Here is a 55,041-nt window from a genome sequence, read left to right as displayed (position 1 = left end):
CCTCACCGGCCGCGGTGCCCTGTCCGAGGCCGATGTCTCGGCGGCGCTGCGCGAGGTGCGCCGTGCGCTGCTCGAGGCAGACGTGGCGCTGGAAGTGGTGCGTTCCTTCACCGACAAGGTGCGCGAGAAGGCCGTCGGCGCTGCTGTGGTGAAGTCGATCAAGCCGGGCCAGATGGTCGTCAAGATCGTCCATGACGAGCTGGTCGAGATGCTGGGCGCCGAGGGCGTCGCCATCGACCTCAACGCACCGGCTCCGGTCGTCATCATGATGGTTGGCCTGCAGGGCTCCGGCAAGACGACGACATCGGCCAAGATCGCCAAGCGCCTCAACGAGCGTCAGAACAAGAAGGTCCTGATGGCCTCGCTCGACACGCGGCGTCCCGCCGCGCAGGAGCAGCTCCGTCAGCTCGGCGAGCAGGTCAAGGTCGCCACGCTGCCGATCGTCGAGGGCCAGACGCCGGTCGACATCGCCCGCCGCGCCGTGCAGGCGGCAAAGCTCGGCGGCCATGACATCGTGATCCTCGACACCGCCGGCCGCACCCATATCGATGAGCCGCTGATGGTCGAGATGGCCGACATCAAGAAGGTGTCGTCGCCGCACGAGATCCTGTTGGTCGCCGATTCGCTGACCGGCCAGGACGCCGTCAATCTGGCGAAAAGCTTCGATGAGCGCGTCGGCATCACCGGCCTGGTGCTGACCCGCATGGATGGTGATGGCCGTGGTGGTGCGGCACTTTCCATGCGCGCCGTCACCGGCAAGCCGATCAAGCTGATCGGCACCGGCGAGAAAATGGACGGGTTGGAGGAATTCCATCCCAAGCGCATCGCCGACCGCATCCTCGGCATGGGCGACATCATCAGCCTCGTCGAAAAGGCTGCCGAAAACATCGACGCCGAACAGGCGGCGGCGATGGCCAAGAAGATGCAGTCGGGCAAGTTCGACCTGAACGACCTTGCCGGCCAGCTTCAGCAGATGTCGAAGATGGGCGGCATGGGCGGCATCATGGGCATGATGCCGGGCATGGGCAAGATGAAGGACCAGATGACCGCCGCCGGTCTCGACGACAAGATGTTCGGCCGCCAGCTCGCCATCATCTCGTCGATGACCAAGGCCGAGCGCGCCAACCCCGACATTCTGAAGCACTCGCGCAAGAAGCGCATCGCCGCCGGCTCCGGCACCGATGCGGCCGAAATCAACAAGCTCCTGAAGATGCACCGCGGCATGGCCGACATGATGAAGGCGATGGGCGGCAAGGGCAAAGGCGGTGGCCTGATGCGCGGCATGATGGGCGGCCTTGCGCAGAAGATGGGCCTCGGCGGCATGATGCCAGGGGGTATGGGCGGCCCGGGCGGCATGATGGGCGGCGGCATGCCGGACCTGTCCAAGATGGACCCCAAGCAGCTCGAAGCCTTGCAGAAGCAGGCGCAGGCAGCCGGTCTCGGCGGCATGAAGGGTCTTCCCGGCGGCCTTCCCAGTGGTGGTGGCGGCCTGCCCGGGCTGCCCGGCGGCATGAAGCTTCCTGGTTTGGGCGGTGGCGGGCTGCCCGGACTCGGCAAGAAGAAGTGAGGGCGCCATGAACGAAGAAAAGGACATGGCCGACGCACGTGCGGCGCTGGTCGACTACCGCGCCTCGATCGACAACATCGACGCGGCGCTCATCCACATGCTGGCCGAGCGTTTCCGCCGCACCAAGGCGGTCGGCGTGCTGAAGGCGTCGCACGGCCTGCCGCCGGCCGATCCGGCGCGGGAGCAGCAGCAGATCGCCCGCCTTCGCCAACTGGCGAAGGACGCCCATCTCGACCCGGATTTCGCGGAGAAGTTCCTGAACTTCGTCGTCCGCGAAGTGATCCGGCATCACGAGCAGATCGCCGCATCAAACGGCGTTACGAAAACCGGCTGACAACAATCATAAACCCCGATCAACGAAAATAAGAGTTTTAGGAGAAAAGAAATGCCACTGAAAATCCGACTGGCCCGTGCGGGCTCGAAGAAGCGTCCCTATTACCACGTCGTCGTCGCCGACGCCCGTTCGCCGCGCGACGGCCGTTTCATCGAGTCGCTCGGCTCGTGGAACCCGCTGCTCCCCAAGGACGGCGAGCGCGTCAAGGTCGACGCCGACCGCGTCAAGCATTGGCTTGAGCACGGCGCCCAGCCGACTGACCGCGTGCTGCGCTTCCTCGACGAGGCCGGCATTGCCAAGCGAGAGGCCCGCTCCAACCCGAAGAAGGCCGAGCCCGGCAAGAAGGCGCAGGAACGCGCCGCACTTCTGAAGAAGGCGCAGGAAGACGCAGCCGCCGCTGTTGCCGCCGCGGCAGCCGCGCCGGCCGAGGCGGAAGCCGCGACCGCCGAATAATTCTTTCTATCCCCTACGAAACGGCGGGCGCTTTTGTCCGCCGTTTTGCTGTTTCGTCCGACTTATGACGTGGCCCGATCAATAGCCTTCCGGGCAGCGGGCGATGTAGACACGCCCATTGCGACCGCGATAGCGGCACTGGCCGCTTTCCGTGGCACGACCGATCAGTGCGCCGGCGACGGCGCCGACAGCACCACCGACCAGCGCACCTCCAACTGCGTCATCGGCCACTGCAGCACCGACCGCAGCGCCGCCCAGGCCACCGACCGCAGCGCCCTGTTCTGTCCGGGAGCAGGCTGCGAGCGAGGTTGCCAATACCATCAGGACTACCAGTTTCTTCATTGTCGTTCCTCCCAAAACGGGGGTTTTCCGTCCTCACCGCCACATCTCCTAACTCGCAACCGGGCGATTTGATCCAAAGGCAACGAAGAAGGGCAGCGGCTGAAAGCGCCCTCTCTGGTGGCGCGACCGCCATAGAACGGCTTTCGAGACCGCCGCTTAACGCGTGAAAGGGATCAGCGCGCGCACCCTGGGATCGCGCAGGAAAAGGCCGCCCCACAGGATGACGCCGAGATAGACGCCGAACAGTGTGTGCGAGAATAGCGGGCTGCCGATACGTATATGGGTCGCGATCGCGCCGCCGAGATAGGCGGTGAGCAGGATGGCGCCGAGCACCGCGGTGCGCGGCACCGCATAGAGCGCGGCCGAGACCAGCCCGATGACGCCGAGCATGCGCGAGACGTTGGGATCGGCCGGCCAGCCGAGCTCAACCATGGTCTGGGTGACGATATCGAGCGGCGGCAGCTTGATGACGCCGTCGAAGATCATGAACAGCACGATGAGGGCGCTGAGCCCGCGGCCGGTCCACAGCGCGCGCGGCGTGACGGATGCTGTTGGAGAAATGGTCATTGATGTTCCCTTCGGCTGTTTTGAGCACTGATCCTCTTAGCCAGGACCCGAACCAAGGACGCGGCGCGCGACGGCGATCCGACACGCCTACGATTTTTTGGATGCACGGTGCTGCGATGGGCGCGGGAACAAACCCTAGGAGAAATAGAACTTTTCGGCAGGGATCATTTTCGGTGGCGCCTCGCCGAGCGCCTCGAACACCGAAATTTCACAGACGCGGCACAGGCCGTCGAGGGCGAGATCGTTGGCCTCGGTGCCGAACGGATCCTCGAGCTCTTCCGAAAGCGCGTCGAGGCCGAAGAAGGTGTAGGCGATCAGCGCCGTGAACAGCGGCGTCGCCCAGCCGGCCGTCGAAGCGAGCCCAAACGGCAGCAGCAGGCAGAAGATATAGGCGGTGCGCTGCAGGAGCAGCGTGTAGGCAAACGGAAGCGGTGTTCCCATGATGCGCTCGCAGCCGGCCTGCGCTGCGGCGATTTCAGCCAGGCGCTCGTCGAGGATGCGATAGCCCATGACGTCGATCGCCCCGGACTTGTACAGCGCGGCGGCTCGCTCGCCCATCCGCCGCACCATGGCGTCGGGCGGGTTGGCCGCCCTGGCGGCACTTTCGGCTTCGTCGCCGATGAACGCGCGTGCATCCGACGTGGCGTCCACCCGCCTGAGCAGGCCGCGCAGGAAGTGGCAGAAGGCGATCGCCTCCATCAAGAAGCCACGCAGTTCCGCCCGGTTTTCGATCAGCCCGGTGCTGGCACGTGCCAGATTGCGGATGTCGAAGACAAGCTGGCCCCACAGCTTGCGCGCCTCCCACCAGCGGTCATAGGCGGCATTGTTGCGGAAGCCGAGATAGATCGACAGCGCCACACCGAGCAAGGCGAACGGCGCAGGGCCGGCATTGCCGAAATCGAGCTTCAGCGCCCTGACCGCCAGCACCACCAGCGCGCCATAGACGCCGAAGCCGAAGATTTGCGGCAGGATGCGCGGCACTACCGAGCCGCGCATGATGAAGAACAGATGCAAGAATCCCGGCCGCGGGCGAACGATCATCGAAACCCCTTTCACGGACCGACAATGGTCCTGATCGGTTACATTGTGCGATGCAGTACACGAACAAGCCCGGCCGCCAGCGACATGGCGATGTCGTCTTGCCGGTTTGGGGCAAAGTAAATTATCGAAAATCCGCAAGACATTCGGGAGCAAATCGATGGCCGGCGAGACCGATCTGAAAAAACTGCTGGCGACGATGGCGCCGGAATTGCGACCCGGCATCCATGTCTTCGCCAAACTGCCGCCCGATGCGCCCATGCCAGACAGCCTCGAGCCGGTGATGCTGTTTCGCGAGCGCGAGGGCACGACGGTGATCGCGCTTGAAGCGAAAGCCAAGGCCGCTGGCCTGGAAACCGTCTTCCGCTGCCGGATGGTGACGCTGAACATCCATTCGTCGCTGGAGGCGGTAGGCTTCCTCGCCGCCATCACCACGCGTCTGGCCGCCGCCGAAATCGGCGTCAATCCGGTCTCGGCCTTCTATCAAGACCATTTGTTCGTCCCGGTCGACCGGGCGGAGGAGGCGATAGATGTGCTGCGGAGGCTGGCGGAGGAGAATCGGGGGGTGACTACCTTTCCCCCGTGAGCTGGGAGAAGGGAGCTATCCGGCCGAAGACCGAGCCCGCGTCCGCGGGCCGCCGGCTGTCCGGCGCCCCCGCGGAGGGCCCGCCGCGGCAGCGGCGATACGGCCCGTGAGCGAAAACTAAGCCGCCTTCTTCTTCGGCTGGATCAGTCCGCGCTCGATCAGCAATTCGGCGATCTGCACCGCGTTGAGTGCGGCGCCCTTGCGCAGATTGTCGGAGACGATCCACATCGACAGGCCATTGTCGATGGTCGAATCTTCGCGAATGCGCGAGATGAAGGTGGCATCCTCGCCGGCCGAATCCAGCGGCGTGATGTAGCCGCCGTCCTCGCGCTTGTCGAGAACCTGACAGCCCGGCGCCTCGCGCAGAATCTCACGTGCCTCATCGGCGGTGATCGGCTTTTCGAACTCGATGTTGACCGCTTCCGAATGGCCGATGAACACCGGCACGCGCACGCAGGTCGCCGTCAGCTTGATCTTGGGGTCGAGCATCTTCTTGGTCTCGGCCACCATCTTCCACTCTTCCTTGGTGAAGCCGTCGTCGAGGAAAACGTCGATATGCGGGATGACGTTGAAGGCGATGCGCTTGGTGAACTTCTTGACGTCGACCTGATCGGCGACGAACACGGCCCGGGTCTGCGTGAACAGCTCGTCCATGCCTTCCTTGCCGGCGCCGGAGACCGATTGATAGGTGGCGACGACGACACGCTTGATGGTGGCGAAGTCGTGCAGCGGCTTCAGCGCCACGACCAACTGCGCCGTCGAGCAATTCGGATTGGCGATGATGTTCTTGCGCGTGAACAGCGAAATCGCGTCCGGGTTCACTTCCGGCACGATCAGCGGCACGTCCTGGTCATAGCGGAAGGCCGACGAATTATCGATGACGACGCAGCCCTGCTTGCCGATCTTCGGCGACCATTCCTTCGAGACATTGCCGCCGGCCGACATGATGCAGATGTCGGTGTCGGAAAAATCATATTGGTCGAGCGTCCTGACCTTCAGCGTGCGGTCGCCGAACGACACTTCCGTGCCCTGGCTGCGCCGCGAGGCCAGCGCCACCACTTCGCTCACCGGAAAGCCGCGCTCTTCCAGTATGTTGAGCATTTCCCGGCCCACATTGCCCGTGGCGCCGACGATTGCAACTTTGAAACTCATCGAAATCTCCTGTCCTCTCCGCTCGGTTTTTGGAGAAAACCCGCCGGCCGATGCGGGTTTCAACCCCCGGGCCGGACCCGGGAGAGGGTGGTTAGGCCAAGGGAACTCAGACCGTTTTAGCGGTCGTTTTAGCCGTAGTTTTGCTGGAACGAGGAGACGCGCCGACGCGCCCGGCCCAATGGTTTGCATTGCGGCCGGGGAGGTCGAATGCAAGAAGCGCCATCAAAAGGCCGCGCATCGAAACTATCCCGTTCGGTGCCGGCTTTTACGCGGTTTGCGTAAAGAGTCAATCGCGACGAGCGAGGCGGCAACGCAATCGCGAGGTTGAATAGCCCGCCCCTTTTTGGGCGTTTGCGCTGCCCCTCACCCTTACCCTCTCCCCGTGAAAAACGGGGAGAGGGGTCGCCGGCGTTGCGGCTAAGCCTCTTCTCCCCGTTCTTCACGGGGAGAAGATGCCGGCAGGCAGATGAGGGGCAGCGCCGACATTGACAATTGATCGCGGTTTTTTGCGCACCCTGTACAATGATGGTCGCGCGAAGTACGAACGGCCAAGATTGTTTGGCTGGCGCTGCCGGCCCCGGCATGCGCTCCGATGAGCACAGACCTTGAATTCCGAAAGAAGCATATGTCCAATTTCGAAGCTATTGTCCCCGCGCTGGCAAAGGCGCTGGAAAACCGCGGCTATGTCGAGCTGACGCCGGTGCAGAAGGCGGTTCTCGATCTCGGGCAGGCCGATGCGCTGGTTTCGGCGCAGACCGGCTCCGGCAAGACCGTCGCCTTCGGGCTGGCTCTGGCGCCGACCCTTCTGGATGGCGCCGAACGCTTTTCCCATGCCGCGGCACCGCTGGCGCTGGCTGTCGCGCCGACGCGGGAACTGGCCCTTCAGGTGACGCGCGAGCTGGAATGGCTCTACGAACTGACCGGCGCAGCGATAGCGTCCTGCGTCGGCGGCATGGACATGCGCACCGAGCGGCGCACGCTGGAACGCGGTGCCCACATCGTCGTCGGCACGCCTGGCCGACTGCGCGACCACATCACTCGGCATTCGCTCGACATGTCGGCGCTGAAGGCAGTGGTGCTCGACGAGGCCGACGAGATGCTCGATCTCGGCTTTCGCGAGGATCTCGAATTCATTCTCGACGCTGCCCCAGCCGAGCGCCGCACGCTGATGTTTTCGGCCACCGTGCCGCGCTCCATCGCCACGCTGGCCAAGGGCTACCAGCGCGATGCGGTGCGCATCTCGGCCTCCGGCGAGGAGAAGCAGCATCTCGACATCGAATACCGGGCGCTGAGCGTGGCCCAGGCCGACCGGGAAAACGCCATCATCAACGTGCTGCGCTATTACGAGGCGAAGAACGCACTGGTGTTCTGCAACACGCGCGCTGCCGTCAATCACCTGACCGCGCGCTTCAACAACCGCAACTTTTCCGTCGTGGCGCTTTCGGGCGAACTGAGCCAGAACGAGCGCAGCCACGCGCTGCAGGCGATGCGCGACGGCCGCGCAAAAGTCTGCATCGCCACCGACGTGGCGGCGCGCGGCATCGACCTGCCCAACCTCGAACTGGTGATCCACGCCGACCTGCCGACTAACCCGGAGACGCTGCTGCACCGAAGCGGACGGACGGGGCGGGCGGGACGCAAAGGCGTCAGCGCGCTGATCGTGCCCAACAGTGCCCGCAGGCGCACCGAACGCCTGCTGCAAAGTGCCGGCCTTGCGGCGACATGGGCAAGCCCGCCTTCAGCCGACGACGTCCTGCGCCGCGACGACGAGCGCATCCTCGCCGACCCGGTTTTCACCGAGCCCGTTTCGGACGACGAGCGCGGCTTCGTCAATGCGCTTCTCGACCAACGTGGCGCCGAACTGGTGGCGGCGGCCTTCGTGCGTCTCTGCCGCTCCAGCCGCTCGGCGCCCGAGGATCTTTTGGACGTCGCTCCGTTCACGCCGTCGGGTGACAAGTTTGCGCGCAGGGACGAGGCGCCAAGCCGCCGCGACGATTTCGGCGAGAGCGTCTGGTTCTCGCTGTCGGTGGGGCGCCGGCAGAATGCCGAGCCACGCTGGCTAATCCCGATGCTGTGCCGGACAGGCGGCATCAGCAAGCGTGAGATCGGCGCCATCAAGATGCAGCCGGAGGAAACCTTCGTGCAGATCGCGGCCGACTGGGCCGACCGGTTTCTCCAGGCGATCGGGCCCGACCGCAAGCTGCAGAACAACATCGCGGTGAAGCGGCTGGACGGCATGCCCGACCTGTCGCGCGCCGGCTATCAGGAACCACGGCCGGACAAGAAACCGCACCGTGGCAAGCGGACGTTCGACCAGAACGCGCCCAAATTCGAGAAGCGCGCGGCGCCGGCCGGACAGCGCGATGCCGCGCTCGAGGCAAAGCCCTGGGCGAAGAAGCCGGGCAAGCCGAAGTTCGAGACCAGCGGATCGCCGAAACACAAGAAAGCGAAGAAGCGGCCGGGTTAGGTCCTCGACACGGTGATTCCGTCAGGCCGATACGACGCGAACGTCGACAGTTCCTTTCTATAGCAGAGACCCTGGGATCTATGCGGTAACAGGAAGAAGACCGTAGCGTCGGCGATCCTTCGCGCCCCCCTCTGTCCTTCCGGACATCTCCCCCACAAGGGGGGAGATTAGATGTCACCTCGGCTTTCGCCAATCTCAAACGTTGAAAGAGGGCAGGACGGCGAGGCTGCCGATCTCCCCCCTTGTGGGGGAGATGTCCGGCAGGACAGAGGGGGGCGCTGTCCCGCCGACGCCTCCCGCAAAGTTCTCCACCACCGCATTGTCGTGACACAGGTCGATGCACTGCATTTCGCAGACACCCCTTGCGATCCGCCGCAACTCTAGACAGTCTGGGCGAGACGCGAATGGGGGTGGGCAAGCATGCGCGGCGAGGTTCTTCACTATGACGAGACCCAAGGCTTCGGTTTCATCACCGGAGCGGACGGCAACCGCTATAGCTTCGCGCGCGAGAATCTGCGCCGCGAGACGTCGGTGGCCAAGGGCGCGCTCGTTGAGTTCCAGCCGGGTGGCGGGCATGCGCGCGATGTCTTTTCGATTAACGCCCAGACGGCTGCGGCCGGTGCTCCTGCTGCTGCGGCCGCGCCCTCTCGGACCGGCAACGCGCCTGAAGCGCCTAAGCCGCAACATTTCGGCCGTTTCGCTGAAAATGGTCCCGCCACCGGCCTGTGGAGCTACTTCTGGCGAGGTCTGACTGAAAATTACTTCAATTTCGCCGGACGTGCCCGCCGCAAGGAATATTGGGGTTATTTCCTGTTCTGGACGATCGCGCTGACCGTGGTCGTCGGCATCGGCCTCTTCATCGACGACGCCATGGGCAACATTGACGACTTGCCGGCAGTGACGGTCGGCCTTTGCGGCGCGTTTGTGCTGGCGACAATCCCGCCATGGATCGGACTGAACGTGCGGCGCCTGCATGACATCGGCTTGACCGGCTGGCTTTTTCTGGCGGTTCTCATCCCGACGATCGGCTGGCTGATCATCCTGGTCTTCGCGCTGATCCCGACGCAGGCCCGTGAAAATCAGTGGGGCCCGGTGCCGGCGGGCGTCTAGCTTAAAACGTGTACCTTGCAACTGACTACAACTCTTGATAGTATCAAGGCGGCACAGTATTTGGGGGCAAGGCAATGCGCGGCGCGGTTTATCATTATGACCAGGATCAGGGTTTTGGATACATCAATGGGGCCGACGGCAAGCGTTACATCGTCGGGCATGAGGATCTGAGTCCCGGCGTGGCGTTGGTCAGAGGCGCGCCCGTCGAGTTTCAGCCGGACGATGGGACTGCGCGCGCCGTCATTGCAGGAAGGCCAAGCGCTGCCAAATCCCGCAACCTCATTCCCCGTGGCGTTGAACCTGCCCAATCCACCACCGGATTATGGACGTATTTCTGGCGCGCATTCAAAGTGAGACATGTCAGCTTCACCGGCCGTGCCCGCCGCAAGGAATTTTGGGGCTTTTTTCTGTTCACGCTGATCGTGTTCTTCGCGCTTTTTGCGTTCGGCGTTCTCATCGATGCAGCGATCACAGCTATCGTAGGCGACCTGGAATTTGGAGCTTTGGGTTATGCGCCAGCCTTCGTGTTCCTGCTTCTGACTGTCTTGCCGTGGTTTGCCCTTATGGTACGACGCCTGCACGACATCGGCCTGAGCGGCTGGTTCGTTTTGCTGTACTTCGTTCCCGGCTTCAACACGCTGGGTGTGTTGGCCCTTGGGCTTATCCCATCCAAGGTCGGCGAAAACCCTTGGGGGCCGGTGCCGGCGGGCGTCAGGATTTAATCGCGATCGCCTTCAGCGCCTCGCCGGACAGCCTGAGAAAGACTTTCTGGCCATGGCGGTCGGCACCAAGCCCGTCGTAGAAGCGTAGCGCACCTTCGTTCCAGTCCTCGGTGGTCAGGTCGATGCGGCCGATGCCTTCGCGCAGGCAATGGCCGGCGAGAAATGCCATCAGAGCCCGACCGACACCGGCATTGCGGACGTTTTCCCGCACGAACAGATCCTTGAGGAACAGCAGCCGTTCGAGATCGATGCCGGGATGTGCGATCGCAACCGACGCAAGCCCGCAAATCTCGCCCTCGGCGAAGGCGAGTGCGAAATGCGGATAGGCCGGGCTTTCCTGGTCAAGCCATTTCTGCGAGGCAGACAGAGCCCGGTCGGCATCGATCGGCGGCTGCCGGTAATGCACCGCCATCTCGCACAGCATGGTGGCGAGTGCAGCCGCATCCCCGGTCGTCGCCCAGCGGACGTCGACCGCCACAGGCTCAGCCCAGGAACTTGGCGATGATCGCATCGCCCATCTCGGTGGTGCCGACCTCGGTCATCCCTGGCGAATGAATATCCCTGGTGCGCAGGCCGTCGTCGAGCACGGCGGCGATGGCGCTTTCCAGACGGTCTGCTTCGGTTACCATGCCGAAGGAATAGCGCATGCACATGGCGAAGGAGGCGATCATGGCGATCGGATTGGCGATGCCTTTGCCTGATATGTCGGGCGCCGAGCCATGCACCGGCTCGTAGAGCGCCTTGCGCTTTTTCGTCTTGGCATCCGGCGCGCCGAGCGATGCCGACGGCAGCATGCCGATCGAGCCGGTCAGCATGGCGGCGATGTCGGACAGCATGTCGCCGAACAGATTGTCGGTGACGATGACGTCGAACTGCTTGGGCCAGCGCACCAACTGCATGCCGCCGGCGTCCGCCAGCATGTGGTCGAGCTTGACGTCGGCATAGCGCGCCTTGTGGGTCTGGGTGACGACCTCGTTCCACAAAACGCCTGACTTCATCACATTGCGCTTTTCCATCGAAGTGACGTGGTTCTTGCGGGTGCGCGCCAATTCGAAGGCAACACCCGAAATGCGCTCGATCTCGAACGTGTCGTAGACTTGCGTGTCGATGCCGCGTTTCTGGCCGTTGCCGAGATCGATGATCTGCTTGGGCTCTCCGAAATAGACGCCGCCGGTGAGTTCGCGCACGATCAGAATGTCGAGACCCTCGACCACGTCCTGCTTGAGCGAGGAGGACGCCGCCAGCGCTGGATAGCAGATGGCCGGCCTGAGATTGGCGAACAGCTCCATATCCTTGCGCAGCCGCAGCAACCCGGCTTCCGGGCGCACTTCATAGGGCACCGCATCCCATTTCGGCCCGCCGACGGCGCCGAACAGCACCGCGTCGGCGGCCATCGCCTTGGCCATGTCGGCATCGGAAATCGCCGCGCCATGCGCGTCATAGGCGCAGCCGCCGACGAGCCCCTCATCGGTGACGAAACCACTGCCGAGCTTGTCGTTCATGGCTGATATCAGCTTCTTCACCTCGGCCATGGCCTCGGGGCCGATGCCGTCGCCGGCGAGCAGGAGAAGATTTTTCGAAGCCATCAGAACCATCCTAATTGTGGCGCATGACCCCGAAATCGGAATCGATTTCGGAAAGGATCATGCGCAGAAACAAAATTCTACAGCGTCCTTTGCGCGTCCAAAAGGACGCGCGGCGCTGTCGTGAGCCGCGGCCTTGCTAAACGCCAAGCGGGCTATGCGCAAGCGTTTGGTTCAGAGCATCTTTGGCGATCCTTGGCGCCCCGCACCGACGCGCTCAGGCCGTGCGCTTGAGTGCCGTCACCTCGATCTCGATCTTCATTTCCGGCTTGTTGAGCTGGCAGACGATCATCGTCGCCGCCGGCCTGATGTCGCCAAAGGCTTCGCCGAGGATCGGAAAGACGATGTCCACGAAAGCCGCGTCGGTGATGTAGTAATGCGCCCGCACCACATCGGCCATCTCGAAGCCGCCGTCCTGCAACGCCTTGGCGATCGTCGCCAGGCAATTGCGCGTCTGCGCCTCGACCGTCTCCGGCATCGACATGGTCGCATAGTCGTAGCCGGTCGTTCCGGAAACGAAACACCAGTTGCCCTGCACCACGGCGCGCGAATAACCGGCGGCCTTCTCGAACGGCGAGCCGGTAGAGATCAGTTTTCGCATGGTCCTTCCCTCGCGTATTCTTCAGGCAATGTTGAGCTGAAGAAGTGCCTTTCGGCTGCAGGCCGGCCGCCACAGTCCCTTTAAGGCTCTGTACAGAGAGCCAAATCCCTCTGTACAGAGGAACTGGCTAGCTTTTTCGACTACGCGCCGCCAGCGTCCTTAGCCTCAGCGCGTTGAGGCGGATGAACCCTTCGGCGTCCTTCTGGTCGTAGGCGCCACGATCGTCCTCGAAAGTGACCAGCGCATCGGAATAGAGCGTCTTCTTCGACTTGCGGCCGGTGACGATGACGTTGCCCTTGTAGAGCTTCAGCCGCACCGTGCCTTCGACATCTTCCTGGCTCTTGTCGATCATTGCCTGCAGCATCAGCCGCTCGGGCGCGAACCAGAAGCCGTTATAGATCAGCTCGGCATAGCGCGGCATGAACTCGTCCTTGAGGTGGGCGGCGCCGCGGTCGAGCGTGATCGATTCGATCGCCCGGTGGGCGGCGATAAGGATGGTGCCGCCGGGGGTCTCGTAGACGCCGCGCGATTTCATGCCGACGAAACGGTTCTCGACCAGGTCGAGCCGGCCGATGCCGTTGTCGCGGCCGAGATCGTTGAGCGCCGCCAGCATCGTTGCCGGCGACAGTTTCTTGCCATCGAGCGCGATCGGATCACCCCTCAGGAATTCGATTTCGATCTCGGTCACCTTGTCCGGCGCGTCCATCGGCGAGACGGTGCGCTGGTGGACGAATTCCGGCGGCTCGGTCCACGGGTCTTCCAGCACCTTGCCCTCGGAAGACGAGTGCAGCAGGTTGGCGTCGACCGAAAACGGCGCATCGCCCTTCTTGTCCTTCGGCACCGGAATCTGGTGCTGCTCGGCGAAGTTGATCAGGTCGGTGCGCGATTTGAACGACCAGTCGCGCCATGGCGCGATGACCTTGATGTCGGGGTTGAGCGCATAGGCCGCGAGCTCGAAGCGGACCTGATCGTTGCCCTTGCCGGTGGCGCCGTGGGCGATCGCATCAGCGCCGGTCTCGTTGGCGATCTCGACGAGGTGCTTGGAGATCAGCGGGCGGGCGATCGAGGTGCCGAGCAAATAGGTGCCTTCATAGACGGCGTTGGCGCGGAACATCGGGAAAACGAAGTCGGAAACGAACTCCTCGCGAACATCCATGATACGGATGTCCTTGATGCCCATCATCTCGGCCTTGCGCCGCGCCGGCTCCAGCTCGCCGCCCTGGCCGAGATCGGCGGTGAAGGTGACGACCTCGGCGCCGAGCTCGGTCTGCAGCCATTTCAGGATGATCGAGGTGTCGAGGCCGCCGGAATAGGCGAGCACGACTTTCTTGACGGCTTTTGCTTTTGGCATTGTGGGCGGTTCCGCGACGGGGTTCTTCGCGGGCGAGGTATCACGCCGGTTCCGGCTAGCGCAAGGGACGAACGATCCCCCGGTCGCTGCTGGCATACTGGATCAGCCGTGGTGCCGGCCAGAAGCTGGCGCCGGCTTGGCGCTTGCGGTATAGGCTGCGCCTTCTTCATTCAGGGGCCCGCCCATGTCCTTCATTCCCGACACCACCACGCTGATCCAGTTCGCCATCGCCACCGTGATCCTGGCGATCACGCCGGGTCCCGACATGACGCTGTTCGTCTCGCGCACGCTGAGCCATGGTCGCGCCGCCGGCTTTGCCTCGATGGCGGGCGCGCTGTGCGGCACGCTGATCCACACCACGCTGGTGGTGGTCGGCATCTCGGCGCTGATCGTGGCCTCGCCGGCGGCCTTTCTTGCGCTCAAGATTTTCGGCGCCGGCTATCTCGTCTTCCTGGCGTGGCAGGCGATCACCAAGGGATCGGCGTTTTCGCCCGAGAAGAAGAGCGGGCCTGAGATTTCGCTGTTCCGCGCCTGGGCGGCGGGGCTCGGCGTCAATCTGCTCAACCCGAAGATCATCCTGTTCTTTATGACTTTCCTGCCGCAGTTCGTCTCCGCACACGACCCGAACGCGCCCGGAAAACTGTTTTTCCTCGGCGCGATGTTCGTCGTGCTGTCGATCCCGGTAACGGCGCCGATGGTGTTTGCAGCGGAAAAATTCTCGGCGGCGATGAAGACCAGCCCGCGCGTCACACGCGTCGTCGATTATCTGTTCGCCGGGGTGTTCTCGGCCTTCGCGCTCAAGATCCTGACCGCCCAGGCGAAGTAGGCGCGGACCTTCCGGCTTGCCGCCAGCTCCCGGCCGAGCGCCCGGCGCTCAGCCAGTAGAAAATGCCGCCGACCATGCCGCAGCCGATCACGGCAGCGGCGACGCGCGGATCGGTGATCTCGAAATTGGCATCGGCGGTCTGGTAAGCGAAGCCGAGGAAGCCCGCCGCGACCACCGCGCCCGCCAGCGCGTAGAACAGCCAATCACGCCGTCCCAGGATTTCGGAGACGAGGATGGCGACCGCCGCCGGCATGAAGGCGAAATAGGCGACGAACAGCGCAACGAAGGGGATCGAAAAATACAGGGAAGCAGTCGCCGTAGGGTGCGCGTGCTCCGGCGTGTAGCCCAGCGACGCCAGAAACATGACGTTGAGGAAGGCGCTGGCAGCCAGCGAGGCGACGACATAGCCGATCAGGATGACGGCGAAGCGGATGAGGTAGGCAAAGAGACGGTTCATGCCGAAACTGCTTCCCTTTGTTTGATAAGGAAACGCCCGGTTACTGCCCAGTAGGCATAACCGCCGGAGAATCCACCGGGTAGACAGGGCAGGAGTGGCGCAGCGGATATGTTCAACGGGGTCGTTTGTGTCCAGGCGCTTAAGACCAGAAGCGCGAGGATGGCGTTCAGGGCGCCAGCGCACGCAAATGGCAGCCAGCGGTTCCAGCCTTGTCCACGGGCGACAAGCAGCGTGAGCAGAAAACCGGGCAGCGCCGTCAGGAAAGTAGTCATGAGCACGGATTGGTAAACAAAGCCCACACCGCGGACGCTGCGGTAAAACGATCCCCAGGCGCCGCCATCCGGCAGGACGGTCGGGAGCAGCAACACGAAGAAGGTGGCGGCGACCGCAACCAGGACGGCAATGACATAACCCAAAGATATGAATGCGACGTGGCCGAACCAGGCAACAAGACGATTCACGCCTCGCCGTGCCCCGCGATCATCATCGCCTCCAGCGCCAGCCGGTCGACCTTGCGCATGCGCTCCGAGTCCGACTTGAGCTGGCCGCAGGCGGCGAGGATATCGCGGCCGCGCGGCGTGCGGATCGGCGAGGCATAGCCGGCATTGTTGATGTAGTCGGCGAACTTCTCGATCGTCTCCCAGTCCGAGCACTGGTAGTTGGTGCCCGGCCACGGGTTGAACGGGATCAGGTTGATCTTGGCCGGAATGCCCTTGAGCAGCTTGATCAATCCTTTGGCATCCTCGATCGAATCGTTGACGTCCTTCAGCATCACATATTCGAAGGTGATACGGCGGGCGTTCGACAGGCCGGGATAGGCGCGGCAGGCGGCGATCAGCTCTTTCAACGGATACTTCTTGTTGATCGGCACCAACAGGTCGCGCAGATCGTCATTGGTGGCATGCAGCGAGATCGCCAGCATGACGCCGATCTCCTCGCCGGTGCGGAAGATCTCCGGCACGACGCCGGAGGTCGACAGCGTGATGCGGCGCTTCGACAGCGACAGCCCGTCGCCGTCGGACGCGATCAGCAGCGCCTTCTTCACCGCCTCAAAATTGTAGAGCGGCTCGCCCATGCCCATCATGACGACGTTGGACACTTTCCGGCCCTCGGCCGGCACGATGGCGCCGTCGGGCGTGTCGCGGTCGGGGAAATCGCCGAGCCGGTCGCGGGCGGTCAGAAGCTGAGCGAGGATTTCTTCCGCCGTCAGGTTGCGCACCAGCTTTTGCGTGCCGGTGTGGCAGAAGGAGCAGGTCAGCGTGCAACCGACCTGCGAGGAGATGCACAGCGTGCCGCGGCCTTCTTCGGGGATGTAGACGGTCTCGATCTCGACCGGCCGGCCGGCACCGCGTGGCGGAAAGCGAAACAGCCATTTGCGCGTGCCGTCGGAGGAAATCTGCTCCTCGACGATCTCGGGCCTGGCGATGGTGAAATGCTTGTCGAGCTCGGCGCGCAGATCCTTGGAGATGTTGAACATGCCGGCGAAGTCGGAGACGCCGCGCACATACATCCAGTGCCAGAGCTGCTGGGCGCGCATCTTGGCCTGGCGCTCCGGCACGATGCCTGACGCAATGAGGGCGGCGCCAAGCTCGGCCCGTGTCAGGCCGATCAGGGACGGTTTTTCGGCCGGCATGGCGCGGGCGCGCAACGCGTCACGGGCGCCGTCAGTGGTAAGATCAAATGAAAGGGTCATTGTTGCGCCAATATAAGCGATTTGCGGCCGATTACAGCATCGTGCCCGAAATGAAGCGCGGCGCATAGCACAGGTTGATGGCGGAGTCATGGGCGGCGGCGGGGCAAGGCTCGCTGCAATGTGCCGGCCGGCGGCGCTTCAAAAGCAAAAAAGCCGGGCTTGCGGCCCGGCCCTTACTCAAACTCGGCCTATGGCTATTTGCACTTGGCGATAGACGACAGCGCCGCCGAGATGCCTTTCAGCGAAAACACATAGGTGGTGGTGTTGCCGCGGCCGGACTTCGCCTGCACCTTCATGTCGCTGCCGGACTTCATCGCGGCGATCAGCACCGGCTCCTCGGCGGCGTTCTCGACCCAGGCCGACTTGCCGCGGGTGAACATGGAAAAGCTCTTGCCGTCGATGGTGACGGTGGCCTTGGAGTTTTCCTGGAAATTGTAGCCGGCGATGAATTGCGGCTCATAGGACACCTGCTGTCCCGGCCGCTGGCTGACGAAGAAGAACATGTCGCCGTGATCAAGCGTCGGCGGCTGCTTGTCGGTCGGCACGGTCAGCACATAGCAAACCTTGCCGCCCGACGCCTGGTAGCTGTAAGTGCCCCAGGCATTGTGCTGGCCGATCTTGGTCGCCGACTGCGCCAACACCGGCGCTGTCATGGCCACCAGTGCCAGGCTCGAAATTGTAGCAATCAATCCGCGCATCGCTTTTCCCGTATTCCAAATGGTGCGGACGCAGGCCGGCTCGGCGTCCTGCCCGTCGCTTCATTTTGATTTAATCTGGGTTACCAAACGGTGAACTTCCCTTGGGAAAAGGACTTCCACCCCAGGAAACCGCCGCCATCCTTGCGCCCGTCGCTCGAAAAGCGGCAGTTGCAACGTCCCTGTCGCGACTTGGAGGCCACGAAAGCGGCAAGAGTTTGACTTTTCTGCCTTATCGCCGGCTCAGCTGTTGTCGGCTATCGCCTGCCTGGCGGCGAGCCGGTGCGCGGGGGTGATGTGGGCTTTGACGGCAGTGATCGCGGCGGTCAGCACGGCGATGTCGTCGGTAAAGCCCAGCCCGAAGACGAAGTCGGGGATGACGTCCGTCGGCAGCACGAAATAGCCGAGGGCCGCCAGCAAAATGCCCTTGGCGCGCAGCGGCGTGTTCTTGTCCATGGCGCAGTAATAGGCGGCGACCAGCTCTTCCATGAACGGGATTTGCCGGGCAGCCTTCTTGGCCGTGCGCCAGAAGTTCTCGCGCACTTCGCGTGCGTCGCCCGGCTTGCCGCCAAAGCCGAAGAAATCAAAACTGGATTTTTGCGCCATCAACCTCTCCTAACGAGGCTGCGCTCGTCGTTCCACGCGCGCCTGCCAGCGGGAAATGTGGTGAAAGCGCCCGTCCACTACAAGAGCTCGGCCGTTCCCGGCCTGAAAATCAGGTGATGCTGGCCTGCAAGTGGCGGGCAATCGCCCGCTTTGGAGTTTGCGGAAACGCCCCTCCCGTCGTCATCCTGGGCGGAGCGAGCGGCTACGGCGTCTTCAGATCTCCAACGACCTAATCGAAATAGCGGTTCATCGTCTTGGCCAGTTCGAAATCGAGCGCGGTCAGGCCGCCGGCATCATGGGTGTTGAGCGTCACGTTCACGGTCTTGTAGACATTCGACCAGTCGGGGTGATGGTCCATTTTCTCCGCCGCCAGGGCGACGCGGGTCATGAAGGCGAAGGCTTCGGAAAAGTTGTTGAAGGTGAAGCTGCGCGCGATCGAGCCGCCATCCTTGGCCAGCGACCAGCCATCGAGACCGGCCAGCGCCTCGGCGACCGCCGCCTTGCTCAGTTTCTCTCTCGCCATGTTCGTTTCCCGTGCTATCTGGATTTGCAGTCTTCAGCATAGTGCCGGATCGATGAGCGCAAAGCCGATAAAATCCATTCTTTTCGTCTGTCTCGGCAATATCTGCCGATCGCCACTGGCGGAGGGCGTGTTGCGCGCCGTCCTGGCGGAGCGCGGCCTCGATCGGGATATCCTGCTCGATTCGGCCGGGACCAGCGACTGGGAAGCCGGCGCGGCACCCGACCCGCGCTCTATGTCGATCGCAGAGCGGCACGGCATCGATATTTCCAGACAGAGGGCGCGCAAGCTGACACCGGACGATTTTTCGCGGTTCGACCTCATTCTCGCGATGGACAGATCGAATCTCCGGGATCTGAAAGCGCTGGTGCCTGCCGCCATGCGCGACCGTGTCCATCTGTTCCTGGAGTTTGCGCAGGGAAGAGTGAGCGACGTGCCGGACCCTTATCACGAGGGGCCGGAGGCGTTTGCCTCGGTCTACCGCATGATCCGCGAAGCATCGGAGGCGCTGGCGACGCGGCTCGAAGCGCGGCTGTCGGCGCCAGACAGCGGCCAGGCCTCCTCGACGATGTAGGGTCCGCCGCCGACCGAATCGCGCGATGACATCAGGACGAAGCGGCCGACGCGGAAGGGCAGCGTCGAAAAGTTGCCGCGTGCCGACAGATACTGGGCGACGTCGAGCGGGCTCGAATTGCGTAAGCGGGCCAGCGTTACATGCGGCATGAACTTGCGCGGATCGGCGGGGATGCCGAGGCGCTGGCAGATGCGCTCGATCTCGGCTTGCAGGGCCGAAAGATCGGGCGAGGCGGAAACGCCGGCCCACACCGCATGCGGTTTCTTCTGGCCGAAGGCGCCGACGCCGGACAGCGTCAGCTGGAAGGACGGGCGGTGGACACGATCGAGCGCGTTGGCGATCTCGTCGGCGACATGGCCCTCGACATCGCCGATGAAGCGCAGCGTCATGTGGTAGTTCTCGACGTCGATCCAGCGGGCCCCGGGCAGGCCGCCCCGGAGCAGGGACAGCGAAAGGGCGGCATCACGCGGTATTTCGAGGGCGGTGAAAAGACGCGGCATGGCAAGCCTCCTGTCCTCGAATCGAACTCTTGTCCCTAGCGAATCATCGATAATCGAGCGGGGCAAGTGGTTTGTTGGTCGCAGGCCCGCCTAAAATCTTCCCCTGGGGAAGGCGAAGCCTCCTCGAAGTCCAGTTCTTCAAGAGTTGCCCTGAATCACGGCAATGGCCTTTTCGACATCCGGCAGTATGCGCTCGACCATGCGGTCGATGCCCTTGGCATTCGGGTGCAGGCCGTCCTCGAGCTGCAAAGCGGGCTCGCCGGCGACGCCGTCGAGAAAGAACGGATAGAGCGGGACGCCGTATTTTTCCGCCAGTTTCGGAAAGATCGCGTCAAAGCCGTTCTGGTAGTCGGCGCCGAGGTTGGGTGCGGCACGCATGCCGGCCAGCAGCACGGCGATCTTGCGCTGCTTCAACTTCGCCAGCATGGCGTCCAGATTCTTTTGCGTGATATCGGGAGAAACGCCGCGCAGCATGTCGTTGGCGCCGAGCTCGAGGATGACAAGCTGGGTGCCGTCCGGCACCGACCAGTCGAGACGCGACAGGCCGCCGCTCGACGTATCGCCGGAGACACCGGCATTGGCGATCGTCACATCGTGGCCCTTGGCGCGAAGTGCTGCCTCGAGTTTTTGGGTGAAGCCTTCGTCCGGTCCGAGGCCAAAACCCGCCATCAGGCTGTCGCCGAAGCCGACAATCTCCAGGGGTTCGGCGCGCGCCGACGAAATGGCGCCGCAAATTCCGAGGAAAAGGATGAAGACTGCGGCAAGAGGGTGTTTGAAAGCCATGTGGCAGGCCCCATATGACCAAGAACATTACGTTGGCGGCAGGCCGAATTCTGGCCTCCACTCTCCCATATAGGACGATTTTATTTTGACAGAAGCCGTCATCGCGCTGAAAGACGTATCGCTGACGCTCGGCGAAGGAGCGTCTTCCGTTCATGTGCTGAAAGGTGTCAGCCTCGATGTGGCAAGTGGCGAGGCGACCGGCATCGTCGGGCCGTCGGGCTCGGGAAAGTCGACGCTACTGATGGTTCTGGCTGGGTTGGAAAGGGTCGATTCGGGCACGGTACGAATTGCAGGCGAATTGCTGAACGGCAAGAGCGAAGATCAGATCGCATCGTTTCGGGGGCGAAACATTGGCATCGTTTTCCAGTCCTTCCACCTCATTCCCAACATGACTGCGCTTGAAAATGTCGCAGTGCCGCTGGAACTTGCCGGCCATGCAGATCCGTTCGGGGTGGCGGCGCGGGAGCTGGAGGCGGTGGGGTTGAGCGATCGCGTCACTCATTATCCAGGCGAATTGTCCGGCGGCGAACAGCAGCGTGTGGCGATCGCCCGGTCGCTGGCGCCTTCACCGCGCATCCTGATCGCCGACGAGCCGACCGGCAATCTCGACCAGGCAACCGGGCGGCAGGTTGCCGATCTTCTGTTCGCCAAGGCGGCCGAGCGCGGCATGACGCTGGTGCTGGTCACCCATGATCCGGCGCTCGCCGCACGCTGCTCCCGGCAGGTGTCGATGCGGTCGGGCCGGATCGAGGACGCACCGTTGCTCAAAGTGACGGCGTAGCGCCATGGCTGACAAGGCCCCCTCATCCGGCCCTTCGGGCCACCTTCTCCCCGCCGGGGAGAAGAGGCTGACGCCGGCGTTGGCAACCTCTTCTCCCCTCGGGGAGAAGGTGGCCGCGAAGCGGCCGGATGAGGGGGTTGCCTGGTCGCGCACGCTGAAGCTCGCCTTCCGCTTCTCGCTGCGTGAGATGCGCGGGGGACTGTCCGGCTTCCTGATTTTCCTTGCCTGCATCGCGCTCGGCGTCGCGGCGATCGGCGGCGTCAATTCGGTGGCCCGGGCGATTACTGCCGGTGTCGCCAACGAAGGCCAGTCGCTGCTCGGCGGCGATCTTCGTTTCCAGCTTAACCAGCGCGCAGCGACGCAAGCCGAGCACGTCTTTCTCGACGGGCTGGGCACGGTCTCGCACAGCGCCAACATGCGCTCGATGGCGCGGCTCGAGGACGGTTCCGACCAGGCACTGGTCGAGGCCAAGGCGGTCGACGGAGCCTATCCGCTCTACGGCGCGCTGGAGACCGAGCCGGCGCTGTCGAAGCAGGAATTGTTCGGCGAAAGATCCGGTATTTTCGGCGCCGCTGCCCCCGATCTTTTGTTCGAGCGGCTGAACCTTGGGATCGGCGACCGGCTGAAGCTCGGCAGCGCCACATTCGAACTGCGCGCCCGGCTCGTCAGCGAGCCGGACGCGGTATCCGACGGTTTCGGCTTTGCGCCGCGGCTGATGGTCTCGACGGACGGGCTTGCCGCTTCCGGCCTGATTCAGCCCGGCAGCCTTGTCGAAAATGCCTATAAGATCCGCCTGCCCGTCGGCACCAGCGAAGCGGGTATCAAGGCGATCCAGGAGCAGGCCGGGGAGAACTTTCCCGAGGCCGGCTGGACCATCCGCACGCGCAGCAACGCAGCACCTGCGTTGTCGTCTAACATCGAACGGTTCTCCCAGTTCCTGACGCTGGTCGGGCTGACTGCGCTGGTGGTCGGCGGCGTCGGCGTGGCCAATGCGGTGCGCGCCTATCTCGACGGCAAGCGCGGCGTCATCGCCACCCTTAAGAGCCTGGGCGCATCGGGCGGTTTCGTCTTTGCCGTCTACCTCGTGCAGATCCTGATGATCGCCGCCCTCGGCATCGCGCTTGGCGTTGTGCTTGGCGCGCTGATGCCGTTCGCCGCGAGCGCGGCACTCCAGTCGATCATTCCGGTGCCGGCGGAAGGCGGGTTCTATCCCGGCGCGCTCGGCATGGCGGCGCTGTTCGGGCTGCTGGTGACGCTGGCTTTCGCCTTGCTGCCGCTCGGCCGTGCGCGCGACGTTCCAGCGACGGCGCTGTTTCGCGAAATGGGTTTTGAGGGCCGCGGTTTTCCTCGCCCGCTCTACGTGGCGGCGGCGCTCGGCATCGCGCTGTTCCTGGCGGTGCTGGCCATCCTGTTTTCCGACGATCGCCGCATCGCCTCGATCTTTGTCGGCGCCACCATTCTTGCCTTCCTGGTGCTGCGCGTCGTCGGCGCGCTGGTACAATGGGCCGCCAAAAAGAGCCCGCGCGTTGGCTCGACGGTACTCCGGCTCGCCATCGGCAACATCCACCGGCCGGGAGCCTTGACGCCGTCGGTGGTGCTGTCGTTGGGACTGGGGCTGACGCTTCTGGTGACGCTGGCGCTGATCGATGGCAATCTCAGGCGACAGATTTCCGGCAGCCTGCCGGAACGGGCGCCGAACTTCTTCTTCGTCGACATCCAGAGCAGCGATGTCGACGCGTTCTCCGCGCTGGTCGGCAAAGAGGCGCCGCAGGGCACGCTGGTCAAGGTGCCGATGCTGCGCGGCCGGGTGATGGCGCTGAACGGCGTCGACGTCGACAAGGTCAAGGTCCCGGCGGAAGGAGCCTGGGTGCTGCGCGGCGATCGCGGGCTGACCTACGAGGCCAGACTGCCGAAGAATGCGACGCTGACCGAAGGCACATGGTGGCCGGACAATTATGCCGGTGAGCCGCTGGTGTCGTTTTCGGCCGAGGAAGGCAAAGAGATCGGGCTGAAACTCGGCGACACCATCACCGTCAACGTGCTTGGCCGCAACGTGACGGCGAAGATCGCCAATTTCCGCCAGGTCGAGTGGGAGACGATGGGCATCAACTTCGTCATGGTGTTCTCGCCCAGCACATTTGCTGGCGCGCCGCATAGCTGGCTTGCGACCCTGACCGAAAAGGGCGCGTCGGGGGCCGACGATGCCCGTCTTCTCAACGCCGTCACCCGGGCCTTTCCCGCGGTGACGACAGTCAGGGTCAAGGACGCGCTCGACATCGTCAACCGGCTGGTGGCGCAACTCGGCACGGCAATCAGGGCCGCGGCCGGCGTGGCGCTGATCGCGTCGGTGCTGGTGCTGGCCGGCGCGCTGGCCGCCGGCAACCGGGCCCGCATCCACGACGCCGTGGTGCTGAAGACGCTGGGCGCCACCAGGAAAACACTGATCGCGGCCTTTTCACTGGAATATATGCTGATCGGCCTCGCCACTGCGATCTTCGCGCTGGCGGCAGGCGGGGTTGCCGCGTGGTTCGTTGTCGCGCGCATCATGACGCTGCCATCGCATTTCATGCCCGATGTGGCGGTGGCAACCATCGTCTTTGCGCTGGTGGTCACGGTCGGCATTGGCCTCGCCGGCACTTGGCGGGTGCTGGGCCACAAGGCGGCGCCGGTGCTGCGCAATCTCTGATCGCAAGGCTTGGCGAGGCTGTTTTTGATTAATTCTGCGTAATGTTGCGGCTTCGAAAGCCGAAAAAGCGGATTTCCGGGACTTCACGAAGCATTACGCTCCGTTACGGTCTTGTTCTTGACGCCAATAACCATCATATTTCGCCGCAGGCATGCTGGAGCCCCGCCAGCGGCGCCTGGGTCCAAATGGACCTGACACCGGACGGGGCAGAAGCAATATGAGGATTTCCATGGCTGAACCCGTTCGCAATTATCAGACGCGCGCCGTGCCCGGCGCCGGCGTCGATGCTGCCATCGACCAGGGCCTGCGCGCCTACATGATCAAGGTCTACAATCTGATGGGGCTTGGCCTCCTCATCACTGGCCTTGCCGCGGTCGGCACGATCATGCTGGCCACCACCACCGATCCGGCTTCGGCGGTTGCGACGCTGCCGAGCGGCGAGATGCTGACCTCCTTCGGCTACGCGATCTTCGGGTCGCCGTTGCGCTGGGTGGTGATGCTGGCTCCGCTGGCCGCCGTGCTGTTCCTGTCTTTCCGCGTCCAGTCGATGAGCGTTTCTGCCGCGCAGACGACGTTCTGGGTCTATGCCGGCCTGGTCGGCCTGTCGCTGTCGTCGATCTTCCTGGTCTACACGACCGCCAGCATTTCGCAGACCTTCTTTGCCACCGCAGCGGCTTTCGGTGCGCTGTCGCTTTACGGCTACACGACCAAGCGCGATCTGACCGCGTTCGGCTCGTTCCTGGTGATGGGCGTGTTCGGCCTGATCATCGCGATGGTGATCAACATCTTCCTGCAGTCGTCGGCTCTGTCCTTCGCCGTTTCGGCGCTCGGCGTGCTGATCTTTTCGGGCCTCACCGCCTATGACACGCAGAAGATCAAGGAGATGTATTTCGAGGGCGACGCCACCGACGTTGCCGGCCGCAAGGCGATCATGGGCGCGCTGACGCTCTATCTCGACTTCATCAACCTGTTCATGTTCCTGCTGCAGTTCATGGGCGACCGCCGCTAACAGGCTTTTGTTTGGACCATGATCTTTTCCGAAAGCCGGTTTCCACCTTTCGGGATCATGGTCTGACTGGACCAGCGAGTTTTGTAAGGGCGGCCCAACGGCCGCCCTTTTCTTTTGTTCCGGCCTCTGCTGTGATAGAAGGCGGATGAGCGATTTGCATAAATTATGAGCAGCATCACCATACGGGCCGCTACATCGGCGGACCTCGACCGGATCACCGACATCTATGCCGATGCGGTGACAAACGGCACGGCGAGCTACGAGCTGGAGCCGCCAAGCCGTGCCGAGATGGGCCAGCGATTCGACAGTTTGATAGCGGGCGGCTTTCCCTATCTGGTGGCGGAAAAAGACGGCATCGTGCTCGGCTATGCCTATGCCGGCGCCTTCCGGCCACGCCCCGCGTATCGCTTCGTCGTCGAGGATTCCGTCTATGTCGCGCCCGAGGCCAAGGGGCAAGGCGTCGGGCTCAAGCTGATGCAAGGGCTGATCGAGGCGGCCAAGGCGGCGGGCTTCCGCCAGGTTATCGCGGTGATCGGCGACGGCCGACCGGACAGTGCCTCGGTGCGGCTACATGAAAAACTCGGCTTTCGCCATTCGGGCCGCCTCGAAGGCTCCGGCTATAAGCACGGACGCTGGCTGGACACGGTGTTCATGCAACTGCCGATCAATGACGGGGCTCTAATTCCGCCCGATATCAACTCGTTGCCGGAACAGAAATTCCGCAGCCAGAATAAGTAGTTAGGCCTCGACCAGCTTCAGCGTGCGGTCGAAGACGCCAAGCACGCGGCCAAGTTCCTGGCCGCGCTTGAGGATGCGGCCGCCGGCGGCGATGACGGCGAATGCGCCTTGCCGGCGCGCCAGCTTCGGATCCTTGACGATCTGGAACAGCGGCACCTCGCTGGTGCGGCGGAACACGGAAAAGACGGCGCGATCGGTGAGATGGTCGATGGCGTAGTCGCGCCACTCATTGGCGGCGACCATGCGCCCGTAAAGCCTCAGGATCTGGTCCAGTTCGCGCCGGTCGAACCGCACCGGCTGGTCGAGGCGTTCGCGTCTTGCCTCATGCAGCGGGATCAGTATTGCGGATGCGTCCCCATCCTCCGTCCCACTGCCATGATCAGTCATGCCTCGATCCCTTCGAATGAATCTTATGCCAACCAAAGTTGGCGCTTTCGCCGTAGAATTGCAAGCCCGACCGAGCAAAGGCGGCGGCGCACCGTTTCCGCAGTGTCCAGTCACGTTTATAAAACGCCCGTTGGAATTGGTGATGCTTCGCCACAATTCTGCCTTCTTTTATCCGCGCTCATGCCCCAATGTCCGACGAATTTACGGGTGTTGCCTGAGACGGTTCGGTCCGGCACTGGCTCGTAAACCCCAAGCCCCCCGCCCACGGGTCTGCGTCGGATCGAACCAACCTCGGTTTTTCCTTGGAAAAATCGGGTGCGACGATCCCAAAACCTAAATGACCGGCGTCAGAAGCAAGCTGACGCCGGTTTTTTATTGGCTGAGACCATGGCGGGTAGCGCGGCTCTCCCTTCTCCCCTTGTGGGAGAAGGTGGCCTCGCGAAGCGAGGTCGGATGAGGGATGTTGGAAGGATCGCTGCGCTGAAGACGTAAGCGCCTAAAATCATTTCATATTTTAACGCCTCATTTCTTCCAGCACCCCTCAACCTCTCGGCGCTGCGCACCGATCCACCTTCTCCCACAAGGGGAGAAGGGCGCGCTGTGGTCAAGGCTTGTGGATTATGGCGGCGCCCAGAATGGGGCCTGGCAGGCCATCCTTGCCCACCGATTGCAGCAGCACGGCGCAGCCGCCTTTCTTGGAAATCACGCTCATCGGCAATTCGTAGCGCTGCGCCTTGCCGTGCCACATGCCGGCGGTCTGGATGCCGGAGACGGCATTCCAGTAGGTCATGCTGCGGCCGGTGTTTTCGCCCTTGCCGATCTTGATCGTCTGCGGCGGGTCGAAATAGACGATGACGACATGGGCATCGCTGGGGCCGGTCCCGGCATCGCCGGCGTCGATGATGACGCGGTCGCTGGTCCGGCTGACCTTGATGCTGACCCGCATGCCGTCGCCTGATTTCTCCATGCGGGCGAGCGCCCCGTCGACCTCCCTGCGGCTGGCTCCGTTGACATGACTGCGGCCATTGATGACGGCCTGCGGCGTATAGACCGAGCGATTGCCGAAGGCGCGCATATACTCATATTGCCGCTCCGTGTTCTCCTTGCGGCTCAGCGTGTCCTTCCAACCGAGATAATCCCAGTAGTCGACATGATAGGCGAGCGCGACGATGTTCTCCTTGGTGGCAAGATCGGCGAAGAATTCATCGGCCGGCAGGCAGGAATTGCAGCCCTGGCTGGTAAAGAGCTCGACCACGCCCAGCGGTTGATCGGTCAAGGTTTTGTCGGCCTGGGGCTTGTCGGCCTCGCCGGCAAGCACATTGCCGGCAAGTCCAGCGCCGGCAAACACCGAGAGGGCCAGCGCAAGTGCCGCAAGCCGCAATGGTCTTCGAGATGTCATGGCCGTTTGGACTCCCGCCGGTGATGCCGGCCTTGTTCTGATTGCTGAAATATGTGGCAGAAGCGACAGTCAACGGGAAGTCACGTTGCGGTGAAATTTGCCATTGCAACCAACTGCAAGGGCGCAATAGGAAGGGTCACACTTCACGGTAGAAGCCGATTCGGGCAACAATCAGCATGTGGCAAACCCTCCTGACGCCGGTCGATCTCTACTGCGAGCGGACCGGGCCGGAGTTCTGGGCCGAACCGGCCAACGCACTCACCAATCTGGCTTTTCTTGCCGCCGGGCTGTGGGGTGTCCGGGAGGTGCGCCGGCGCGGCACAGGCATCTTCGCCGAAGCGCTGGCCTGGTGGGTGGTGGCGATCGGCATCGGCTCGGCGCTGTTCCATACCTTTGCCAACCACGGCACGGTCTGGGCTGACGTGCTGCCGATCGCCGGGTTCACGCTGGCCTACACGCTGTTCAACCTGCGCCGCTTCCTCGGCATGAAATGGGGCAAGGCGATCGCCATCTTCGTCGCCTTCTATGCCGTCACCGGGTTGTTGACCTGGGCCGTGCCGGACTGGCTGCGCCAGGCGTCAAACGGCACGACCGGCTATCTGCCGCCTTTCCTGGCGCTCGCCTTCTTCGGCGCCTGGGTGGCCGCCAGCGGCAATCGCGCCGGCTGGTACAATCTGGCAGGCTCGGCGATCTTCGTCGTGTCGGTCATCTGCCGGATGATCGATCCGCTGGTCTGCGGCAGCTTTCCGCTCGGCACGCATTTCCTGTGGCACATCCTCAACGGGCTGATGCTCGGCGTGCTGCTGGCGGCGACGGCGCGCTTCGGAGCGCCAAAATAGGGGAATAGGGGAATAGGGGAATAGGGGAATAGGGGAATAGGGGAATAGGGGCTGTCTTCCCTACTCCCTTACTCCCTTACTGCCCTACTAAGCTGCCAAATCGCGCAGCACATATTGCAGGATGCCGCCGTTCTTGAAGTAGTCGAGCTCGTCCAGCGTATCGATGCGGCAGATGATCGGAACGTCCTTCACCGTGCCGTCGCCATAGGTGATCTTCGCGATCATCTTCTGGCGCGGCTTGATGGTGCTCAGGCCGTCGATCTCGACCAGCTCGTCACCCCTAAGGTTGAGCGAGGCCCATGAGGTGCCCTCTACGAAGACGAAGGGAATGACGCCCATGCCGACCAGGTTCGAGCGGTGGATGCGCTCGAAGGACTGGGCGATGACGGCGCGGACGCCCAAGAGGTTGGTGCCCTTGGCCGCCCAGTCGCGCGACGAGCCATTGCCGTATTCGACACCGGCGAAGATGACCAGCGGCACGCCTTCCTTCTTGTACTCCATGGCGGCGTCGTAGATCGATGTCTCTTCCTTCGACGGATAGTGGATGGTGTAGCCGCCCTCGCGGCCGTTCTCGCCCAGCATATGGTTGCGGATGCGGATGTTGGCGAAGGTGCCGCGCATCATCACCTCATGATTGCCGCGCCGCGTGCCATACTGGTTGAAGTCGGCGACGCCGACGCCATGGTCGGTGAGATATTTGCCGGCAGGCGAGGCCGCCTTGATCGAGCCGGCCGGCGAGATATGATCGGTGGTGATCTTGTCGCCGAGCAGGCCGAGCACGCGGGCGCCCTTGATGTCGCCGATTGTGCCGAAACCCGCGGTCATGCCGTCGAAATAGGGCGGGTTCTGCACATAGGTCGAATGGTCGTCCCAGGCGTAGGTCTGGCCTTCCGGCGCCTTGACGTTCTGCCAGTACTCGTCGCCCTTGAAGACGTCGGCATATTTGCGGGCGAACAGTTCGCGCGTCACGTTCTTTTCGATGAACTCCTGGATCTCGACCGAGCTCGGCCAGATATCCTTGAGGTAGACCGGGTTGCCGTCACGGTCCTCGCCGAGCGGCTCGGTGGTCAGGTCCTTGGTCACGGTCCCGGCCAGCGCGTGGGCGACGACCAGCGGCGGCGAAGCAAGGTAGTTTGCCTGCACGTCGGGCGAGACGCGGCCCTCGAAATTGCGATTGCCGGACAAGACCGCGGCGGCGATCAAGCCCTTATCGTTGATGGTCTTGGAGATCGGCGTCGGCAGCGGGCCGGAATTGCCGATGCAGGTGGTGCAGCCGAAGCCGACCAGATTGAAGCCGATTTGGTCGAGTTCCTTCTGGAGGCCGGATTTCTCCAGATATTCGGCGACGACCTGGCTACCCGGCGCCAGCGATGTCTTGACCCACGGCTTCTGCTTGAGCCCGAGCCGGTTGGCGTTGCGCGCCAGCAGCCCGGCGCCGATCAGCACGCTCGGGTTCGAGGTGTTGGTGCAGGAGGTGATGGCGGCGATGACGACATCGCCATGGCCGAGATCATAGTTGGTGCCTTCGACGGCATAGCGCTTGTCGATTTCGGCGGCCTTCCGGTATTCGGTCTCCATCGCCTTGGCAAAGCCGTCCGGAATGCCTTCAAGCGCCACGCGGCCTTCCGGACGCTTGGGGCCGGCCATCGACGGCACCACATCGCCGAGATCGAGCTCGAGCAGGTCGGTGAAGACCGGGTCGGCCGAGCCGGTATCACGCCACATGCCTTGCGCCTTCGCGTACGCCTCGACCAGCGCGATACGGTTTTCCTCGCGGCCGGACATGGTGAGGTAGCGGATGGTTTCGCCATCGACCGGGAAGAAGCCGCAGGTGGCGCCATATTCGGGCGCCATGTTGCCGATGGTGGCGCGGTCGGCCAGCGTCATGTTGGACAGACCCGGACCGAAGAATTCGACGAATTTGCCGACGACGCCCTTCTTGCGCAGCATCTGGGTGACGGTGAGCACGAGGTCGGTGGCGGTGACGCCTTCCCTGAGCCTGCCGGTGAGGCGGAAGCCGATGACTTCGGGCAACAGCATGGAGACGGGCTGGCCGAGCATGGCGGCCTCGGCCTCGATGCCGCCGACGCCCCAGCCGAGCACGCCAAGACCGTTGATCATGGTGGTGTGGGAATCGGTGCCGACGCAGGTATCGGGGTAGGCGGTGGTTTCGCCATCTTCAGTGTTGGTCCACACGACCTGGCCAAGATATTCGAGATTGACCTGGTGGCAGATGCCGGTGCCGGGCGGCACGACACGGAAATTGCGGAAGGCCTGCTGGCCCCATTTCAGGAATTTGTAGCGCTCTTCGTTGCGCTCGTACTCAAGCTCGACATTGCGGGCGAAAGCCAGCGGCGTGCCGAATTCATCGACGATGACCGAGTGGTCGATGACCAGATCGACCGGCACCAGCGGATTGATCTTTTGCGGGTCGCCGCCAAGCGAGGCCATGGCGTCGCGCATCGCAGCCAGGTCGACAACGGCCGGAACGCCGGTGAAATCCTGCATCAGCACGCGAGCCGGGCGATAGGCAATCTCGACGCCGGCGGTGCCCCGGTCGGTCAGCCAGCCGGCGACCGCCTGGATGCTCTCCTTGGTGACGGAACGGCCGTCCTCGTTGCGCAGCAGGTTCTCCAGCAGCACCTTCATCGAATAGGGCAACTGGGCAATGCCGGTGAGGCCGTTCTTCTCGGCCTCGATGAGGTTGTAATAGACATATTCGGCGCCACCAGCAGTCAGCGTGCGGCGGCAATTGAAACTATCGAGGGATTTTGACACGTGCGGTCCGTCCTTGTCTGTTCAGCCTGAAAGGGAACGGACGCCGATGGCATGCAATCACGCGCAAAGGTGCGGGTACGGCCATTTCCGCTGTCCGTTCCCAGCCAACCCGAGCCGTTCAAGGCGGCGCGTGCGCTGGTTCGGCGCTAATTCTGTTCCCGTGCCGACCGCTGGCACGGATGACCCGCATATAGAGAATTTCCTGGAATAGTTCTAGACACGGAATCGCCATTTTTGTTGCGGCGCACCGAAGCCGCGCTAGGACTTCCGGCGAAGGAGAACGAATGCGGCTGATCGCCGAAAATCTGGGCGGCGAACGCGGCGGCGAGGCGGTCTTTTCCGGCATCAACTTTGCCCTTGAGAAAGGCCAGGCGCTTATCGTCACCGGGCCGAACGGCGCGGGGAAATCGACGCTGCTCAGGGTCGTCGCCGGGCTGCTTCCGGTGGCGGCCGGTCGTGTGCATATCGAAGGCGGCGGCGAGGATTTTCCGTCGGTTGCCTCGGCCTGCCACTATCTCGGCCACCAGAACGCGATGAAGACGGCGTTGACCGTGACGGAAAATCTGCGCTTCTGGCGCGATTTTTCGGGCGCGGATTTCTTGCGTGCCGAAGAGGCGCTGGAGACGGTCGGACTTGGTGATATCGGCCATCTGCCGTTCGGCTATCTCTCGACTGGGCAGAGGCGGCGCGCGGCGATCGCAAAACTGCTGGTCAGCCGGCGGCCACTGTGGCTGCTCGACGAGCCGACGGCAGGATTGGACAAGGCATCGGAAGAGCGATTCGCCGTGCTGATGCGGAAGCATCTGGAAGGCGGAGGGATCGTTGTGGCGGCCACGCATCTGCCGCTGGGAATTGAGGGAGCGAAGGAGTTGAGGATGGGGGAGGCCGTTTGATGTCGGAGCTCCACGGCGCCCCCCTCTGTCCTGCCGGACATCTCCCCCACTTGGGGGGAGATCGGCGGCTTCGGCGTCGCCGCCCAATTTGCAATGTTGAAAATTGGCGAAAGCGGAGCCGACAGCCAATCTCCCCCCAAGTGGGGGAGATGTCCGGCAGGACAGAGGGGGGCGTGAAGGAACTCCGGCCTTTGCCTGGCCATTACGAATACATCGGGGCTGCATCGTAATGTGGTCCCTCTTCCTTCGCGACATCCGCCTCAGTATCCGCGCCGGGGGCGGGGCGCTGACCGGCGTGATCTTCTTTCTCGCGGTGATCGCCACGATCCCCTTCGGCGTCGGACCGGACCTCAATCTGCTCGCCCGCATCGGCCCGGCAATCCTGTGGATCGGCGCCTTGCTCGCTTGCCTGCTCGGTCTCGACCGATTGTTCCAGGCCGACCGGGAAGACGGCTCGCTCGATCTTCTGGTGCTCGGCGACGACCGGCACGTGCTGGCGTTGACCGTGCTGACGAAATGCCTGGCGCATTGGGCGGGAAGCGTGCTGCCGCTGGTTATCGCGGCACCCCTGCTTGGCCTGTTCATGAATATGGAGCCGATCGGCATCGGCGCCACGGCGCTGACCCTTTTGGTCGGCACGCCGGCGATCACCTTCATCGGCGCTGCCGGCGCGGCGGTGGCGGTGGCGCTGCCGCGCGGCGGGCTGTTGATCTCGGTGCTGGTATTGCCGCTGACCATTCCGGTGCTGATCTTTGGCGTCTCGGCAAGCTATGGCGCGGTGGCGGACCCCGATCCGTTCCTGCAGCCTTTCCTCATTCTCGCCGCGCTGACCTTGTTTCTTGCCGTGCTGGGGCCGGTTGCAGCGGCGCTGGCGCTGCGTCATGGGGCGGACTAAATTAGACGGCCGCCTGACCTCAAGGGCTGCGGCGCTGCTGTCGATTGCGAAGCCGATAGCGCAAGGTTAAGGAAAGACATGTTCGAACGAAGCGAAATGGTCCGGCGGAAAGGCTTTGCGCCGGCGGAGCGAACCATATGAGCGCGCATGCGCTCTATGTGACCGCCGCCTATGCCATCACGGCCGTAGTTCTGGCCGGGCTGGTCGGCTGGATCCTTCTCGACCAACGGGCACGCAAGCGGGATCTCGCCGAGCTGGAAGCGTCCGGCGTGCGGCGTCGCTCCGACAAGGCGGGGACAAGGAAGCGATGAGCATGGAGGCCAAAACGCCGCCGCGCGGGCGGCGCCTGATCGTGCTTTTGCCGCTGCTGATTTTCCTCGGGCTGGCTGGGCTGTTCCTGACGCAGCTGCTGTCCGGCCGCGACACCTCGGAGGTGCCATCGGCGCTGATCGGCCTGCCGGCGCCGCAGACCAATCTGCCGGCGCTGGAGGGCATGAATTTGCCGGGGCTCGACTCCAAGCAGTTCGCCGGCAAGGTCACGCTGGTCAACGTCTTCGCGTCCTGGTGCGGGCCATGCCGTGACGAACATCCGGTGCTGCTGGCGCTGTCGCAGGACAAGCGCTTCGTCATCGCAGCGCTCAACTACAAGGACCAGCCGGAAAACGCCCGCCGGTTCCTCGGCGATCTCGGCAATCCGTTCCAGGCGATCGGCGTCGACGCGGCAGGGCGCGCGGCGATCGACTGGGGCGTCTACGGCGTGCCGGAAACCTTCGTCGTCGGCAAGGACGGCAATATCGCCTACAAGCATGTCGGCCCGCTGACGCCAGGCTCGGCGCAGACGCTGCTTTTGCCGGAGATCGAGAAGGCGCTGGCCGCGCCGGGCTGAGACGGCGGAAACGCGATGGTCGAACGGGACATTCGCGATCATTTTCTGGCTCAGGCGAAAGCCTGCGATGGACTTGGCTCGCCCTTCACCGCGAATTTATGCCGTGCGTTGGCCAAGGTTCTCGACGCAAACACCAGGACCGGGCAGGCGGTGCTCGGCTGGCCGGGCGACGCGCGCGCCGACGCCCTAGCATTGCGGGTCTGCGGCGCGCTGCATGCGTTGGTCCTGACGGGTGCCAGTGAGCGACTGGCACTGATCTATCCGCCCAACCAGACAAGCGAATCCGAGATCGCGGCGGTGCTGCCGGAGGCAATTGCGCGATCCGACGAGCGGATCGTCGCCGGCCTCGCCGGCGCGCCGCAGACCAATGAAATCGCCCGGTCGGCGATGCTGCTGCCTGGATTTCTGACGGTCGCGCGGGAAACCGGCCTGCCGCTGGATCTGTGCGAGATCGGCGCCAGCGCCGGGCTCAATCTCCTGTTCGACAGCTTTCACTACAGCTACCGCGATGCCGAGTGGGGCGACCCGGCCTCCCCCGCCCGGTTGGCGCCGGAGGCGCGCGGCCGCGCTGTTCCGCTTGGTGGGGCGATCGACGTCCGCTACCGCGCCGGCTGCGACGTCGCGCCGGTGGACGTCGCCGACGCAGCGGCGCGGTTACGGCTTCGGTCTTTTGTCTGGGCCGATCAGGCAGCGCGGCTGGCCCGGCTCGACGCCGCGCTGTCACTTGCCGAAAAATTTCCACCGCTGCTTGTCAAAGCGGACGCGGCGGATTTTGTCGAGAAGGCACTGGCCGCACGGCAGCGGGGCGGCGCCTTCGTGCTCTACCATTCGATCATGTGGCAGTACCTGCCGCGGGCGACCAAGGATGCCATCACCGCTGCGCTGGAGCAGGCGGGCAGACAGGCCACGGCCGCTGCGCCTATCGCAAGGCTGAGGATGGAGCCGCGCGATCCCACAAACAATTGGGCGGTACTCAGCCTCACTCTATGGCCCGGCGGCGAGACACGCCGCTTGGCCCATTGCGATTATCACGGCCGCTGGATCGAATGGATCGGCTAAGCCCGATCAAACAGTTCTGGTTGCGCATGATCTCGTCCGAAAAGTCTGCAACTTTTTGCTGCGCTGACCTTCGGTTCGGGATCATGCGTTCGCCTCAGCCGTAGATCTGCTTGTGGACCTGATAGAGCATTTCGCTGCGGTCGGCGCGCATGTCGGCCAGATCGCGGCTGGAAAAGGAGTCGATTTCGGCGACGAGGCGGTTGTATTGCCGGCGCTTGGCGATGGTGGCGCGAGCGCGGCTCATGAGGCTGTCGAGAATCATAGCGAGGTTCCTTTTGCGCCGCATTGTTGCGGCAGGTTGTTCCTCCCTTGATCTGTATGGAGCATGACATAGTTATGGTGCGTTGCAAAAAGAAGATGTTGCAATGCACCATTGCGCCGGACGCATAGCCGGTTAACGGCGCATGAACCCCGTCATTTGGGCAGGCGGCACTGCCGCAGCTTGCCTCGATGCCTCAAGATGCGGTGAGACTGATATCAGCGATCTTGCCATATTGATCGCCGGCTGGCTTGATCGCGCCGGCATCACCGATTTGCATGACTGGGAGGAAAATCATGGCCGCCGAAGACTACGAGATTCTCGATCCACGTTTTGCGCGGCTGTTCAACAGCAATGCGCAGGTGGAAAAGCTGTTCACCGGATGCCGTTGGGCGGAAGGGCCGGCCTGGTTCGCGGCCGGCCGTTATGTGGTGTGGTCCGACATCCCCAACAACCGCATGCTGCGTTACGACGAGACCGACGGCAGCGTCAGCGTGTTCCGGCAGCCGTCGGGTAATTCCAATGGCAACACCGTTGACCGGCAGGGTCGGCTGGTCACTTGCGAGCATTCGGGCCGGCGGGTCAGCCGCACCGAGCATGACGGCTCAATCACCACCATCGCCGACAAATGGCGCGGCAAGCGGCTGAACTCGCCCAACGATGCAGTGGTCAAGTCCGACGGGTCGATCTGGTTCACCGACCCAACCTACGGCATCGACACGGACTATGAGGGCGACAAGGCCGAGAGCGAGATCGGCGCCTGCCATGTCTACCGGGCCGATCCCGGCACCGGTGAGATCGACGCTGTCATCACCGATATGGTCAGGCCCAACGGGCTTGCCTTCTCGCTCGACGAAAGCAAGCTCTATGTCGTCGATACCGGCCGCACGCACGGCGCGCAGAATCCGGCGCATATGCGGGTGTTCAATGTCGACAAGGGTGGCAAGAAGGTGTCCGGCGAAAAAGTCTTCGCCGACTGCGCGGCCGGCCTGTTCGATGGCTTCAGGCTCGACGATCAAGGTAGGATCTGGACCAGTGCCGCCGACGGCATCCATTGCTACGATCCGGACGGGAAGCTGATCGGCAGGATCAAGGTGCCGGAAGTCGTCGCCAATTGCGTGTTCGGCGGCAACAAGCTGAACTGCCTCTACATCGCCGGCACGACCTCACTCTACATGGTCCGGCTGATGGTCAACGGCGCAAAGACATTTTGAGCAGCCGCCAAGCAATATCCCAGGGGAGGGCGCCATGCCATTCGTGAACATCCGCCTGGTCAAGGAGGTGATTGCCGATGACCCGGCCGGCAAGAAGGCCGCGATCGCCGCCCAGGTGACCGCGGCCATCACCGGCGCCACCGGCCTGACCAGCAACGACGTCTGGGTGGTTTTCGAGGAGGTCGCTGCGCGGGACTGGTTCGTTGGCGAGACCGATGTCGAGACGATGCGCAGCAAACGCTGAAGGAATTTCGCCGCGACCTTTGATGGTTGCAGCGCGGCCGGTCAGCAGGCGTCGAGGGCCGAGAGGTATTTCGGACGGATCATGTCCGAAACAGTCTACCACATGGTGTGTTTGTATTCGTCATCCAGCCAGCGGTCGGTCGCCTCGGCCGAATCGGCGAGCGCCAACTGGTCGCGCAGGATCTGGCCGAGCGTCGGCAGCGTCGCGCGGTCGTACCAGCTTTCGGGCTTCCACAAATCGGAGCGCATGAAAGCCTTGGCGCAGTGCATGTAGGCGGCCTTGACCGTCACCAGGACGACGCTTTGCGGTTCCTTGCCGTCGACCGCGAGCCGCTCGCGCAAGCCCGCATCGACGGTGATGCGAGCATCGCCGTTGACGCGCAGCGTCTCGTTCATGCCTGGAATGAGAAAGAGCAGCCCGACCGAGGGGTTGATAAGAATGTTCTCAAGCGTGTCGAGCCGGTTGTTGCCGGGCCGGTCGGGGATGGCGATGGTCCTCTCGTCGAGCACGACGGCAAAGCCGGGCTTGTCGCCCTTCGGCGTCACATCGGCATTGCCGGCGCCGTCGGAGGAGCCGATCAGCACGAAGGGGCTTTTGCCGATGAAAGAACGGCTGTGACCATCCAGCGCCTTCAATTCCTTGCGGATAGAGCCGTCGGTCGGCCGAGGCGTCTTGTAGATCGTTCTCAGCTCTTCGCGCGTGGTGACGAATTCCATGCCCTCTCCCCAACTGTTACTTGCCGGCCTTCTCTTCTTTTCCGGGCTTGCCTTCAAGCGAATGGCGCATGATCAGCGGCATCTGGCTGAAGGTGAAAAGAAGCGTGATCGGCATGATTCCCCAAACCTTGAAGGTAACCCATGCGTCGGTGGAAAAATTCCGCCAGACCACTTCGTTGACAAGGGCCAGGAACAGGAAAAACAGGCCCCAGCGGAAGGTGAGTTTCTTCCAGCCTTCGGCATCGAGGCTGAAGGCCGAATCGAAGACGTAGCCGAGCAGCGATTTGCCGAAGAAAAGGCCGCCGAGCAGGACGCCGCCGAACAGCATGTTGACGATGGTCGGCTTCATCTTGATGAAGATGTCGTCCTGCAGATAGAGCGTCAGCGCGCCGAAGACGAACACCACGACGCCCGACACCATCGGCATGATCGGCAAGGTGCGGGTGAGCAGCCAGGAGGCGATCAGCGCGATCGCGGTGGCCGCCATGAACAGGCCGGTGGCGACGAAGATCGGCCCGCCGAATTCGGCCAGCGCCGGAAATTTCTGCGTCAGCCACGCGCCACGCGCGTTGGCAAAGAAGAACACCATCAGCGGGCCGAGCTCCAGCACCAGCTTGAGCAGCGGATTGACGCCTTCCTTCTTCTGTTTCTGTGGGTCGGACGGGTCGCGTTCGAGGATGGGCGGGTTCATAGACTTCCTTCTTACGCACGATCCTGTCCAAAAAGTCTGCAACTTTTTGGGATCATGCTTGTTAGGCCACTCCAGCGATCGCCCTGGCGAACTCGCTTGCGGAGAAAGGTTCGAGGTCGTCGACTTGTTCGCCGACGCCGATGAAATAAACCGGCAATTTGTGCTTTGCCGCGATCGCCACCAGAATACCGCCGCGTGCCGTGCCGTCCAGCTTGGTCATCACCAGGCCATTGACGCCGGCGACATTGCGGAAGATCTCGACCTGGTTGAGCGCGTTCTGGCCGGTGGTGGCGTCGACCGTCTGCAGCACGGTGTGCGGCGCCTCCGGATCGAGCTTGCCCAGCACCCGAACTATCTTTTCCAGTTCCGCCATCAGCTCGGTCTTGTTCTGCAACCGCCCGGCGGTGTCGATGATCAGCACGTCGGAGCCGGCTTGCTTGGCCTGTTCGAAGGCGTCGTAAGCGAGGCCGGCGGCGTCGGCGCCAAGCTTCGAGGCGATGACCGGCGATTTGGTGCGCTCGCCCCAGATCTTCAACTGCTCAATCGCGGCGGCGCGGAACGTGTCGCCGGCTGCGAGCATCACCGACAGGCCGCCATCGGTCAGCTTTGCCGCCAGCTTGCCGATGGTTGTGGTCTTGCCGGTGCCGTTGACGCCGACGACAAGGATGACATGCGGCTTGTGACTGAGATCAAGCTCCAGCGGCATGGCGACGTGGGTCAGCACCTTCTCCACCTCCGTCGCCATGATGGCGCGGACTTCCGTCTCGGAGACGTCCTTGCCGTAGCGGCTGGCGGCCAGCGAATCGGTGATGCGCAATGCCGTCTCCATGCCGAGATCGGCGCGGATCAGCACGTCCTCGAGATCCTGCAGCGTGTCCTCGTCCAGCTTGCGCTTGGTGAAGACGCCGGCGATGTTGCCGGACAGTTCCCGGGAAGAGCGGGCAAGCCCCTCCTTCATACGCTGGAACCACGAGCGTTTCGGTGCCGGTTCCGGCGCCTTCTGTGGCTGGGCTTTCTGCTCGACCTTCTTGGTTACGGTCACCTTGCCGGGGGCTGGCTTTGGCTCCGGCGGTGGTTGCGGAACGGCCTCCGGCTCCGGTGCGATCTCAGCAAGGATTGGCTTTGCCTCGACCGGCGCCGGCTGGCGAATGGGGGGCGGGATTTCGGCCGGCGGCGCCTCAGGCTTGGGCGCCGTTGAGGGGATCTCGGCGGGCGGCGCCGGCATGTCGACGGGCGCCGGCTCAGGCCGTTTTTCCGGCTGGGATGGGGCGACTTCTGGTGGCTGAGGCTCTGGTGCAGGAGCCGGCTCAGGGATGACGGGAACGGCCGGGATTTCCTCGGGCGCTGCCTGTTCAGCAGGCGCTTCCGGCTCCGGTTCCAGCTCCTCGACCGGAACCGGCTGGATTTCAGGCTCTGGCGCCGGCTCCTCGATCGGAGCGGGTTCCGGCTGGATGTCTGGCCCGGGCGGAATGGTTGGTGCAGGAGCGGGCGCGGCCTCTTCAACAGGCGCCGGCTGCGGCGCGAGCGGTGCTTCCGCCTCGACTGGCGGCGGAGGCGCAGCTTCTGTTTCGGGCTGACGCTCTTCCCGTTTCAAAAATTCCGGAACGGCCTGCTCAGAAGCCGGTTTCAGCGCCTCCAGCGCATCCCATTTGATCGGCGGCAGAGGTGCCGACTCGTCGATCCGCTCCTCGACCACTTCCTTCTTGCCGAACGAAAATATCTTCTTGAAAAAACCAGCCATGTCTTTGCGTCTCAGGCGACGCTGGCGGCAAGCGGCGCCGCAATCAGTCTGATACCATCATGGCCGGCGATATCAGCCTCAACGATTTCGCCCGGCGCGCCGGCGGAGACCGCGGCGAGCGTAAACCCTTCGGTGCGGCCGAGCCCGTCGCGCTCGACCAGGATCGACTGGCGCGTTCCGGCGAGTGCGGCGAGGTGACTGACATAGGCGGCGCCACCGGCGGCGCGCAGCCGTGCAGCACGCTGCTTGACCACCTCGCGGCGAAGCTGCGGCATGCGCGCCGCGGGGGTGCCTTCGCGCGGTGAAAATGGAAAAACGTGGAGATGCGTCAGCCCGCATTCCTCGACGATCTCCAGCGATTTTTCGAACATGGCGTCCGTCTCGGTCGGGAAGCCGGCGATGATGTCGGCGCCGAAGACGATGCCGGGGCGCAATTTGCGCAAATCCTCGCAAAAACGGATCGACTGATCCCGGTTGTGTCGGCGCTTCATCCGTTTCAGGATCATGTCGTCGCCCGCCTGCAGCGACAGATGCAGATGTGGCATCAGTCGGGGCTCGGTGGCGATCGCGTCGAGCAGATCGTCGTCGGCCTCGATCGAATCGATCGAGGAGAGGCGCAGGCGTTTCACGTCAGGCACCTGCTTGAGGATTGTCTTGACCAATTTGCCGAGTTTCGGGCTGCCCGGCAGGTCGGCGCCGAAGCTGGTCATGTCGACGCCGGTCAGCACGATCTCGGCATAGCCATTGCCGCTCAGCCGCTTGACCTGCTCGACCACGGCGCCCATCGGCACCGAGCGCGAATTGCCGCGGCCATAGGGGATGATGCAGAAGGTGCAGCGGTGGTCGCAGCCGTTCTGCACCTGGACGAAGGCTCGCGCCCGGCCTTCGATGGCGTCGACCATGTGGGCGGCCGTCTCGCGTACCGAAAAGATATCGTTGACGCGAGCCTTCTCGGTATCGTTGACGCCGAAATCCGGCAGCGCGCGATAGGAATTCGCCTTCAGCTTCTCCTCATTGCCGAGGACGAGATCGACCTTGTCCATGGCGACGAAATTCTGCGGCTCGGTCTGCGCGGCGCAGCCGGTGACGATGATGCGGGCGGCCGGGTTCTCGCGGCGGGCCTTGCGGATCGACTGCTTTGCCTGGCGCACCGCCTCGCCGGTGACGGCGCAGGTGTTGAAGATGATGGCGCCGCCTGCCAGCGCGCCAAGGCCGGCGCTTTCCGCCTCGCGCCGCATCACCTCGGATTCGTAGGTGTTCAGCCGGCAGCCGAAGGTAACGACGTCAATGCCCTTCTTGGGAAGAGCGGGCATCAGGCGGCGCTTTCGGTGTCGCGGGCCCACACGCCGGTCGACGGGTCGAAGCTGCCGGAAAATTCCCATTCGGCGGCACCGGTGAGGACGACGTGGTCGTCGCCGCGCCATTCGACATGCAAGGAGCCGCCGCCGGGCGTCACCAAGGAGACGCTGCGTCCGGTCCGCTTGGTGCGGGCGGCAGCGACGACGGCGGCACAAGCCGCCGTGCCGCAGGCCTTGGTCAGGCCGGCGCCGCGCTCCCAGGTGCGGATGACCATCGTCTCGGGCGAGGTCACCTGCGCGATTGTGATGTTGGCGCGTTCGGGGAAGATCGGGTGGTTTTCGAGCAGCGGACCGAAGCGGTCGAGCTCGTAGGACCAGACGTCGCGGTCGACCCAGAAAATGGCGTGCGGATTGCCCATCGACACGACCGAGGGCGAGTGCAGCACAGGCGCGTCGATCGGGCCGATCTGCAGCTCGATCATGCGGGTGTCGCGGAATTCCTCGGCCAGCGGAATATCCTGCCAGCCGAAACGCGGTCTGCCCATGTCGACCGAGATCAGCCCGTCGGCATGTTCCTCGGCGTTGAGGATGCCGGCGACCGTCTCGAAGGCGAATGTCTTCTGGCCGGTCTCGGCAGCAAGCGCTTGCACCACACAGCGCATGCCGTTGCCGCAGGCCTGCGCGCCGGTTCCGTCGGAATTCAATATGTCGATGAAAAAGGCGGTGCCCGGCGTCCTGGCATCGTGGATCGCCATGATCTGATCGAATTTCGTCGCGGCATCGGCGTTGAGCGCAAGGGCGGCAGCCGGCGTCACCCGATCGGCGCGACCGTGCATGTCGGCAACGATGATCTCGTTGCCGATGCCGTTCATCTTGGCGAAGGGGACAGTGCTTGCCATGGATCGAAAGGTCTCATGCCGGTTTGGCGCCTATATGGCGGATACCGGCCGAAATTACCAGTGCGCGGACATTTTGAATCCGCGCATCGTGCTTTCCAAAAATCGATTTTCGGGCCGATGCGCTACGTCACCGCGAAGACGCCGAGCATGACCAGCAGGAAGATGATCAGCACGATGCCGATGAGGATACGGGCACCGGTGGCGGCAGCTCCGGCCAAGGCCGGCATGCCGAGCAGGCTTGCCGCGGCCGCGATGATCAGAAGAATGATGATCCATTTGATCATGAGAAAAAACCTCGCGGCCGACGGTTGTGGAAACTACCTACAAACGCGTCTGCGATGGCTTGGGTTCCGATTCCTTGGATTTGCCTGGAAATTCCCTGCGCCGCGAAGCCGGTCGCCTGCCTAGGCCGTCGGCACGTCCCAGACCTCGCCGGGACGCAAGGCGCGAAAGCGTTCGCGCGGGACGCTCTGGTCATCCAGGGCCTCACCAAGCTTTCTTGCCGGCTCGTCGATCGGCTCGTTGGTGAGCCGGAACGTGCCCCAATGGCAGCCGGCAGCATAGGCGGCGTTGCACAAAAGCATGCCTTGCACCGCCTCCTCAGGGTTCTGGTGGTGTGGCGCCATGAACCAGCGCGGCTCGTAAGCGCCGATCGGCAGGATGGCGAGGCGGAAGCCGCCGTGCCTTTCGGCCATCAGCCGATAGTTGATGCCATCGTGGAAACCGGTGTCGCCGGCGAAATAGATCTTTCCGCCCGGCGTCTTGACCACAAAACCCGCCCACAGCGCCATGCGCCGGTCGCGGGTGCCACGCGCCGACCAGTGGTGCACCGGCTCGACATGGACGGCCACGTCCTTGCCGATGTCGACCCGCTCGCCCCAGTCATGCACGGAGAGCCGCATGCCGGGAACGCCATCTTCGATAATGACGTCGTTGCCGAGTGGCGTCAGCACCAGCGGGTCATGCTTTGTCTTCAGCCGCTTCAGCGTGGCGAGGTCGAGATGGTCGTAGTGATTGTGGCTGACCAATACGAGGTCGATCGGCGGCAGGCTGGAAAACGCGATGCCCGGCAGGTTGACCCGTTTCGGCCCGGCAAAGGAGAGCGGCGAGACGCGCCGCGACCAGACCGGGTCGGTGAGGATATTCAGGCCGGCTGTCTGGATAAGCAGCGTGGAATGGCCGACCATGGTCAGCCTCAGCCCGGGGCCTTCGATCCGCTCGGCCGGCGTGGCCTGATGAAACGGGCTCGGATTCGCCGCTGGCCATTTCGAGCGCTCGCCGCCCAGCTGCCACTTCAAAAGATCGGAAAAACGCGCAGGCAGCTTGCCGTTGGGATTGAAGAACAAGGTGCCGTCGAAATGATCGCTGGGCGGGCCGCTGTAGTAGCGATTGGCGGCTCTTTTTCTTGCAGCCAAGGTTTCGCCTCCGGCAGAGTTCCGTTTCACCAGAGATAGGACCGAAGCCGGCTAGCGCAAGCATCTGGGGCCGAATGCCAAGGGCACGCCTCTCCAGGCAAAACCGCTGTGCACGGTCGGGTCAGACCCACAGGGCAGGCTTTTAGGCGGCACGTATTTTGTGGTAAAGTTGCAACAGATGCTGCCGCAAATGGTATTTTAACCATATCGGGTTGAAATTCTGCCACCTTCTCCATCTTGGTGGGGGAAGACATTGTGCGGACGGCAGCCCCAGCCGGATCGACGGAGGTTTGAAATGGATTTTTCGAAAACCGGTCTGCTGGCCGTATCGCTTGCCGCGCTCGTTGCGAGCGGCTGTTCAACGTCACGGTTCTCATCGATGGACCAGGAGCAGCCAGCGCCGCTGCAAGCCGCGCCCTCCGGCAAGGTAACCGGAAATCAGCTGCCGCCGCCGGCGTCGCCCGGCACGGCCGACCCGTCGAAATTTCCGACGGCGCCGCAAGGCACGCTAAACCCCCAGGTCGCCTCGTTGCCGCCGGACGGAACGGCACCGGCCGGAGCCCCGGATCTTACCGCAGGCAGCGTCGCCGGCGTGTGGAAGGCCAGCGTGTCCGGCCAGAGCTGCCAGGTGGCAACGCCGCAGACGAAATTCGGCGCCGGCTATCGGGCCGGACCGCTGCATTGCCCGGCGCCGATCGACGGCATCAAATCATGGAACGTCGCCGGCAAGCAGCTGACGCTGTATGATGAGAATGGCGGCACGCTGGCACGGCTCTATTCCTCGGGCGGAGAGAAATTCGACGGCCAGACTTCCAACGGCCTGCCGATTTCGCTTACAAGAGGCTGACCCGCCTCCTATTTGTTTTTACGCAATTCCTAGGGAAAACCGCTACACACTTTTCCTGGGATTGCTCTAGAGCAGGATGAATTCAAATTGAGTCGGTCATCCTGCTCTAAGTCTTTTTTTGCGTATGATCTTGTCCGAAAAGTCTGCAACTTTTCGGGATCATACTTCAGAACGACGTGACCGATGCATCTGCGTGACGGCCTTCAGACCCATGCGACCGTCCGGCAGCGCTACGACCATTTGGTCGATACGGGCCTGATCGACCGCGATCCGGCACAGGAGCGGATCGTCGCGGCACTCGACCGGCTGATCGACGAGATTTCGGCAAAGCGGCTGGCGCACAAGTCGAGCGCGCTGGGCTGGCTGTTCGCGCGCAAGCGCGAGACGCGCGAGGCCGTCAAGGGCCTCTACATCCATGGCGGCGTCGGCCGCGGCAAGACCATGCTGATGGACATGTTCTTCGAGCTGGTGCCGGTCAGGCGCAAGCGCCGTGTGCACTTCAACGACTTCATGGCCGATGTGCAGGACCGCATCCAGAAGCATCGGCTGGAGCGCAAGAATGGCACCGTCAGGGAAGACGACCCGATCGCGCCGGTGGCCCGCTCGCTGGCCGAGGAAGCCTGGGTGCTGTGCTTCGACGAGTTTTCCGTCACCGACATCGCCGATGCGATGATCCTGTCCCGACTGTTCTCGGCGCTGTTTGCCAACGGCGTCGTGCTGGTCGCCACGTCCAATGTCGCGCCGGAGGATCTCTACCGCGACGGTTTGAACCGCAAGCTTTTCCTACCCTTCATCGGCACCCTGGAGCGGAATGCGCAGGTGCTGGCGCTAGACGCCGACAAGGATTATCGGCTGGACAAGCTCAGCCGCCTGCCGGTCTATGTCACCCCCGCCGATGCCGCCGCCGATGCTGTCCTCGACGAGGCCTGGGAGGTGATGACGCATGGCAGGCCGACGGAGGCGGCGGCGCTGACGGTAAAGGGCAGGCAGATCGTGGTGCCGCGTGCTGCCGGCGATGCGGCGCGGTTTTCTTTTGCCGATCTCTGCGAGAAACCGCACGGCGCCCGCGATTTCCTGGCGATTGCCAGCCGCTTCTCGACCATCTTCATCGATCATGTGCCGGTGCTCGGCGAAGGCAGCCGCAACGAGGCCAAGCGCTTCATCCTGCTGATCGACACGCTCTACGATCATCATGTGCGGCTGGTGGTGAGCGCTGCTGCACCGCCACCGCAGCTTTACACGGCCAAGCGCGGCACCGAGGTCTTCGAGTTCGAGCGCACGGCGTCACGGCTGATCGAGATGCAGAGCCACGAATGGCTGGAGGACTGGGCGAAACGGCAGAGTGCGCCGCCGCCGTCGCCGGAAGCGCAACAGGCTCAGGCCTAGAGTCGATAAACATACATGACAAAGCCTTCCGCCTCGCCATGCGGCTCCCTTCGCGCCTCATACAGTGCGCGAGCGGCAACATTGTCCGGCTCGGTGCCGACCCAGGCCTCCTCGCAGCCATGCTCGCGGCCGAGCGCAAACATGGCGTCGAGCATTCTTGTCGCTGTGCCCTGGCGCTGGAAGGCCGGCGCCACGCCGACTTCGTCGATGTAGAGTTCGCTCACCTTGTCCGGATGGCGGTGGATGACGGCAGCGCACTGGCCGACGACCACGCCGTCGGCGAGCGCCACAATCATGAAATGTCCTGGTGAGGCGAGGTAGGCGGCAAGGCGATCAGGCCTCACCGGCTCGTCGAACACGTCTTCGGCGACCCGCATCACAAGGGCGTCATCGCCGGGAAGCAGCCTTCTTATTTCCATCTTCATTGTGTAAATATCCCAAAGTCGGCTTAATTCTTTTGACGCTTACGTAATTCCCATTGTTTCTAACCGATTGAAATTATTCACTCCGAAATAATCGTTTGAATTTTTTTTGCACCGGGGCTATTGGGTGCGGCGAAATCCCGCGGCTTCCCCGCAGCATTCCGGCCTCCTTCCTCGACGTCGTCATCCCAAGTCGTTAAAGATTGGGGCGCCGTCACAGTCTAAAGGGAAAACATCCTGACATGGCACGCAACAAGATAGCGCTCATCGGCTCGGGCATGATCGGCGGCACGCTCGCCCATATGATCGGCCTCAAGGATCTCGGCGACGTTGTGCTGTTTGATATCGCCGAGGGCATCCCGCAAGGCAAGGGGCTGGATATCGCGCAGTCATCGCCGGTCGATGGGTTCGACTCCAGGCTGACCGGCGTCAACGATTATGCCGGCATCGAGGGCGCCGACGTCTGTATCGTCACCGCCGGCGTGCCGCGCAAGCCGGGCATGAGCCGCGACGACCTTCTCGGCATCAACCTGAAGGTCATGGAGCAGGTTGGCGCGGGTCTCAAGAAATACGCGCCGAAAGCCTTCGTCATCTGCATCACCAACCCGCTCGACGCCATGGTCTGGGCGTTGCAGAAGTTCTCAGGATTGCCGAAGAGCCATGTCGTCGGCATGGCTGGCGTGCTGGACAGCTCGCGCTTCCGCTATTTCCTGGCCGAGGAATTCAAGGTGTCGGTCGAGGATGTCACCGCCTTCGTGCTCGGCGGCCATGGCGATTCCATGGTGCCGATGATCCGCTATTCGACGGTCGCCGGCATCCCGCTGCCCGACCTCATCAAGATGGGCTGGACCTCGAAGGAAAAGCTCGACCAGATCGTGCAGCGCACCCGCGACGGCGGCGCCGAGATCGTCGGCCTGCTCAAGACCGGCTCGGCCTTCTACGCACCGGCCGCCTCGGCGATCGCCATGGCCGAAGCCTATCTCAAGGACAAGAAGCGCGTGCTGCCGTGTGCTGCGCATCTCTCCGGCCAGTATGGTGTCAAGAACACCTATGTCGGGGTGCCGGTGGTGATCGGCGCCGGCGGCGTCGAGCGCATCATCGAGATCGAGCTCAGCAAGCCCGAGCAGAAGATGTTCGACAGTTCGGTGGCGGCGGTGCAGGGCCTGTGCGAGGCCTGCGTCAAGATCGCTCCGCATCTCGCAGCCAAGTGACCCGCCGCCAAGTGACCCGGAGACAACGCGCATGAACATCCATGAATATCAGGGCAAGGCGCTGCTGAAGGGCTTTGGCGCACCGGTGGCCGAGGGCGTGCCGGTGTTCGAGGCAAGCGAGGCGGAAGCCGCCGCCAAGGCGCTGCCCGGCCCGCTCTATGTGGTGAAGAGCCAGATCCATGCCGGCGGCCGCGGCAAGGGCAAGTTCAAGGAGCTCGGCCCCGACGCCAAGGGTGGCGTCAGGCTGGCGAAGTCGGTCGCCGATGTCGTCGCCAACGCCAACGAGATGCTCGGCCACACACTGGTCACCAAACAGACCGGTCCGGCGGGCAAGCAGGTCAACCGCCTCTACATCGAGGACGGCGCCGACATCGAGCGCGAGCTCTATCTGTCGCTGCTGGTCGACCGCTCGGTCGGCCGCATCGCCTTCGTCGTTTCGACCGAGGGCGGCATGGACATCGAGGCGGTCGCCCATGACACGCCGGAAAAGATCATCACCGTCGCCATCGACCCGGAAAAGGGCGTGACGGCGGATGATTTGAAAGAACTCAACAGCGCGCTGAAGCTCGACGGCGACGCCGCCAAGGACGGCGAGACACTGTTCCCGATCCTCTACAAAGCCTTCGTCGAAAAGGACATGAGCCTGCTCGAGGTCAACCCGCTGATCGTCATGAGGAACGGCCGGCTGCGCGTGCTCGACGCCAAGGTGTCGTTCGACAACAACGCGCTGTTCCGCCATCCCGACGTGATGGAGCTGCGCGACATCACCGAAGAGGACGAGAAAGAGATCGAGGCGTCGAAATACGACCTCGCCTATGTCGCGCTCGACGGCAATATCGGCTGTATGGTCAATGGCGCCGGCCTCGCCATGGCGACGATGGACATCATCAAGCTCTATGGCGCCGAACCCGCCAACTTCCTCGATGTCGGCGGCGGCGCGTCGAAGGAGAAGGTGACGGCGGCGTTCAAGATCATCACCAAGGATCCGGCGGTCAAGGGCATCCTGATCAACATCTTCGGCGGCATCATGAAATGCGACATCATCGCCGAGGGCGTCATCGCGGCGGTCAAGGAAGTTGGGCTGCAAGTGCCGCTGGTGGTGCGGCTCGAAGGCACCAATGCCGAGCTAGGCAAGAAGATCATCAATGACAGTGGCCTCAATGTCGTCTCGGCCGACGACCTCGACGATGCCGCGAAGAAAATCGTGGCGGCGGTGAAGGGCTGATCTGGTGCCTCCGCACAAGATAAACCTGGTCGAGGCGGCGGATGCGAAGATCAAAAAGGTCTTCGATCCGCATATCGCCGGCGACGTCAACGATGCCCAGGTCAAGATCGCCAAGTTCGGCGATGTCTTCGACTGGCATGCGCATGACAACGAGGACGAAGCGTTCCTCGTGCTGCGCGGCCGCATCGCCATCGATTTCCGCGACGGCACGGTGGAGCTTGGCAGCGGCGAGTTCATCGTCGTGCCGCGGTCCGTCGAGCACCGGCCGCGCTCGCTGAGCGAGGAGCCAGTGGTGCTGATGTTCGAGCCGGCGACGACACTCAACACCGGCAACGCCAAGAGCGACCTCACCGTCGCCGATCTCAAGCGGCTCTGACCATGGCATCTCTGACGATGACCACGCAGCCTTCCTCGATCAACGGTTTGTAAAAAGGACCACCATGTCCATTCTCGTCGACAAGAACACCAAGGTGCTCGTGCAGGGCCTGACCGGCAAGACCGGCACGTTCCATACGGAGCAGGCGCTGGCCTATCACGGGACGAAAATGGTCGGCGGCATCCACCCCAAAAAGGGTGACGAGACGTGGACCGGTGCCAAGGGCGAGAGCCTGCCGATCTTTTCCACCGTCGCTGAAGGCAAGGCGAAGACCGGCGCCAACGCTTCTGTCGTCTATGTGCCGCCGGCGGGCGCCGCAGAGGCGATCCTGGAAGCGATCGAAGCCGAGATCCCGCTGATCATCTGCATCACCGAGGGCATCCCGGTGATCGACATGATCAAGGTCAAGGCGCGGCTCGACCGCTCGACATCGCGGCTCATCGGCCCCAACTGCCCCGGCGTCCTGACCCCCAACGAATGCAAGATCGGCATCATGCCCGGCAACATCTTCCGCAAGGGCTCGGTCGGCGTTGTTTCCCGCTCGGGAACGCTTACCTATGAGGCAGTGTTCCAGACCACCAATGTCGGCCTCGGCCAGACCACCGCCGTCGGCATCGGTGGCGACCCCGTCAAAGGCACGGAGTTCATCGACGTGCTGGAGATGTTCCTCGCCGACGACGAGACCCGATCGATCATCATGATCGGCGAGATCGGCGGCTCGGCCGAGGAAGACGCCGCGCAGTTCCTCAAGGACGAAGCCAAGCGTGGCCGCAAGAAGCCGATGGCCGGTTTCATCGCCGGGCGCACGGCGCCGGCCGGGCGCACCATGGGCCATGCGGGCGCCGTCATCTCCGGCGGCAAGGGCGGCGCCGAGGACAAGATCGCGGCGATGGAATCGGCCGGGATAAAAGTTTCGCCCTCGCCGGCCCGGCTCGGCACGACGCTGGTCGAGGCGATCAAAGGTTAGGGCAGTAAGGGAGTAGGGCAGTAGGGCGTAGGGACAAGACGAGGGCATTGCCCTACTCCCATACTGCCCTATTGCCCTACTCCCCTCCAAAACAGGAGACGGAGCCAGGCTCCGCTGAAAAAATGGCAAGACAAGATCAGGCCAACGACCAATTTTCGCTTACCTCTTTCCTCTATGGCGGCAATGCCGATTATATCGACGCGCTCTACGCCGCCTATGAGGACGATCCCTCTTCGGTCGACCCCGAATGGCAGGATTTCTTCGCGGCGCTGAAGGACGACGCCGGCGATGTTCGCAAGAATGCCAAGGGTGCCTCATGGGCTAAGCCCTCGTGGCCGTTGCAGGCCAATGGCGAGTTGGTGTCGGCGCTCGACGGCAATTGGGGCATCGTCGAGAAGCACATCGAGAAGAAAGTCCAGGACAAGGCGGTGATGAACGGCGTCGCCCTTTCCGACGCCGACGTGCACCAGGCGACGCGCGATTCCGTGCGCGCCATCATGATGATCCGCGCCTACCGCATGCGGGGCCATTTGCACGCCAATCTCGATCCGCTCGGCATCGCCAAGCCGCTCGAGGACTATAACGAGCTGTCGCCGGAAAATTACGGCTTCACATCAGCCGATTACGATCGCCCGATCTTCCTCGACAATGTGCTCGGGCTCGAATTCGGCACCATCCGGCAGATGCTCGACATCCTGACCCGCACCTATTGCTCGACGCTCGGCGTCGAGTTCATGCATATTTCCGATCCCGAGGAGAAGGCCTGGATCCAGGCGCGCATCGAGGGCACCGACAAGGAGATCTCCTTCACCGCCACCGGCAAGAAGGCGATCCTGCAGAAGCTGGTCGAGGCCGAAGGCTTCGAGCAGTTCATCGACGTCAAGTACAAGGGCACCAAGCGCTTCGGCCTCGACGGCGCAGAGGCGCTGATCCCGGCGCTGGAGCAGATCGTCAAGCGCGGCGGCCAGCTCGGCATGAAGGAGATCGTGCTCGGCATGGCGCATCGCGGCCGGCTGAACGTGCTCTCCCAGGTGATGGCCAAGCCGCACCGCGCCATCTTCCACGAATTCAAGGGCGGCTCGGCCGCACCCGACGAGGTCGAGGGCTCGGGCGACGTGAAGTACCATCTCGGCGCTTCGTCGGACCGCGAGTTCGACGGCAACAAAGTGCACCTGTCGCTGACCGCCAATCCTTCGCATCTGGAAATCGTCGATCCGGTGGTTATGGGCAAGGCGCGGGCCAAGCAGGACTCTCTGTTCGGCCGCAGTCGCGAGGAGATCGTGCCGCTGGAAGAGCGCGCCAAGGTGCTGCCGCTGCTCCTGCATGGCGACGCCGCCTTTGCCGGCCAGGGCGTGATTGCCGAAATCCTCGGCCTGTCGGGCCTGCGCGGCCACCGCGTCGCCGGCACGCTGCATTTCATCATCAACAACCAGATCGGCTTCACCACCAATCCGCGCTTCTCACGCTCGTCGCCCTATCCGTCGGATGTGGCCAAGATGATCGAGGCGCCGATCTTCCACGTCAATGGCGACGATCCGGAAGCCGTGGTCCATGCCACCAAGGTGGCGATCGAATTCCGCATGAAGTTCCACAAGCCTGTCGTGGTCGACATGTTCTGCTACCGCCGCTTCGGCCACAATGAAGGCGACGAGCCGGCCTTCACCCAACCGATCATGTACAGCAGCATCCGCAGCCACAAGACGACGGTGCAGATCTATGCCGACCGGCTGATCGCCGAAGGCCACCTCACCCAGGCCGAATTCGATAAGCTCAAGGCCGACTGGCGGGCACATCTCGAGCAAGAATTCGAGGTCGGCCAGCATTACAAGCCCAACAAGGCCGACTGGCTGGATGGCGCCTGGTCTGGCCTGCGCACGGCCGACAACCAGGACGAACAGCGGCGCGGCAAGACCGCCGTGCCGGTCAAGACGCTGAAGGAGATCGGCAAGAAGCTGACCGAGGTGCCGAAGGATTTCGCGGCCCACAAGACGATCATGCGGTTTCTCGAGAACCGCCGCCAGGCGATCGAGTCGGGCGAAGGCATCGACTGGTCGACGGCCGAGGCGCTGGCCTTCGGCGCCATTCTGCTCGACGGCAATCCGGTTCGACTGTCTGGTCAGGATTCGGAGCGCGGCACGTTTTCGCAACGCCACTCCGTGCTCTACGACCAGCGCGACGAGACACGCTACATCCCGCTCAACAATCTGTCGGCGGCGCAGGCCGGCTTCGAGGTCATCAACTCGATGCTGTCGGAAGAGGCCGTGCTCGGCTTCGAATATGGCTACAGCCTGGCCGAGCCGAAGGCGCTGACGCTTTGGGAAGCACAGTTCGGCGATTTCGCCAACGGCGCCCAGGTGGTGTTCGACCAGTTCATCTCGTCGGGCGAGCGCAAGTGGCTCAGAATGTCGGGGCTCGTCTGCCTGCTGCCGCATGGCTATGAAGGCCAGGGGCCGGAACATTCATCGGCCAGGCTCGAGCGCTTCCTGCAGCTTTGCGCCGAAGACAACATGCAAGTGGCCTACTGCACGACGCCGGCCAACTATTTCCACATCCTGCGCCGGCAGTTGAAGCGGGATTTCCGCAAGCCGCTGATCCTGATGACGCCGAAGTCGCTGCTGCGCCACAAGCGGGCGGTGTCGACGCTGCCGGAGATGTCGGGCGAAAGCGCGTTCCACCGGCTGTTGTGGGACGATGCCCAGCAGCTCCCCGGCCAGGCGATCAAGCTCACCAAGGATTCGAAGATCCGCCGTGTCGTGCTCTGCTCGGGCAAGGTCTATTACGACCTCTACGAGGAGCGCGAGAAGCGCGGCATCAACGACATCTATCTGCTGCGCGTCGAACAGCTCTATCCGTTCCCGGCCAAGGCGCTGATCACCGAACTGTCACGCTTCCGCAACGCCGAGATGGTGTGGTGCCAGGAGGAGCCCAAGAACATGGGCGCCTGGTCGTTCATCGATCCCTATCTGGAATGGGTGCTGGCGCATATCGACGCCAAGCATCAGCGGGTGCGCTATACCGGCCGGCCGGCAGCCGCGTCGCCGGCGACCGGATTGATGTCGAAGCATCTCGCCCAGCTTGCCGCCTTGCTCGAAGACGCGCTCGGCGAATAGAACAGAACCGACAAAAAAACGGACAGGCACAATGGCTACCGAAATCCGCGTCCCCACACTTGGCGAATCCGTCACCGAGGCGACCATCGGCAAATGGTTCAAGAAGGTGGGCGACGCGATCGCCACCGACGAGCCGCTGGTCGAGCTCGAAACCGACAAGGTAACGGTGGAAGTGCCGGCCGCGGCCGCGGGAACGCTCAGCGAGATCGCCGTCAAGGAAGGCGAGACGGTCGAGGTCGGCGCTTTGCTCGGCATGATTTCGGCGGGCGACGGCGCAAAAGCGGCAGCACCCGCTAAGGCGTCAACTTCCGAACCGAGGCAGGACGCGGTATCGCAAGCCTCGGCACCGACCGCCGCATCAACCGTCAAGCAAGCCGCGGCCGAGACCGCCAAGATCGCTGGCGATGCCGGGCCGATCGAGGCGCGCACGATGCCGCCGGCGCCAGCGGCGGCGAAGCTGCTGGCCGAGAGCAATCTCGCCGTCGACCAGGTCTCGGGTTCCGGCAAACGCGGCCAGGTGCTGAAGGGCGACGTGCTCGACGCAATCGCCAGGGGCGCGCCGTCGCAACCGGCCGAGACGCCGAAGGCGCCTGCACCGGTCGCTGCCCGTGCGCCGTCCTCGGCCGATGACGCGTCGCGCGAAGAGCGCGTGCGCATGACCAAGCTGCGGCAGACCATCGCGCGCCGCCTCAAGGAAGCGCAGTCGACCGCCGCCATGCTGACCACCTTCAACGAGGTGGACATGAGCGCGGTAATGGCGCTCAGGACCAAATACAAGGATGTGTTCGAGAAGAAGCACGGCGTGAAGCTGGGCTTCATGGGCTTCTTCACCAAGGCCGTCACCCATGCGCTGAAGGAGATCCCTTCGGTCAATGCCGAGATCGACGGCACCGACATCATCTTCAAGAACTACGCCCATATCGGCGTCGCCGTCGGCACGGAAAAAGGCCTTGTCGTGCCAGTGGTACGCGATGCCGACCAGATGTCGATCGCCGAGATCGAGAAGGATATCGGCAGGCTGGGCATCGCCGCGCGTGACGGCAAGCTTTCCGTGGCGGATATGCAAGGAGGCACGTTTACGATTTCCAACGGCGGCGTTTACGGGTCGCTGATGTCGACGCCGATCCTCAACGCGCCGCAGTCCGGCATTCTGGGCATGCACAAGATCCAGGAGCGGCCGGTGGTGGTCGGCGGCCAGATCGTGATCCGGCCGATGATGTATCTGGCGCTCTCCTACGATCACCGCATCGTCGACGGCAAGGAAGCGGTGACCTTCGTGGTCCGCGTCAAGGAAAGCCTGGAGGATCCGGAGCGGCTGGTGCTCGATCTCTAAGGGTCGGTCGAGGTGAGCCGGAGAATGGATCTGCGCCACCGAACGAGCTTCTCTCGTTTGCGCTCCGGATTGTTTTTCACGCTGTGCGTGGCCGGCCTTGCGCTGACGGCATCGACGGCGCACGCTGCCTGCCCGCTCGAGCTCGCCGTCTATGGCGATGCCGAAAGTGCCGCCGAGATCGATTTCAGGCCGACCATGGAATCGGCTGTTGTCACCAACACGTTCAAGATGGTGCTCGACAACAGTGTCGTGCTCGAAGGCATCGTCATGTGGACGGAAGGCGTGGCGCGGCCGCATGGTTCGCTGATGTACAAATGCCCGACAGGCGACGTCACCGGCGACGAACTCGCCGCTTGCACGGTGTGGGAGGGGGTCGTCTACAGTGCTGACGACAAGGGCAACATCGCTCTGCTGCCAGCCGAAGGCGTGGCCGCGCCGAAGACTCTTATCTTTCCCGACCTCGGACCGTCGCTGCAGATGTCGGCCGCCTATGGCACCAACGGGTTTTCGAAAGTGCCGTGGGATGTTTTTTCGTTGAAGGGCTGTCAGGAATGAGCGCGACCAAAAAAGTGCTGCTGGTGACCGGTGGTAGTCGCGGCATCGGCGCGGCCACGTCCAGGCTTGCCGCCAAGGCTGGATACCGTGTTGCGGTCAACTATGCCTCCAATGAGGCTGCGGCCACGGCGCTTGTCGAGGCAATCGCGCAGGCTGGCGGCGAAGCGCTGGCCATCAAGGGCGACGTCGGCAGCGAGGCCGATATTCAGGCGATATTCGAGAGGATCGATCATGCCTTCGGTCCGCTCGATGCGC

At 63.3% G+C, this 55,041-nt stretch carries 59 protein-coding genes (2 of these 59 running past the window's edge); 31 read left to right on the top strand and 28 right to left on the bottom strand.

What is annotated here, in order from left to right; translation table 11 throughout:
• The 3 genes in view from ffh to rpsP are tightly spaced (at most 51 nt apart) and all read left to right on the top strand, a layout consistent with a single transcriptional unit that may run on beyond the window.
• Window positions 1-1,567: the 3' portion of a signal recognition particle protein gene (gene ffh / locus EN885_RS24790; protein WP_127206434.1), read on the top strand. It extends 44 nt beyond the left edge of the window; only the last 1,567 of its 1,611 coding nucleotides appear in the window; its start codon lies off the left edge, out of view; the stop codon is at window positions 1,565-1,567.
• A gap of 7 nt (window positions 1,568-1,574) precedes the next feature.
• Window positions 1,575-1,901, top strand: a complete 327-nt coding sequence (locus tag EN885_RS24785) for a chorismate mutase (protein ID WP_128335229.1) — start codon at window positions 1,575-1,577, stop codon at window positions 1,899-1,901.
• Window positions 1,902-1,952: 51 nt separating this feature from the next.
• Window positions 1,953-2,354, top strand: a complete 402-nt coding sequence (gene rpsP / locus EN885_RS24780; protein WP_095484845.1) for a 30S ribosomal protein S16 — start codon at window positions 1,953-1,955, stop codon at window positions 2,352-2,354.
• A gap of 78 nt (window positions 2,355-2,432) precedes the next feature.
• Here the strand turns inward: rpsP and EN885_RS24775 are convergent, their stop codons facing one another.
• From EN885_RS24775 to EN885_RS24765, 3 genes are all read right to left on the bottom strand, one after another.
• Complete coding sequence (locus tag EN885_RS24775; RefSeq protein WP_095484846.1) at window positions 2,433-2,696, bottom strand: glycine zipper domain-containing protein; 264 nt, start codon at window positions 2,694-2,696, stop codon at window positions 2,433-2,435.
• A 156-nt stretch (window positions 2,697-2,852) separates the two neighbouring features.
• Window positions 2,853-3,263: a DoxX family protein gene (locus EN885_RS24770; protein ID WP_128244173.1), complete on the bottom strand. Its 411-nt coding sequence runs from the start codon at window positions 3,261-3,263 to the stop codon at window positions 2,853-2,855.
• A gap of 135 nt (window positions 3,264-3,398) precedes the next feature.
• Window positions 3,399-4,304 (bottom strand): bestrophin family ion channel, encoded by a 906-nt coding sequence (locus EN885_RS24765; protein WP_127206432.1) that lies wholly within the window; start codon window positions 4,302-4,304, stop codon window positions 3,399-3,401.
• Window positions 4,305-4,461: 157 nt separating this feature from the next.
• On the opposite strand from EN885_RS24765, the gene EN885_RS24760 reads away from it, so the two are divergent.
• Window positions 4,462-4,887 carry an ACT domain-containing protein gene (locus EN885_RS24760; RefSeq protein WP_128244172.1) on the top strand — a complete coding sequence of 142 codons (426 nt, stop codon included), beginning with the start codon at window positions 4,462-4,464 and terminating at the stop codon, window positions 4,885-4,887.
• 117 nt (window positions 4,888-5,004) lie between these two features.
• Here EN885_RS24760 and EN885_RS24755 read toward each other — a convergent pair whose 3' ends face one another.
• Entirely contained in the window at window positions 5,005-6,039 is a 1,035-nt protein-coding gene (locus tag EN885_RS24755; protein WP_095484850.1) for an aspartate-semialdehyde dehydrogenase, read from the bottom strand.
• 625 nt (window positions 6,040-6,664) lie between these two features.
• On the opposite strand from EN885_RS24755, the gene EN885_RS24750 reads away from it, so the two are divergent.
• The 3 genes from EN885_RS24750 (at window position 6,665) to EN885_RS24735 (ending at window position 10,338) form a co-directional block, all read left to right on the top strand.
• Entirely contained in the window at window positions 6,665-8,506 is a 1,842-nt protein-coding gene (locus tag EN885_RS24750; protein WP_128244171.1) for a DEAD/DEAH box helicase, read from the top strand.
• Window positions 8,507-8,926: 420 nt separating this feature from the next.
• Window positions 8,927-9,616 carry a DUF805 domain-containing protein gene (locus EN885_RS24740; protein WP_127206429.1) on the top strand — a complete coding sequence of 230 codons (690 nt, stop codon included), beginning with the start codon at window positions 8,927-8,929 and terminating at the stop codon, window positions 9,614-9,616.
• 74 nt (window positions 9,617-9,690) lie between these two features.
• Window positions 9,691-10,338, top strand: coding sequence for a DUF805 domain-containing protein (locus EN885_RS24735; protein ID WP_127206428.1), 648 nt, complete (start codon window positions 9,691-9,693; stop codon window positions 10,336-10,338).
• On the opposite strand, the gene EN885_RS24730 is transcribed toward EN885_RS24735, so the two are convergent.
• The 4 genes from EN885_RS24730 to EN885_RS24715 form a co-directional block, all read right to left on the bottom strand.
• Window positions 10,328-10,816: a GNAT family N-acetyltransferase gene (locus EN885_RS24730; RefSeq protein ID WP_128244170.1), complete on the bottom strand. Its 489-nt coding sequence runs from the start codon at window positions 10,814-10,816 to the stop codon at window positions 10,328-10,330. The genes EN885_RS24735 and EN885_RS24730 overlap by 11 nt on opposite strands.
• 4 nt (window positions 10,817-10,820) lie before the next feature.
• Window positions 10,821-11,924: a 3-isopropylmalate dehydrogenase gene (leuB, locus tag EN885_RS24725; protein ID WP_127205916.1), complete on the bottom strand. Its 1,104-nt coding sequence runs from the start codon at window positions 11,922-11,924 to the stop codon at window positions 10,821-10,823.
• Window positions 11,925-12,138: 214 nt separating this feature from the next.
• A complete protein-coding gene (locus EN885_RS24720; protein ID WP_127205917.1) occupies window positions 12,139-12,522 on the bottom strand; it encodes a RidA family protein in 384 nt (127 codons plus the stop codon).
• 127 nt (window positions 12,523-12,649) lie between these two features.
• Window positions 12,650-13,873 (bottom strand): argininosuccinate synthase, encoded by a 1,224-nt coding sequence (locus EN885_RS24715; RefSeq protein WP_127205918.1) that lies wholly within the window; start codon window positions 13,871-13,873, stop codon window positions 12,650-12,652.
• A 184-nt stretch (window positions 13,874-14,057) separates the two neighbouring features.
• Between EN885_RS24715 and EN885_RS24710 the strand changes: the two genes are divergently transcribed.
• The gene (locus tag EN885_RS24710) at window positions 14,058-14,699 is read left to right on the top strand and encodes a LysE family translocator (protein WP_095484857.1); all 642 of its coding nucleotides are present in this window, start codon (window positions 14,058-14,060) and stop codon (window positions 14,697-14,699) included.
• Here the strand turns inward: EN885_RS24710 and EN885_RS24705 are convergent.
• The 6 genes from EN885_RS24705 to EN885_RS24680 all read right to left on the bottom strand — a co-directional run bounded on the left by EN885_RS24705 (window position 14,671) and on the right by EN885_RS24680 (window position 18,673).
• The gene (locus EN885_RS24705) at window positions 14,671-15,156 is read right to left on the bottom strand and encodes a hypothetical protein (protein WP_128335228.1); all 486 of its coding nucleotides are present in this window, start codon (window positions 15,154-15,156) and stop codon (window positions 14,671-14,673) included. The genes EN885_RS24710 and EN885_RS24705 overlap by 29 nt on opposite strands.
• Window positions 15,153-15,617 (bottom strand): hypothetical protein, encoded by a 465-nt coding sequence (locus EN885_RS24700; RefSeq protein WP_095484859.1) that lies wholly within the window; start codon window positions 15,615-15,617, stop codon window positions 15,153-15,155. The genes EN885_RS24705 and EN885_RS24700 overlap by 4 nt, the downstream gene beginning before the upstream one ends.
• Window positions 15,614-16,849 (bottom strand): 23S rRNA (adenine(2503)-C(2))-methyltransferase RlmN, encoded by a 1,236-nt coding sequence (gene rlmN / locus EN885_RS24695; RefSeq protein ID WP_095484860.1) that lies wholly within the window; start codon window positions 16,847-16,849, stop codon window positions 15,614-15,616. The genes EN885_RS24700 and rlmN overlap by 4 nt, the downstream gene beginning before the upstream one ends.
• Before the next feature lie 194 nt (window positions 16,850-17,043).
• Window positions 17,044-17,547 carry an invasion associated locus B family protein gene (locus tag EN885_RS24690; protein ID WP_095484861.1) on the bottom strand — a complete coding sequence of 168 codons (504 nt, stop codon included), beginning with the start codon at window positions 17,545-17,547 and terminating at the stop codon, window positions 17,044-17,046.
• Between the two features lie 240 nt (window positions 17,548-17,787).
• Window positions 17,788-18,150 carry a YkvA family protein gene (locus tag EN885_RS24685; protein ID WP_095484862.1) on the bottom strand — a complete coding sequence of 121 codons (363 nt, stop codon included), beginning with the start codon at window positions 18,148-18,150 and terminating at the stop codon, window positions 17,788-17,790.
• Between the two features lie 229 nt (window positions 18,151-18,379).
• On the bottom strand, window positions 18,380-18,673 hold the full coding sequence (locus EN885_RS24680; RefSeq protein WP_095484863.1) for a 4a-hydroxytetrahydrobiopterin dehydratase: 294 nt from the start codon (window positions 18,671-18,673) through the stop codon (window positions 18,380-18,382).
• 52 nt (window positions 18,674-18,725) lie between these two features.
• On the opposite strand from EN885_RS24680, the gene EN885_RS24675 reads away from it, so the two are divergent.
• Window positions 18,726-19,244 (top strand): low molecular weight protein-tyrosine-phosphatase, encoded by a 519-nt coding sequence (locus tag EN885_RS24675; protein WP_128244169.1) that lies wholly within the window; start codon window positions 18,726-18,728, stop codon window positions 19,242-19,244.
• On the opposite strand, the gene thpR is transcribed toward EN885_RS24675, so the two are convergent.
• Both thpR and EN885_RS24665 read right to left on the bottom strand, forming a co-directional pair.
• Window positions 19,148-19,744, bottom strand: a complete 597-nt coding sequence (gene thpR / locus EN885_RS24670) for an RNA 2',3'-cyclic phosphodiesterase (protein WP_095484865.1) — start codon at window positions 19,742-19,744, stop codon at window positions 19,148-19,150. The genes EN885_RS24675 and thpR overlap by 97 nt on opposite strands.
• A 138-nt stretch (window positions 19,745-19,882) precedes the next feature.
• On the bottom strand, window positions 19,883-20,527 hold the full coding sequence (locus tag EN885_RS24665; RefSeq protein ID WP_095484866.1) for an arylesterase: 645 nt from the start codon (window positions 20,525-20,527) through the stop codon (window positions 19,883-19,885).
• A gap of 85 nt (window positions 20,528-20,612) precedes the next feature.
• On the opposite strand from EN885_RS24665, the gene EN885_RS24660 reads away from it, so the two are divergent.
• From EN885_RS24660 to EN885_RS24645, 4 genes are all read left to right on the top strand, one after another.
• Window positions 20,613-21,308: an ABC transporter ATP-binding protein gene (locus tag EN885_RS24660; protein ID WP_095484867.1), complete on the top strand. Its 696-nt coding sequence runs from the start codon at window positions 20,613-20,615 to the stop codon at window positions 21,306-21,308.
• 187 nt (window positions 21,309-21,495) lie between these two features.
• Window positions 21,496-23,994, top strand: a complete 2,499-nt coding sequence (locus EN885_RS24655) for an ABC transporter permease (RefSeq protein WP_128244168.1) — start codon at window positions 21,496-21,498, stop codon at window positions 23,992-23,994.
• A gap of 229 nt (window positions 23,995-24,223) precedes the next feature.
• Entirely contained in the window at window positions 24,224-25,003 is a 780-nt protein-coding gene (locus EN885_RS24650) for a Bax inhibitor-1/YccA family protein (protein WP_095484868.1), read from the top strand.
• Between the two features lie 165 nt (window positions 25,004-25,168).
• A complete protein-coding gene (locus EN885_RS24645; RefSeq protein WP_095484869.1) occupies window positions 25,169-25,741 on the top strand; it encodes a GNAT family N-acetyltransferase in 573 nt (190 codons plus the stop codon).
• Here EN885_RS24645 and EN885_RS24640 read toward each other — a convergent pair whose 3' ends face one another.
• Together EN885_RS24640 and EN885_RS24635 are read right to left on the bottom strand one after the other, a co-directional pair.
• Window positions 25,742-26,128 carry a DUF2794 domain-containing protein gene (locus EN885_RS24640; protein WP_095484870.1) on the bottom strand — a complete coding sequence of 129 codons (387 nt, stop codon included), beginning with the start codon at window positions 26,126-26,128 and terminating at the stop codon, window positions 25,742-25,744. It abuts the gene before it with no gap.
• 604 nt (window positions 26,129-26,732) lie between these two features.
• On the bottom strand, window positions 26,733-27,527 hold the full coding sequence (locus EN885_RS24635) for a thioredoxin family protein (protein ID WP_095484871.1): 795 nt from the start codon (window positions 27,525-27,527) through the stop codon (window positions 26,733-26,735).
• A gap of 176 nt (window positions 27,528-27,703) precedes the next feature.
• On the opposite strand from EN885_RS24635, the gene EN885_RS24630 reads away from it, so the two are divergent.
• Window positions 27,704-28,366, top strand: a complete 663-nt coding sequence (locus EN885_RS24630) for a ceramidase domain-containing protein (RefSeq protein WP_095484872.1) — start codon at window positions 27,704-27,706, stop codon at window positions 28,364-28,366.
• A gap of 87 nt (window positions 28,367-28,453) precedes the next feature.
• On the opposite strand, the gene acnA is transcribed toward EN885_RS24630, so the two are convergent.
• Window positions 28,454-31,144, bottom strand: a complete 2,691-nt coding sequence (gene acnA / locus EN885_RS24625) for an aconitate hydratase AcnA (RefSeq protein WP_095484873.1) — start codon at window positions 31,142-31,144, stop codon at window positions 28,454-28,456.
• 284 nt (window positions 31,145-31,428) lie between these two features.
• On the opposite strand from acnA, the gene ccmA reads away from it, so the two are divergent.
• The 5 genes from ccmA to EN885_RS24600 all read left to right on the top strand — a co-directional run bounded on the left by ccmA (window position 31,429) and on the right by EN885_RS24600 (window position 34,877).
• On the top strand, window positions 31,429-32,037 hold the full coding sequence (ccmA, locus tag EN885_RS24620; protein ID WP_095484874.1) for a heme ABC exporter ATP-binding protein CcmA: 609 nt from the start codon (window positions 31,429-31,431) through the stop codon (window positions 32,035-32,037).
• Window positions 32,038-32,266: 229 nt separating this feature from the next.
• Window positions 32,267-32,932 (top strand): heme exporter protein CcmB, encoded by a 666-nt coding sequence (ccmB, locus tag EN885_RS24615; RefSeq protein WP_095484876.1) that lies wholly within the window; start codon window positions 32,267-32,269, stop codon window positions 32,930-32,932.
• Window positions 32,933-33,069: 137 nt separating this feature from the next.
• On the top strand, window positions 33,070-33,243 hold the full coding sequence (gene ccmD / locus EN885_RS24610) for a heme exporter protein CcmD (RefSeq protein WP_095484877.1): 174 nt from the start codon (window positions 33,070-33,072) through the stop codon (window positions 33,241-33,243).
• Window positions 33,240-33,818: a DsbE family thiol:disulfide interchange protein gene (locus EN885_RS24605; RefSeq protein ID WP_128244158.1), complete on the top strand. Its 579-nt coding sequence runs from the start codon at window positions 33,240-33,242 to the stop codon at window positions 33,816-33,818. The genes ccmD and EN885_RS24605 overlap by 4 nt, the downstream gene beginning before the upstream one ends.
• Before the next feature lie 15 nt (window positions 33,819-33,833).
• Complete coding sequence (locus tag EN885_RS24600; RefSeq protein ID WP_126104335.1) at window positions 33,834-34,877, top strand: DUF2332 family protein; 1,044 nt, start codon at window positions 33,834-33,836, stop codon at window positions 34,875-34,877.
• 94 nt (window positions 34,878-34,971) lie between these two features.
• Here EN885_RS24600 and EN885_RS24595 read toward each other — a convergent pair whose 3' ends face one another.
• Entirely contained in the window at window positions 34,972-35,139 is a 168-nt protein-coding gene (locus tag EN885_RS24595; protein ID WP_095485113.1) for a hypothetical protein, read from the bottom strand.
• 290 nt (window positions 35,140-35,429) lie between these two features.
• Between EN885_RS24595 and EN885_RS24590 the strand changes: the two genes are divergently transcribed.
• On the top strand, window positions 35,430-36,350 hold the full coding sequence (locus tag EN885_RS24590; protein WP_128244166.1) for an SMP-30/gluconolactonase/LRE family protein: 921 nt from the start codon (window positions 35,430-35,432) through the stop codon (window positions 36,348-36,350).
• Between the two features lie 34 nt (window positions 36,351-36,384).
• Complete coding sequence (locus EN885_RS24585; RefSeq protein WP_128244159.1) at window positions 36,385-36,594, top strand: tautomerase family protein; 210 nt, start codon at window positions 36,385-36,387, stop codon at window positions 36,592-36,594.
• Between the two features lie 95 nt (window positions 36,595-36,689).
• On the opposite strand, the gene EN885_RS24580 is transcribed toward EN885_RS24585, so the two are convergent.
• The 7 genes from EN885_RS24580 to EN885_RS24550 form a co-directional block, all read right to left on the bottom strand.
• The gene (locus EN885_RS24580) at window positions 36,690-37,310 is read right to left on the bottom strand and encodes a pyridoxamine 5'-phosphate oxidase family protein (protein ID WP_095484880.1); all 621 of its coding nucleotides are present in this window, start codon (window positions 37,308-37,310) and stop codon (window positions 36,690-36,692) included.
• Window positions 37,311-37,326: 16 nt separating this feature from the next.
• Entirely contained in the window at window positions 37,327-38,001 is a 675-nt protein-coding gene (locus tag EN885_RS24575) for a septation protein A (RefSeq protein WP_095484881.1), read from the bottom strand.
• 61 nt (window positions 38,002-38,062) lie between these two features.
• Entirely contained in the window at window positions 38,063-39,742 is a 1,680-nt protein-coding gene (gene ftsY, locus EN885_RS24570; protein WP_128244160.1) for a signal recognition particle-docking protein FtsY, read from the bottom strand.
• A gap of 11 nt (window positions 39,743-39,753) precedes the next feature.
• Window positions 39,754-41,055, bottom strand: coding sequence for a tRNA (N(6)-L-threonylcarbamoyladenosine(37)-C(2))-methylthiotransferase MtaB (gene mtaB / locus EN885_RS24565; RefSeq protein WP_128244161.1), 1,302 nt, complete (start codon window positions 41,053-41,055; stop codon window positions 39,754-39,756).
• Window positions 41,055-41,939 carry a diaminopimelate epimerase gene (dapF, locus tag EN885_RS24560; RefSeq protein WP_095484883.1) on the bottom strand — a complete coding sequence of 295 codons (885 nt, stop codon included), beginning with the start codon at window positions 41,937-41,939 and terminating at the stop codon, window positions 41,055-41,057. The genes mtaB and dapF overlap by 1 nt, the downstream gene beginning before the upstream one ends.
• A 122-nt stretch (window positions 41,940-42,061) precedes the next feature.
• Window positions 42,062-42,223, bottom strand: coding sequence for a DUF1328 family protein (locus tag EN885_RS24555; protein WP_095484884.1), 162 nt, complete (start codon window positions 42,221-42,223; stop codon window positions 42,062-42,064).
• 120 nt (window positions 42,224-42,343) lie between these two features.
• Window positions 42,344-43,354 (bottom strand): MBL fold metallo-hydrolase, encoded by a 1,011-nt coding sequence (locus EN885_RS24550; protein ID WP_095484885.1) that lies wholly within the window; start codon window positions 43,352-43,354, stop codon window positions 42,344-42,346.
• Window positions 43,355-43,649: 295 nt separating this feature from the next.
• Here EN885_RS24550 and EN885_RS24545 point away from each other — a divergent pair, with 295 nt between their 5' ends.
• Window positions 43,650-44,201 (top strand): AprI/Inh family metalloprotease inhibitor, encoded by a 552-nt coding sequence (locus EN885_RS24545; RefSeq protein WP_095484886.1) that lies wholly within the window; start codon window positions 43,650-43,652, stop codon window positions 44,199-44,201.
• A gap of 183 nt (window positions 44,202-44,384) precedes the next feature.
• The gene (zapE, locus tag EN885_RS24540; RefSeq protein WP_095484887.1) at window positions 44,385-45,587 is read left to right on the top strand and encodes a cell division protein ZapE; all 1,203 of its coding nucleotides are present in this window, start codon (window positions 44,385-44,387) and stop codon (window positions 45,585-45,587) included.
• Here zapE and EN885_RS24535 read toward each other — a convergent pair.
• Window positions 45,584-46,012: a GNAT family N-acetyltransferase gene (locus EN885_RS24535; RefSeq protein WP_095484888.1), complete on the bottom strand. Its 429-nt coding sequence runs from the start codon at window positions 46,010-46,012 to the stop codon at window positions 45,584-45,586. The genes zapE and EN885_RS24535 overlap by 4 nt on opposite strands.
• A 239-nt stretch (window positions 46,013-46,251) precedes the next feature.
• Here EN885_RS24535 and mdh point away from each other — a divergent pair, with 239 nt between their 5' ends.
• The 8 genes from mdh to EN885_RS24495 form a co-directional block, all read left to right on the top strand.
• Entirely contained in the window at window positions 46,252-47,220 is a 969-nt protein-coding gene (gene mdh / locus EN885_RS24530) for a malate dehydrogenase (RefSeq protein ID WP_095484889.1), read from the top strand.
• Window positions 47,221-47,251: 31 nt separating this feature from the next.
• Window positions 47,252-48,445, top strand: coding sequence for an ADP-forming succinate--CoA ligase subunit beta (sucC, locus tag EN885_RS24525; protein WP_095484890.1), 1,194 nt, complete (start codon window positions 47,252-47,254; stop codon window positions 48,443-48,445).
• A gap of 4 nt (window positions 48,446-48,449) precedes the next feature.
• Entirely contained in the window at window positions 48,450-48,821 is a 372-nt protein-coding gene (locus EN885_RS24520; protein WP_095484891.1) for a cupin domain-containing protein, read from the top strand.
• 64 nt (window positions 48,822-48,885) lie between these two features.
• Window positions 48,886-49,788 carry a succinate--CoA ligase subunit alpha gene (gene sucD, locus EN885_RS24515; RefSeq protein ID WP_128244162.1) on the top strand — a complete coding sequence of 301 codons (903 nt, stop codon included), beginning with the start codon at window positions 48,886-48,888 and terminating at the stop codon, window positions 49,786-49,788.
• 122 nt (window positions 49,789-49,910) lie between these two features.
• Window positions 49,911-52,898 (top strand): 2-oxoglutarate dehydrogenase E1 component, encoded by a 2,988-nt coding sequence (locus EN885_RS24510; protein ID WP_095484893.1) that lies wholly within the window; start codon window positions 49,911-49,913, stop codon window positions 52,896-52,898.
• Window positions 52,899-52,929: 31 nt separating this feature from the next.
• Window positions 52,930-54,231, top strand: a complete 1,302-nt coding sequence (gene odhB, locus EN885_RS24505) for a 2-oxoglutarate dehydrogenase complex dihydrolipoyllysine-residue succinyltransferase (RefSeq protein WP_128244163.1) — start codon at window positions 52,930-52,932, stop codon at window positions 54,229-54,231.
• A gap of 57 nt (window positions 54,232-54,288) precedes the next feature.
• On the top strand, window positions 54,289-54,786 hold the full coding sequence (locus EN885_RS24500; protein WP_095484895.1) for a hypothetical protein: 498 nt from the start codon (window positions 54,289-54,291) through the stop codon (window positions 54,784-54,786).
• Window positions 54,783-55,041 carry the 5' end (the start) of an SDR family oxidoreductase gene (locus EN885_RS24495; protein WP_128244164.1) on the top strand. It continues 497 nt past the right edge of the window, so only the first 259 of its 756 coding nucleotides appear in the window; the start codon lies at window positions 54,783-54,785; its stop codon lies beyond the right edge, outside the window. The genes EN885_RS24500 and EN885_RS24495 overlap by 4 nt, the downstream gene beginning before the upstream one ends.

Source organism: Mesorhizobium sp. M6A.T.Cr.TU.014.01.1.1, assembly GCF_004022765.1.
Classification (GTDB): Bacteria; Pseudomonadota; Alphaproteobacteria; order Rhizobiales; family Rhizobiaceae; genus Mesorhizobium; species Mesorhizobium mediterraneum.
Note: the sequence above shows the minus strand (reverse complement) of the source record. Positions and strands in the feature narration are given on the sequence as shown.

Coding starts and splice junctions, on each gene's coding strand:
- EN885_RS24785 (WP_128335229.1), top strand. CDS start 1,575: ATGAACGAAGAAAAGGACATGGCCGACGCACGTGCGGCGCTGGTCGAC.
- rpsP (WP_095484845.1), top strand. CDS start 1,953: ATGCCACTGAAAATCCGACTGGCCCGTGCGGGCTCGAAGAAGCGTCCC.
- EN885_RS24775 (WP_095484846.1), bottom strand. CDS start 2,696: ATGAAGAAACTGGTAGTCCTGATGGTATTGGCAACCTCGCTCGCAGCC.
- EN885_RS24770 (WP_128244173.1), bottom strand. CDS start 3,263: ATGACCATTTCTCCAACAGCATCCGTCACGCCGCGCGCGCTGTGGACC.
- EN885_RS24765 (WP_127206432.1), bottom strand. CDS start 4,304: ATGATCGTTCGCCCGCGGCCGGGATTCTTGCATCTGTTCTTCATCATG.
- EN885_RS24760 (WP_128244172.1), top strand. CDS start 4,462: ATGGCCGGCGAGACCGATCTGAAAAAACTGCTGGCGACGATGGCGCCG.
- EN885_RS24755 (WP_095484850.1), bottom strand. CDS start 6,039: ATGAGTTTCAAAGTTGCAATCGTCGGCGCCACGGGCAATGTGGGCCGG.
- EN885_RS24750 (WP_128244171.1), top strand. CDS start 6,665: ATGTCCAATTTCGAAGCTATTGTCCCCGCGCTGGCAAAGGCGCTGGAA.
- EN885_RS24740 (WP_127206429.1), top strand. CDS start 8,927: ATGCGCGGCGAGGTTCTTCACTATGACGAGACCCAAGGCTTCGGTTTC.
- EN885_RS24735 (WP_127206428.1), top strand. CDS start 9,691: ATGCGCGGCGCGGTTTATCATTATGACCAGGATCAGGGTTTTGGATAC.
- leuB (WP_127205916.1), bottom strand. CDS start 11,924: ATGGCTTCGAAAAATCTTCTCCTGCTCGCCGGCGACGGCATCGGCCCC.
- EN885_RS24720 (WP_127205917.1), bottom strand. CDS start 12,522: ATGCGAAAACTGATCTCTACCGGCTCGCCGTTCGAGAAGGCCGCCGGT.
- EN885_RS24715 (WP_127205918.1), bottom strand. CDS start 13,873: ATGCCAAAAGCAAAAGCCGTCAAGAAAGTCGTGCTCGCCTATTCCGGC.
- EN885_RS24710 (WP_095484857.1), top strand. CDS start 14,058: ATGTCCTTCATTCCCGACACCACCACGCTGATCCAGTTCGCCATCGCC.
- EN885_RS24705 (WP_128335228.1), bottom strand. CDS start 15,156: ATGAACCGTCTCTTTGCCTACCTCATCCGCTTCGCCGTCATCCTGATC.
- rlmN (WP_095484860.1), bottom strand. CDS start 16,849: ATGACCCTTTCATTTGATCTTACCACTGACGGCGCCCGTGACGCGTTG.
- EN885_RS24690 (WP_095484861.1), bottom strand. CDS start 17,547: ATGCGCGGATTGATTGCTACAATTTCGAGCCTGGCACTGGTGGCCATG.
- EN885_RS24685 (WP_095484862.1), bottom strand. CDS start 18,150: ATGGCGCAAAAATCCAGTTTTGATTTCTTCGGCTTTGGCGGCAAGCCG.
- EN885_RS24680 (WP_095484863.1), bottom strand. CDS start 18,673: ATGGCGAGAGAGAAACTGAGCAAGGCGGCGGTCGCCGAGGCGCTGGCC.
- EN885_RS24675 (WP_128244169.1), top strand. CDS start 18,726: ATGAGCGCAAAGCCGATAAAATCCATTCTTTTCGTCTGTCTCGGCAAT.
- thpR (WP_095484865.1), bottom strand. CDS start 19,744: ATGCCGCGTCTTTTCACCGCCCTCGAAATACCGCGTGATGCCGCCCTT.
- EN885_RS24665 (WP_095484866.1), bottom strand. CDS start 20,527: ATGGCTTTCAAACACCCTCTTGCCGCAGTCTTCATCCTTTTCCTCGGA.
- EN885_RS24655 (WP_128244168.1), top strand. CDS start 21,496: ATGCGCGGGGGACTGTCCGGCTTCCTGATTTTCCTTGCCTGCATCGCG.
- EN885_RS24650 (WP_095484868.1), top strand. CDS start 24,224: ATGGCTGAACCCGTTCGCAATTATCAGACGCGCGCCGTGCCCGGCGCC.
- EN885_RS24645 (WP_095484869.1), top strand. CDS start 25,169: ATGAGCAGCATCACCATACGGGCCGCTACATCGGCGGACCTCGACCGG.
- EN885_RS24640 (WP_095484870.1), bottom strand. CDS start 26,128: ATGACTGATCATGGCAGTGGGACGGAGGATGGGGACGCATCCGCAATA.
- EN885_RS24635 (WP_095484871.1), bottom strand. CDS start 27,527: ATGACATCTCGAAGACCATTGCGGCTTGCGGCACTTGCGCTGGCCCTC.
- EN885_RS24630 (WP_095484872.1), top strand. CDS start 27,704: ATGTGGCAAACCCTCCTGACGCCGGTCGATCTCTACTGCGAGCGGACC.
- ccmA (WP_095484874.1), top strand. CDS start 31,429: ATGCGGCTGATCGCCGAAAATCTGGGCGGCGAACGCGGCGGCGAGGCG.
- ccmB (WP_095484876.1), top strand. CDS start 32,267: ATGTGGTCCCTCTTCCTTCGCGACATCCGCCTCAGTATCCGCGCCGGG.
- ccmD (WP_095484877.1), top strand. CDS start 33,070: ATGAGCGCGCATGCGCTCTATGTGACCGCCGCCTATGCCATCACGGCC.
- EN885_RS24605 (WP_128244158.1), top strand. CDS start 33,240: ATGAGCATGGAGGCCAAAACGCCGCCGCGCGGGCGGCGCCTGATCGTG.
- EN885_RS24600 (WP_126104335.1), top strand. CDS start 33,834: ATGGTCGAACGGGACATTCGCGATCATTTTCTGGCTCAGGCGAAAGCC.
- EN885_RS24595 (WP_095485113.1), bottom strand. CDS start 35,139: ATGATTCTCGACAGCCTCATGAGCCGCGCTCGCGCCACCATCGCCAAG.
- EN885_RS24585 (WP_128244159.1), top strand. CDS start 36,385: ATGCCATTCGTGAACATCCGCCTGGTCAAGGAGGTGATTGCCGATGAC.
- EN885_RS24580 (WP_095484880.1), bottom strand. CDS start 37,310: ATGGAATTCGTCACCACGCGCGAAGAGCTGAGAACGATCTACAAGACG.
- EN885_RS24575 (WP_095484881.1), bottom strand. CDS start 38,001: ATGAACCCGCCCATCCTCGAACGCGACCCGTCCGACCCACAGAAACAG.
- ftsY (WP_128244160.1), bottom strand. CDS start 39,742: ATGGCTGGTTTTTTCAAGAAGATATTTTCGTTCGGCAAGAAGGAAGTG.
- mtaB (WP_128244161.1), bottom strand. CDS start 41,055: ATGCCCGCTCTTCCCAAGAAGGGCATTGACGTCGTTACCTTCGGCTGC.
- dapF (WP_095484883.1), bottom strand. CDS start 41,939: ATGGCAAGCACTGTCCCCTTCGCCAAGATGAACGGCATCGGCAACGAG.
- EN885_RS24555 (WP_095484884.1), bottom strand. CDS start 42,223: ATGATCAAATGGATCATCATTCTTCTGATCATCGCGGCCGCGGCAAGC.
- EN885_RS24545 (WP_095484886.1), top strand. CDS start 43,650: ATGGATTTTTCGAAAACCGGTCTGCTGGCCGTATCGCTTGCCGCGCTC.
- zapE (WP_095484887.1), top strand. CDS start 44,385: ATGCATCTGCGTGACGGCCTTCAGACCCATGCGACCGTCCGGCAGCGC.
- EN885_RS24535 (WP_095484888.1), bottom strand. CDS start 46,012: ATGAAGATGGAAATAAGAAGGCTGCTTCCCGGCGATGACGCCCTTGTG.
- mdh (WP_095484889.1), top strand. CDS start 46,252: ATGGCACGCAACAAGATAGCGCTCATCGGCTCGGGCATGATCGGCGGC.
- sucC (WP_095484890.1), top strand. CDS start 47,252: ATGAACATCCATGAATATCAGGGCAAGGCGCTGCTGAAGGGCTTTGGC.
- sucD (WP_128244162.1), top strand. CDS start 48,886: ATGTCCATTCTCGTCGACAAGAACACCAAGGTGCTCGTGCAGGGCCTG.
- EN885_RS24510 (WP_095484893.1), top strand. CDS start 49,911: ATGGCAAGACAAGATCAGGCCAACGACCAATTTTCGCTTACCTCTTTC.
- odhB (WP_128244163.1), top strand. CDS start 52,930: ATGGCTACCGAAATCCGCGTCCCCACACTTGGCGAATCCGTCACCGAG.